Here is a 57,671-nt window from a genome sequence, read left to right as displayed (position 1 = left end):
AATCTGCCGCCCGGTCGATACACGTTTCAGGTGCGTGCCCTCAATTATGGCAATTATTCGGAAACGCGTACGGTGAAAATCCTGATTACTCCTCCTTGGCATCAGACTTGGTGGGCATATTGCATTTACGCCGTTTTGGCAGGGTTGCTGGTATGGGGCATCGTCAATTATATCGTGTCGCGCATGCGCCACCGTCGTGAAATCATGAAACGGGAACATGCCGAGCAACTGAATGAAGCGAAGTTGCAGTTCTTCATCAATATATCCCACGAAATACGTACCCCCATGACGCTTATCATCAACCCGCTGGAGAAACTGCTGGCGGATAAAAAAGATGGCGAGTTGCATAAGACCTATCTGATGATTTATCGTAACGCACAACGCATCCTGCGCCTGATTAACCAGTTGATGGATATACGTAAGCTGGATAAGGGACAGATGTTCATGAAATTCCGCGAAACGGATATGGTAGGATTCATTGATGACTTGATGCAGACATTCGAGTATATGGCGCATAAAAAGAATATCCGTTTCGTCTTTGAACACAAGATGCCTCAACTGAAAGTGTGGATAGATTTGAATAACTTCGATAAAGTGCTGTTGAACATTCTTTCCAATGCCTTTAAGTATACTCCGGATGGAGGTGAGGTGCAGGTCAGCCTGACTACAGGTCAGGATATGACGCGCCGGGATGCGTTACGCGAATATTTTGAGATTGTGATAACAGACAGCGGCATTGGCATCGACCGTAATAAGATAGAACGTATTTTCGAACGCTTTTATCAGATAGACAATGATGTGACGAAATCCAACTTCGGTACAGGCATCGGCTTGCACCTGTCCCGTTCATTGGTACAATTGCATCATGGGGTGATTTTTGCAGAAAACAGAGAGGATGTTTCCGGCAGCCGTTTCGTCATACGCATACCGTTAGGTTCGGCACATTTGCGTACCGACGAGCTGGAGACTGTAGATGCAAACACTTCCATGTTCCACACTGTTGACAAACCTGTGTTGGCAAAACTGGAAGAAGCGTTGATGGAAGAAGGGGAAGAGCCCGAAGCCGGAGTTAAAGCGAAGACGCATTACCGGGTATTGGTGGTGGAGGATGAGGTCGAAATCAAAACCTACCTGAAATCGGAACTGGCGGACGACTACAAAGTCGAGACTTGCAACAATGGAAAAGAAGCCTATGATTTGGTTTTGCGTGACGCTCCCGATTTGATTATTTCGGATGTCATGATGCCCGAGATGGACGGGCTGACACTGTGCCGTAAGATAAAGCAGAATACCAATGTGAATCATATACCTGTCATATTGTTAACGGCGAAATCCAAGCCGGAAGACACTTTGGAAGGAATGGAGACCGGTGCTGATGCCTATATGGTGAAGCCCTTCAATACGGAGTTGCTGAAAAAGACCGTTGCCAACCTGATTGCCAACCGCAGGCTGCTGCGCAACAAATTCAGCGGAGCGCAACAGCAAGAGGATAAGATGGAAAAAATCACCATGAAATCCAATGACGAGATATTGATGGGTAAAATCATGAAGGTGGTGAATGAACATCTGGACGACCCTGCGCTGAATGTTGAGATGCTTGCTTCCGAAGTAGGGTTAAGCCGTGTGCATGTGCATCGTAAATTGAAGGAACTGACCAATCTTTCTACGCGTGATTTCATTAAGAATATCCGTTTGCAGCAGGCGGCTGCTTTGCTGGCGCAAGACCAGAAACTCACTGTCTCGGAGATTGCTTATGCCACGGGATACACCAACCTGTCTCATTTCTCCAGTTCTTTCCGTGAGAAATACGGAATGTCACCGAAGGAGTATATGAATCAGCATAGGTGATGTTTGTCTATATGTGCAAATTACCCTATGCGGTAAGGCAACCGCTCGTTGCTATGAACTGATACGAGAACCGGTATGTACGTGTTTATTTCTTCTTCCGGATGCTTGTGACTTTTCTGCGTATCATCAGGATATTCAGCAAGGACACTGCGAGGAACAGCGCGCATCCCGTTATCCGGCATGGCAGTAACGACCCTGCCTCCAATTGCGGGAAGAGCGCGCCGAGTATTTCCATGTAGTAGCTGCGCATCCATGCTATTCCGCTGGCAGACAATACCAGTACCGACAGGTTCAGCCCCACTGTCAGGATGTTGTAGGGGAGTGCTACTTGGTTCGGGCTGTATCCGATTAGAAGCAGATTCTCCAATTTCGTGGTGTTCTTTTGCAGCAGCAGGAAGATGCTTAACATTAGGATATAGAAAGATAAGATGCTGATAAACAATCCTACACTCATGACAATGCCGGTGATGAGCCGCAGGAAATAAGTCGTCTTTCCGGCATCCAGGCTGTCGCCTTCGGTTTCGTAATGTTGCCGTTGGAAATAGTCGCTGATAGCTGTGTCGGTGGGGTTCTTTACTTCGACGATGAGACGGGAAGGGCGGGCTTCTTTGCCGGGAGCAAAACTTCTGTTCGCCCACTCCATAAACGCTTGGGGAACAAGAATGGTGTTCAGACGATTGGAGAAACCTGCAATTTTCCCTTTTAAATGTTCAACGCGTCCGTTACCCCGCAACGTGATGTCCATTTGTATCAGCCCCATAAGTCCTTCGGAGAGTTTCGGCAGGCTTCGGCTTTGCGCAAAGCCGAAGTTATACAGGTTGAGGTAATTGCGCGGAATGATGATAGGGATGGTTTGTGAGGTCTCATCAAAATGCCATTTGTCCAAGTTGACATCTACGTATTCGTCAGGCACCGACTCGAAAAACATTTCGGTAGAAAGGTGTATGCCGGTTTCCTGCATGGCTAATCCGGCGGATACTTTAAATAAGGAAGGGGTAAAGGCTCCCACGCTTTCGGTGAAGGATTGTTCTTTCATCTCTTCGATTTCTTTCGGGGAGAAGGTGTTGCTTCTTCCGGTAAAGCTGCCGAGCGTGCTGATTCTTTTGGTGGCGATGATATAATTCTTTTTTATGAAGCTGTCTCCCTGTGTGAAGATGGGAAGCACATCACGGTAGAACTGCACGCTTAGCAGTACAATCAGCATGCCGAAGAGGTTGGCGAAGAAGAAGCCGGTCAGTTGACCTACACTGATATGTTGACGGAGAAGTTTCCAGACAAGTCGGTTCATTAATTTTGAATTTTGAATGATGAATTTTAAATGATGGGTTGTGGGTATTGAATTATTGGGCTTTGATTTTCTGTTTTCAACTGTCAATTTTCATTTTTCAACTATCAATTATCTGCTGTCAATTTTCAGTTGTCGGTTGAAAACTACAGCCGTAAGGTTTCGTCATATTCCAATTCCAGATGCTTGCCGATGGAGGTGACAATGATGCCTGCGCCCTGTTTGTCGGCTTCTTCCATAAGCAGGCGGCTCATGATGAGACTGTTTTCTTCATCAAGATGGCTGACAGGTTCGTCCAGGAAGATAAAGTCGAACGGTTGGCAAAGGCTTCGGATAAAAGCGACACGTTGCTGTTGCCCGAAAGAGAGTTTGCCGGTTTTTTCATTGACTTTGTCGGGAATGCCGATTGCCTCTAAAAAGGCAAGAATTTCTTTTTTCTTCTTATGACCGGTCAGGCGGTTTTTCAATAAGATATTCTCGAGGACCGTCAGTTCGGGGAAGATGCGCAATTCCTGAAAAAGAATGCTGAGTGAATGTTTTCTTATATCCGTCCATTCGTTGACGGAGAGTGAGCGGATGTTTCGTCCGTCGAAATTGATGATACCTTGATAGTCGTTGCGGTATCCGTAGATATAGCTGCACAGTGATGACTTACCGGTGCCTGAGGCAGCTTCTATCAGATACCGTTTTCCTTTACTGAAAAGGATGTCCTGATGCCATATTTGTGAGGAGATGGTATCACGGTTGGCAAATACCTGAGGTAAGGTCTGTTGTAAATGAATGTGGTTCATTATATATAAATTACTGATTACAATCACAACCCCACGAATGACTTGCCGAAACCGACAAGCTGTTTCAGGGCATTTTCATTCTTTTCGTTCAGGACGATTGTAAAGTTTGTCCGGTTATTGTCTCCCCGCAGGTTCAGTTCCTCTATTTTCATAATCAGTTGGTAGAGTATATTGACTTCCGGTTCGTCCGGCGCGTATTCCATAAGCACACGCAGGTTGGTCAGCGTAAGCAATTCATCGCTGGTGAGCGAGATATTGAAAGGCACCCCGTGCATCATGCTCATGACAGCCTGCTGCAACTCCCTCGAATTTTGAGGATGAAAAGGCTGGTTGCTTTCTTTGGTCTTCCCCTTGAATTCGGCGCTTTGCAGGGTAGCGTATATGCGCCCGTTCTCGAACAGGACATAGCCCAGCAGTTGTGTGCCATGCGGCCAGTTCAGCACGCCACGGACGTCCATAGGCAGGGCGTCGGGAGTTGCCAACAGGCGTATGTCTCCTTTTTGCTGCATCATCGGGGTGAAGTATTTATTGGCATGGATGCTCTTGTCGGCAGGCTGTTGCATAAGGGCGGCGATTGCCGGTTGCAGTTTCTGTAGCTGTTCCGAACTACCGCCGTAAACTCCCAGCAGAGTACCGTCGTTGTAGGAAAACTGTATTCCGGCTTCTTTTATTTCGACACTTCGGTAACCGTTGGCTTTTGCCGGAGCGGTACATAATTGCTCCTGAACGAACAGTTGGAGCATGGTTTCAAACTTATGTAAGTCGGCAATCTTCATGCTGATTGCAGTGTTGTGCAGGGTGGGGGCTTTGAAAACGTAGGCCGGGGTGTTCCAGTCTATTCCGCTTTCGGCAGGGTTTTCCAGCAGCGTTTCCGCTTCTTTTTCCAAATTGGTGTTTCCGCTTTCAAGAAGCAGTGCCAACAGGCGCTGCAAAGTAGCTTGGTTGTCCGCATCATTCAATCCGGCTTTGTGGACGATGTTTTTTAAATCGACTGCCGCTACTTCTGTGGCATTGGCGGGAATTACATGGGTGTATTCTGTCTTTTTCTCGGTTTTGCCGCACGAACTTAGGCACAGTGCCATTAGCAGAAACGGCAGTAAACAGAAGTAAAAACTCTTTCTCATATCCTAATTATTGGTTTTGCAGGTTCAAGATGTGGCAGGCAACGAGTGCTGCGGTCTCGGTGCGCAAGCGGGAGTTGCCAAGGCTTATAGGTTCGAAACCGTTCTCGATGGCTTTCCTCACTTCTTCCTCGCTGAAGTCGCCTTCCGGTCCGATAAGCACCAACGCATTTTCTCCTTTGCGGACAATATCTTTCAATAAAGGCTTTTCCCCTTCATAACAATGTGCGATGAATTTGCGGCCTTCGAAAGGGCGGCTGATGAATTTGTTGAAATCGGTCATTTCATTCAGCCGGGGCAGGCGCGCTTTCAGCGATTGCTTGATGGCGGATACCAATATCTTGGCGATACGCTCTGTCTTGATTACTTTACGCTCCGAAAAGCGGCAGTTCAGGAATGTCAGTTCATCGAAACCTATCTCGGTAGCTTTCTCTGCGAACCACTCCGTGCGGTCCATGTTCTTGGTGGGAGCCATTGCGATGTGCAGGTGTCCGCTCCATAAAGGTGCTTGCGGAATGGTCTTCAGTATATTGACAAGGCAACGTTTGGGGGTGGCGGTACTGATTTCCGCACGGTAGAAGTTGCCTTTGCCGTCGGTCAGTGTCACTTCATCGCCTGCTTGCAATCTCAGTACGCGGACTGCATGGGCGGCTTCTTCGCCGGGGAGTTCGGCTTGCGACTGTATGTCGGGAGTATAGAATACGTGCATAGTTGTTTATTGTTTTTTGTATTGGCTGATCATGTCTCTCAGTTGTGCCGCCCGTTCGTACTCCTCTTTGTCTATGGCATTTTGCAGGGCGGCTTCCAACTGCTTTAGGGTGTTTTTTCGGGTAAGGGCGTTTTCGTTGCTCTTTACCTCCCGGTTCGGAGTGGTGCGATGTTCCGCTTTCAGGCACTCGGCCTCTAAAATGTCATCGTATACGAAAATCGGGGCATTCATGCACAGGGCAAGGGCTACGGCATCGCTCGTGCGTGCATCGATGCGCAGTACCGCATCGTTCGTTTTCAGGTAGAGATAGGCATGAAAAATACCATTGTCCACCTTGTGAATAAGCACACGCAGCAAGGATACTCCCAAAACTTCAAGCACGGAGGCAAACAATGTGTGCGTCAGCGGGCGGGGCGGAACGATGCCTTTCATTTCAATCAGCAGATACTGTGCTTCGCTGCTGCCTATGATAACCGGTAATTCGCGCTGACCGTTTACCTCACTCAGCACCAGGGCATAGGCTCCGGCTTGTGCCTGGCTGCTTGAGATACTCTGTACATGCAGTTCTATCTTCTTCCTGTTCATTCTGTCATTTTATACCCGCCGCTTTTTCCGTAGTATGCTTATAGCGGAATACGATTCCGAAGAATATTCCGATAACCAACGCGTAGGCCGCGAATATAAGCCATACGGGAGTCCATTCACGGCTTATCAGACCACCTTCGGGAGCATATACGGAGAATGCATCCACTACGGCACCGCTGGCATATCCGCCTATGATTGCGCCCAAACCGTTCGTCATCATGAAAAACAATCCCTGCGCACTGGCACGGATGCTCGGGTGCGCTTCCATTTCTGTGAATAACGAGCCCGAAACATTGAAAAAGTCGAATGCCATGCCATAGACAATCATGGAAAGGATGAGCATCCATAAGCCGCTGCCGGGATCACCCAAACCGAAGAGGCCGAAGCGGAACACCCAGGCGAACATGCTGATAAGCATCACACGCTTGATTCCGAAATGTCTCAGGAAGAATGGAATGGCGAGGATGAATAATGTTTCGCTCATTTGTGAGATAGAGAGCAGAATGACGGAATGTTTCACTCCGAAAGAATCGGCATATTGGGGAATGGAAGCGAAAGAACTCAAGAACAGGTCTCCGTAGGTGTTTGTGATTTGCAGCGCTGCGCCTAACAGCATGGAGAAAAAGAAGAAGATAGCCATCTTCTTGCGTTTGAAGAGCACCAATGCGTCAAGCCCGAAGGCGGAGAGCATCGTCTTCCCTTCGCTACGCGCGGGCGGACAGGCGGGCAGCGAGAAAGCGTAGAGTCCTAAGATGGTGGCGGAGATTGCTGCCACATAGAGTTGTGCGGGACCTGCCTTGAAACCGGTGAGGTCTACAGCCCACATGGCGCAAATAAAACCTACGGTTCCCCAAACCCGTATAGGAGGGAAGTCTTTTATCAAATCCAACTTATACTGTTCCAACGCATTGTACGAAACCGTGTTTGCCAATGATAGGGTAGGCATGTATACAAGCATGTTAAGCAGCATTGCCCAATACATGTGGTTGTATGTAGTAGCGGTGGATGCGTAAATCAGAGCACCGGCACCGATAAGATGCAGTATGCCGTAAAGGCGTTCGGCGTTTATCCATTTGTCGGCGATAATTCCCATAAGTCCGGGCATGATAAGCGAGGCGATTCCCATAGTTGCGAAAATGGCGCCGATCTGACCGCCTTCGAAGTGTAATGTACCACCCATGTAGCCGCCTAATGAGATAAGCCATGCTCCCCAAATAAAGAATTGAAGAAACTGCATGGCTGTGAGTCGGAATTTGATGCTCATAATATTAGCTTTTTTATAGAAAATTGTTGAATTGTGTAATAGGTGCAAATGTACGATGCAGTTGGCAGAAAAACAAGAAGTGTATATAAAAAAAGAAGGCCATCTATCCCAGACAGCCAATCTTTATTAACCTTAAATCTAATACCATGAAAAACACAGTGCAAAGATAAGGGGTTTTATGTTATATAACATACTGTTTTACTGATTTTCTTTTGTATATTAACATGATTTAAATCTTTGACCTGAATTTGTTCCGGTTTTATCTTCAGCCGGATGCGGCATACGGGAGTGCTGTGCCGCTTTTATTGCCGGGATGGCAATCATACGGTATGGTTCCCGTAATCATACGGTATGATTGCATGAATCATACCGTATGATTGCTATCTTTGCCTGATGGGAAGTATGCCGCTCTTTCCGTTCGAACCGGTTTGGGTTTATTCCACGTATAGGACAAGTCCTTTCAGGTATTCTCCTTCGGGGTGATAAATGCCTACGGGGTGGTCGGCCGGTTGTGTCAATTGGTGCAGGATACGCACGCTGCGACCGGACATGGCAGCGGCGGTGAACACGGCGGTACGGAAATTCTCCTTGCTGACGGCTTGTGAACAGGAGAAGGTGAACAGTATGCCGCCCGGTTTGATTTTCTCGAATGCCTTGACATTGAGTTTCCGGTATCCTTGCAGGGCGTTACGCAATGCGTCGCGGTGTTTGGCAAATGCCGGCGGGTCCAGAATGATGAGGTCGTATTGGTCGCCCATACGGTCGAGATATTTAAAGGCATCTTCCGCGTATGCCGCATGGCGGCTGTCACCGGGAAAGTTCAATTCGATATTCTTGTTTGTCAGATCGATTGCTTTGGCGGAACTGTCTACGGAATGCACTAACTTGGCATTGCCACGCATGGCGTATACCGAGAAGCCGCCGGTGTAGCAGAACATATTCAACACGCTACGGCCGTTGGCATAGCGTTCCAGTAGCGAACGATTCTCCCGCTGGTCTACAAAGAAACCTGTCTTCTGACCTTTCAGCCAATCAATATGGAATTTCAAGCCATATTCCATGGCAATATTGTCGGTACTTCCACCTCGCAGGAAACCGTTTTCCGGATAAAGGTCGGCTTTGAAGGGCAGGGTGGTTTCGGATTTGTAGTAGATGTTGTCAATCTTATCTCCCATGACCTCGGTCAGCGCATCGGCTATTGCCATGCGGTCGAGGTGCATGCCGGCGGAATGTGCCTGCATAACGGCAGTCCGGGCATAGACGTCGATTACCAGTCCCGGCAGGTTGTCGCCCTCGCCATGTACCAGGCGGTATGTGTTGTTGGTCGGGTTCCCGGCAATGCCGATGCTGCGGCGCATATCGTAGGCGATGCTGAGTTTACGTTTCCAAAAAACGGCATCAATTACCTCGTCTTGGCGGAAGCTGAGCACACGGACGGCGATGCTGCCAATCTGGAAATGCCCTTTGGCGATAAACTCTTTCTTGGATGTATAGATTTCAACGACTTCTCCCTCTTCGGGTTCTCCGTCGAAATGCGCGATGGCGCCGGAAAATACCCAAGGGTGGAAACGTTTTAACGACTCTTCTTTACCAGGCTTTAGATATACTTTATACATAGTTATAATATAGGGTGTAGTAATGTTATAAGGAAGTTGTGCGATGATTCTCTTCGGCTGCCATTTCAAAATCGCCGGTACGCTTCAATTCCTGCAACCGGTTGTATATGTTCAGGCATGCCCACGCATCGGTGGCTGCGTATTGTTGCTGAGGCAGGGTCAGTGCTTCGGCTTCCCAGTTGGACAGACGTTGGTTCTTTGAAATCTTTTCTGCAAAAAGAATGGCATATATTTTTTGCAGGCTCTTGTCCTGGATACCGAAAGTACGGACATATTCTTGCAGTTCGATGCAGGCACGTGGTTCGAAAGGCGCACGCTTGTGCAGCATCATGAAATCATCGCGCAGGGAGAGCCCCACCTTGATAATACCGGGATTTTCGAGCAGCATGATAACCGGAAGAGTCAGGCCGACAAGGTTGAGACGGAAAAGAAAACAGTGGTCTTCCGATGAAATCTGCAACAGCGCCACCTTATGCGATTGTCCTTTGATGAAAGACGGACGCGTCTCGCTGTCGATACCTAATATGGAGCATTTTTTTAGATAGTCCACTGCACGCTCTGCCTCTTGAGGGGTTTGTACAACATGTATCTGCCCCGGAAAGACAACTTTCGGCATCTCCTTTACTTCTTCTTTATCTATACTTCTTCTGATAATCATAGCTTAAAGTTTAATCATCCTCCTGTTCGTTCTCTTCCTCGTCCGGTTGGTTGTACTTTACATCGTGCAGTGCGCGCAGGGTATTCACTAATTTCTGTCCCCAGTACAAGGTGAAATGCTCCTGGCAGGCGGCGAGCGAATCGTTCATTGTCTCGTTAAGTCCCAACTGGAATACGAAGATAAAGTCTCTGATGTCTTGATAGATGTCGGCTAAGTCTTCGGAAATGTTTTTGGTGATGGGTTGGTCGCTGTATTTCATGTCCGATACGAACACATCCAGGTAATCGTCTTTCTCGGCGAGGATGCCCGCCAGGTTCATGCGAAGTATTTCGTAGGTTTCTTCCGTCACAAACGTCTCAAGGTTTTCATCGCCCATTGTCTCGCATTGGGGCAACATGGATGCTTTGAGGTAGAGCAGGGGAAGTATCTTTAAGGATGTATCGACAAATACGGAACGTTTCATTGTTTCCGTCTGTTCCAGGAACTTGCAGAACTCGGCGGCTACGGTTACGAATTCCACGACATTACGGTCGAATATCACTTGGCTTTCTTTTTTCATATCTTCTTGATTTGAAGCACAAAGGTACGAAAAAGGTTTGAAAGCATTACTGCATAAGCTTTTTTTTGTTACTTTTGCGTCATTATACAGATATTAGTGGAGTACATTTATGGTGAAGAAAAATACAACTAAAGATACAGAGTTCTCTATCTCTTCGTTCGAAAAGATAGCCGCTGTTTTGAAGAATGAAACCGTTCATTTTGTGGTAGGTTTGATACTGGTAATCTTCTCGGTCTATCTGCTGCTTGCTTTTTCATCTTTCTTCTTTACCGGAGCGGCGGACCAAAGCATTATAGATTCCGGTAACACGCGGGATTTGATTTCCACGCATAACGGCGTGAAGAACTATGCCGGTTCGCGGGGGGCGCAACTTGCCAGCTATTTGATAAACGACTGTTTTGGCATATCCTCTTTCTTCATTTTGGTTTTTCTGGCTGTAGCCGGATTGAAACTGATGCGTGTCCGTGTGGTTTGCCTGTGGAAATGGTTCATAGGATGTTCGTTATTGCTGGTTTGGTTCTCGGTATTTTTCGGTTTTGTGTTTGTAAATCAGTATAAGGATTCTTTCCTCTATCTGGGAGGAATGCACGGATACAATGTAGGCAACTGGCTGGTATCCCAAGTAGGGGTGCCGGGTGTGTGGATGATATTGCTGGTTACTGCCATCTGTTTCTTTATCTATCTGAGTACGCGTACTGTCATCTGGTTGCGCAAACTTTTCAGCCTTAGCTTCTTGAAACGTAAGGAAAAGGAAGAGGGTGAATTGGGCGAGACTCCGGAAGAGTTTACGGGCTCTTGGACAACGGAAGAAACAAAAATGCCGGCTGCGGCAGAGACCGCTTCCGATACGGAAAAAGAAGAGCTGTCCCGTAAACCGGAAGAATTTGTGACAGAAGAAGAAAACGAGGAGGATGTTCGTGAAATAATGCTCGATTTGGGGGATGACGTAAAGAATGAATCTGCCATTGCCAAAGGGGAGGATGAAGTGCTGATGACGATTGAAGCTCCTGCCGTTCCATCGCCTGCTCCTGCTTTCGTCATTCCGGAACCGAGGCGGCAAGAGGAGAAAGAACCTGCTTTCGAGGTGGAGACGGTGGAAGATGAGGAATATCACGGTCAGGAGTTGGAACCGTATAATCCGTGTCTTGATTTGGAAAACTACCACTATCCGACAATTGACTTGATGAAGCATTACGACAATGCCGAACCTACGATTGACATGGCAGAACAGAATGCCAATAAAGATAAGATTATCAGTACGCTGCGCAGCTTCGGCATTGAAATCAGCTCTATTAAGGCTACAGTCGGACCTACGGTGACGTTGTATGAGATTACCCCGGCACAGGGAGTCCGCATCTCTAAGATACGCGGTTTGGAAGACGATATTGCGCTTAGCCTTTCTGCGTTAGGCATCCGTATTATTGCTCCGATACCGGGAAAAGGAACAATCGGTATCGAAGTGCCTAACTCCAATCCGAAGATTGTTTCCGGTCAGAGTATCATTGGCAGTAAGAAATTTCAGGAGTCTACGTTCGACCTGCCCGTCGCATTGGGTAAGACCATTACCAACGAGGTATTTATGGTGGATTTATGCAAGATGCCACACATGCTTGTTGCCGGAGCTACCGGTCAGGGTAAGTCTGTAGGGTTGAATGCTATCATTACCTCCTTATTATATAAGAAGCATCCTGCTGAGTTGAAGTTTGTGTTGGTAGACCCGAAGAAAGTGGAATTCAGCATCTATTCGGTGATTGAACATCATTTTCTTGCCAAGCTTCCCGATGGCGAGGATGCCATTATAACGGATGTGACTAAGGTAGTGCAAACGCTGAACTCCATCTGTGTTGAGATGGATACACGTTACGACCTGCTGAAAGCTGCGCATGTGCGTAATGTTAAAGAATACAACGAGAAGTTTATCAACCGCCGCCTGAATCCGGAAAAAGGGCATAAGTTCATGCCGTATATCGTGGTAGTGATTGATGAGTTCGGTGATTTGATTATGACGGCCGGCAAGGATGTGGAATTGCCTATTGCCCGTATCGCCCAGTTGGCGCGTGCCGTGGGCATACACATGATTATTGCCACACAGCGTCCTACGACCAACATTATTACGGGTACGATTAAAGCCAACTTCCCGGCGCGCGTTGCTTTCCGGGTGTCGGCTATGGTGGACTCCCGTACTATTCTGGACCGTCCGGGAGCCAACCAGTTGATTGGTCGCGGTGATATGTTGTTCTTGCAAGGTGCCGATCCCGTCCGTGTGCAGTGCGCTTTCATTGATACGCCGGAAGTTGCGGAGATTACGAAGTTCATAGCCCGTCAGCAAGGTTATCCTACGGCATTCTATCTGCCTGAGTATGTAGATGAAAATTCCGGCAGTGATTTGAGCGATGTGGATATGGGGCATCGTGACCCGTTGTTTGAAGATGCCGCTCAGTTGATTGTGTATCAGCAGCAAGGTTCTACTTCGTTGATACAGCGTAAATTTGCTATCGGTTACAACCGTGCGGGACGTATCATGGACCAGTTGGAGAAGGCGAAGATAGTGGGACCGGCGCAAGGCAGCAAACCGCGTGAGGTGCTCTGTGTTGACATAACGGATTTGGAAACGCGCTTGAACAATTTGTGATGCATCAATGTTTGAATTACATGAAAATCAAGACTCTTTTATTTGTTTTCCGGATGCTCTGTTTGGCTCTCCCTGTGGCGGCACAGCAACCGGATGCCAAGGATATACTTGACCGTGCGGCAGATGCTTTCCGCAGTGCGGGGGGAGTGGAAATAACCTTTTCCGCCCGTGCTCCCGAAGGAAATTCAACCGGTACCATTCGCCTGAAAGGTGACAAGTTCCTGTTGAAAACGGAAGGAGTGACGACATGGTTCGACGGGCGTACGCAGTGGACCTATCTTGCTTCAAGCGATGAAGTGAATGTTTCCGAGCCTACTCAGGAAGAGTTGAAAGGCATCAATCCCTATTCTTGGCTGTCGCTCTACGATCAGGATTATAAGTTGAAAGTGGCTAAGACGGGTAATGCTTCGGACAATACAACCCATAAAGTGGTAATGACGGCAACAAAACGCAGCCAGGATATACAATGTGTTATTTTGTACATAGACAAAAGGTCGTTCCTCCCTTTGAAGTTCAGCATGGTCCGGCGGGGAAGCAAAGAAGCGGTAGTGGTGTTTATCAACTCCTGCCGGACAGGTGAACGGTATGGAGACAGCCTTTTTGTATTCGACAGGAAAGATTATCCTACGGCTGAAATAGTCGATTTAAGGTGATGAAACGTAATTAATAAAAAGGAATATATGGAAACAGAAAAAGTAAAGTGTTTAATTATAGGTTCCGGTCCTGCCGGATATACAGCGGCTATCTATGCTGCGCGTGCTAATCTTTCTCCGGTACTTTATGAAGGTTTGCAACCCGGCGGGCAGTTGACTACTACCACCGATATCGAGAATTTTCCCGGTTATCCGGAAGGTATCAGCGGAGCACAGATGATGGAAGATTTGCGCAAACAAGCCGAACGTTTCGGTACGGACCTGCGTTTCGGAGTGGCTACGGCTGCCGATTTGAGCAAGTCGCCTTATCAGATAACCATTGATGAAGAGAAGGTCATCGAAGCGCAAACTGTTATCATTGCCACCGGAGCCGCTGCCAAGTATCTGGGATTGGAAGACGAGAAGAAGTATGCCGGTATGGGTGTCAGTGCCTGTGCCACTTGCGACGGTTTCTTCTATCGCAAAAAAGTTGTTGCGGTAGTCGGCGGCGGAGATACGGCGTGTGAGGAAGCCTCTTATCTGGCAGGTTTGGCAAGCAAGGTATATCTGATTGTGCGTAAACCCTTCTTGCGTGCCTCTAAGATTATGCAGGAGCGTGTGCTGAACAACGAGAAGATTGAAGTCCTCTTCGAGCACAATGCAGTAGGGCTGTATGGGGATAACGGTGTGGAAGGTGTGCACTTGGTGAAACGTATGGGCGAACCGGATGAACAACATTATGACGTGGCGATTGACGGTTTCTTCCTGGCTATCGGTCATAAGCCCAACTCCGACATTTTCAAACCCTATGTGGATACGGATGAGACCGGCTATATCCTGACAGAACCCGGCACTCCCCGTACGAAAGTCCCCGGAGTGTTTGCAGCAGGAGACGTTGCCGACCCTCATTATCGCCAGGCTATCACAGCGGCAGCTACGGGATGTATGGCAGCCATTGAAGCGGAAAAATACTTGTTGAAGTAACCGGTGAATAATAAAACTGCGCGGTATTTGTTATACAACATTTATACCGCGCAGCTTTATTATTTGATGATTGTTTCAATAAACTCTATCCTATCTTGCTTATCTTCTTCAACTTTTCTTCATCAATAATCTTTATCTTTCTTCCGTCAATGGCAATCAGGCGCTCCGTAGCAAACTGCGAGAGGGTACGGATAGCATTGGACGTTGTCATATTGGAGAGGTTTGCCAAGTCTTCACGAGACAGGTAGATACTCAATGTGGAACCGTCTTCTTCCAGACCGTAACTTTCTTGGAGAAAAAGAAGCGACTCTGCCAAACGGCCGCGGATATGCTTTTGGGTAAGGTTTACGGTGCGCTCGTCGGCGATACCGAGGTCTATGGACAATTGTCTGATGAAAAACATAGCCAGTTCACTGTTTTGCGATAGCAACGTCATAATGGCTGTCATTGGTATCAGGCAGACTAACGACGGCTCGAATGCACAAGCTGCGGTTACATAATCCGCTTTTGCAAAGTAGGGTCGATATCCGAAATATTCGGTAGGCTTGATCATACGGATAATCTGGCTTCTGCCGCCTACACCGTCTTTAAAAATCTTGACTTTTCCGTTCAGCAGACACATCAGGTAAGCGGGTGTCTCGCCCTCACAATGGATAATCTCGTTTTTCTTATAATTCTGGAGTGTAAAATGGTTAGCGAGAAACTCCCGCTGTTCTTCATTCAGAGGAGACCATATATCGGGAATCAACTCCGGAACGTTAATATCTGATAAATTTATTTTTGGCATAAGTGCTGCAAAACTGTGTTGTACAGCACAAATGTAAAAATAAAAAATTAGAAACGGCACATTTATGTCAAAAAAATGCAAAAAATGGGCGACAGGTGAGGTAAATGGGAATTTATTTCACTACAGAGGATACGGAGCCTTATGTATTTTATCCTTTATTACTCCGTACTCCCTGTAGTGAAAACTGAATTATCATTTTGTGAAGAGCAGTTCCCTGTATTTCGGCAACGGCCATATTTCATCGTCTATCTCCATTTCAAGATTGTCGATATGCTCACGGATACTTGCCAGGTAAGGACGTACGGTCTCTTCGTATGCAAATGCCTTGTCCTTGTAATTGTCCATGTGATTGGCAACCTTGCGGGCTTCCGTCATTTCGCGCACCTGCATTTTGATGGCGGTTACGCGGTGGGATATTTCGCGTATCAGTTCTTTGCGGTCGGCACTAAGCACTTCATATTCTTCCGGCGTGAAGGTTTCGCGCAATCCGCGCAGGTTTTCCAGCAAGCGGTTCTGATAGATAACGGCAGTCGGAACGATGTGGTTAATGGCAAGGTCGCCTAAAACACGGCTTTCAATCTGCACCTTCATTGTATACTTCTCCAACTCCACTTCAAGGCGACATGCCAGTTCCGTCTCGTTAAAGATGCGTTCGCCGATAAGCACGGAACGTGCTTGGTCGCCCATATAGCGCATCAATGCCTCCGGCACGTGGCAGATGTTGGTCAGTCCGCGTTTGGCAGCTTCCTGTTTCCATTGTTCGGAATAACCGTCCCCTTCGAAACGGATGGGTTCTGAAGCGATGATTGTCTCTTTCAGTATACGGAAAATGGCTTCGTCCTTGCCGACTCCCTCTTCCATGAGCTTATCGATAGATACTTTGAATTCGTTCAGTTGGTTTGCCATTGCTGCGTTTATGGCAATCATGGCAGCAGCGCAGTTGGCGGAAGAACCGGCGGCGCGGAATTCGAAACGGTTTCCGGTGAAAGCGAAAGGAGAGGTGCGGTTACGGTCGGTCGTGTCCAACAGAATTTCGGGGATACGGCCGATGCCCAGCTTAAGAGTCGTTTTTTCTTCTGCCGTCATCTTGTTGTTGCTTACCTGGCGGGCTATCTCATCGAGGATGGAAGACAACTGTTTGCCCAGGAATATGGACAAAATGGCAGGCGGAGCTTCGTTGGCGCCCAGGCGGTGACTGTTTCCCGCACTTGCGATGGAGGCGCGGAGCAAATCCTGGTTCTTGTATACCATCATCAGTACATTCACCAGGAATGTGAGGAACAACATGTTGCCTTTCGGATTCTTTCCCGGAGCAAAAAGATTGATTCCCGTATCGGTGCAGAGCGACCAGTTGTTGTGTTTGCCCGAACCGTTCACACCGCTGTAGGGCTTTTCGTGCAGCAGTACGGCAAAGTGGTGTTTGCGGGCGATACGTTTCATCAGGTCCATGACCAGCTGGTTGTGGTCGTTGGCGAGGTTGGCGTTCTCGAAGATGGGAGCCAACTCGAACTGGTTGGGGGCAACTTCATTGTGACGTGTCTTGACGGGGATGCCCAGTTTGTGGCATTCTATTTCCAGTTCTTTCATAAATGCCGTGACACGTGGCGGAATGGAACCGAAATAGTGGTCTTCCAACTGCTGGTCTTTGGCAGAAGAGTGTCCCATGAGCGTGCGGCCTGTCAGGCATAAGTCCGGACGTGCGTTATAGAGCGCCGAATCGACGAGGAAATACTCTTGTTCCCAACCCAGGTTGGTGTATACGCGCGTGATGTTCTTGTCGAAAAGCTGGCAGACATCCGTTGCCGCTTTGTCTACTGCTGCAAGCGCTTTGAGCAAAGGCGTTTTATAATCCAGCGCTTCGCCTGTATAAGAGATGAAGATGGTAGGGATACAGAGCGTCGTATCCACAACGAAAGCAGGTGAGGAGACGTCCCACGCCGTATATCCGCGTGCTTCGAATGTGTTGCGGATACCGCCGTTGGGGAAAGAAGAGGCATCCGGTTCCTGCTGGATAAGCAGTTTTCCGGAGAAACGTTCGATGACATCCCCGTCTTCACCGAACTCGATGAAACCGTCATGCTTTTCGGCAGTGCCGTCTGTCAACGGTTGGAACCAGTGGGTGTAGTGAGTGACGTTCAGTGACTTTGCCCAGCTCTTCATGCCGTTTGCTATTAAGTCCGCCATTTCCCGATTGATGGGTGTTCCTTTTTCAATGGCGTCTGTTACGGCTTTGTAAGCTTCCTTAGGCAGGTATTCCTGCATTTTCTTACGGTCAAAAACATGGCTGCCGTAGTAATCGGACAGCTTGTTGGAAGGAGTGATGACTTCAAGAGGACGGCGATTGGCGAGCTCTTGTAAAGCAAAAAATCTCATTTTTGACATACTTGTCTCTGCTTTTATTGGTTGTTGGGTGCAAAATTATATGTTTTTTCTGAATTGACCCCTATTTTTTAGGGGGTAATATTGAAATTTATGTTTTTTTTGAAGATTTACCCCTTCGAAAATGGGGGTGGTGTTGGAAATATGCCTTTTCTTGAGAAAACGCCCACTTCGGAAAATGAGAATGGAATTGATATGGAAGTTATTACTTTTTTTCTATATTTGTTCCCACATAAGAAGATATTGCGGTTGAAACGTTTTATTATAGGTATATGGATAGGAGTCTGCTTCTTGTGTGCAGGTTTGCAGAAGGCGGGTGCTACGATTGTTCCCAAATCGTATGCGGAACAGCGGGTCTATGCAGATTCCATAATGGATAAGGTTATCTTTTTTGCCCCTTTCTACGAGCGCATTGTCGACGAATATAAGGCGGAACTCTATATAAAAGGCCGGGCTAATATCCGTAAGAAAAATCATCTGCTTCGTTTTATCCCCTCCATGTTCCGTATAAAGAAAGGAGTGCAGGAGTATATGATGGAGACATATAGCGAACTGCACTATACCGCTCCAGATATTTACGACCAGAAAGTGAAAGCCAGTGTGGGCACTTCTTCCGAACTTTGGGAGTTGGATGGCCGACTGCTCGAATACTTCCATATCAACATTTACTCCTCTACCTTATTATATGACAAATTGCTTTCTCCGTTGGCTGCCAATGCGAAAAAGTTTTATACCTATTATGTGGACTCCATAATGGGCGAAGGGCATAACCGTGAATTTCGTATCCGGTTTATGCCGAAGAGCAAGAGTTTCCAGCTTGTGGGTGGCTATATGGTGGTCAGTGACAATGTATGGAGTGTACGCGAAATCCGTTTCTCCGGGCGTTCCGAAATGTTGCGCTTCAATAATTTGGTAAGGATGGGGCAGGTGGGAAGTCCTAATGAGTTTCTGCCTGTGCATTTTAGTATTGATGCCACTTTCCGCCTGCTTGGCAATGTCGTGGACGGCAGTTATACGGCAGCGCTCGAATATAAGGAAATTCATCAGAAAGACCCGGTTGCCGCGACTGGGCGGAACCGGACAAAAAGTAAGTACGATTTGTCGGAGTCTTACACGCTGCTGACGGATACCAATGCCTATCAGCGTGATACCGCCTATTTCAATACGTTGCGGCCTATTCCGCTGACACCGCACGAACAGCAGTTGTACGAGGACTTCTTTTTGCGCCGTGACACGCTTCGCAATAAGAAAAAGTTCAAGAACAAGCGGCTGGAATTTTGGGGGCAGATAGGCGATGCGTTGGTTAGCAGGCATACGCTGGACCTTGCCAAAATGGGAAGCGTGCGTTGCTCGCCGCTTATCAATCCGCTGTTGTTGAGCTACAGTAAGAGTAACGGCTTCTCCTACCGCCAGGAATTCAAGTACAACCGCCTGTTTACGCACGACCGCCTGCTGCGCGTAGTACCGAAGCTGGGTTATAATTTCAAACGGAAAGAGTTGTACTGGTCGGTCAATTCCGATTTTGACTACTGGCCCCGCAAGCGTGCCGCCTTGCACGTCAGTGTGGGCAATGGTAACCGTATCTACAGCAGCGATGTGCTGGATGATTTGAAGGCGATGCCTGACAGTATTTTTGATTTTGACCAAATCCACCTGGATTATTTTAGAGACCTGTATCTGCATATACGCCATAGCTGGGAGATTGTCAATGGCTTGACTTTGGATGTAGGTCTCTCCATGCACAAGCGTACCGAAGTGGAGCGTTCCAAGTTTGTACTTGTCTACCCCGACACTCCAAATGTCATGTCGGCGGACGTTCCGCCGGCTTATCCGGGATTTGACCCTTCTATCCTGAAGAAGTTCCGCCACAGTTACAACAGTTTTGCACCTCGCGTGCGCCTGACGTGGACGCCCGGCCAGTATTATTATATGAATGGCGACCGCAAAATCAATCTTCGCTCCAAGTATCCTACCGTTTCCGTAGACTGGGAACGCGGCATCAGCGGCATTATGCACAGTACCGGAAAGTATGAACGTATCGAGGTGGATTTTCAGCACAATATCCCGTTAGGACTGATGCGCGATATTTATTATCGTCTGGGATGGGGGGCTTTCACCAATCAGAAGGAACTTTATTTTGTGGATTTTGTCAACTTGGCGCGCTCCAATCTTCCCGTCGGCTGGAATGATGAAATAGGCGGAGTGTTCCAATTGCTCGACGGGCGCTGGTACAACTCCTCCCGCGAATATGTTCGTGGGCATTTCACGTACGAAGCACCTTTCTTGCTGCTTCGCCACCTGAAGAAATATACCCAGTATGTGCTGAATGAGCGCCTTTATCTGAATGCTTTGATTGTTCCTCACCTCAATCCTTATCTGGAAGTGGGATACGGCATCGGTACGCATGTTTTCGACTTTGGTGTCTTTGCGAGCTTTGCAAACTGGAAGTATCAGGAATTGGGAGTCAAATTTACGTTCGAGTTGTTTAACCGATGAGGTGGGTACGGTAAATTATGTGCCGCCGTAGTGCCACTTTATTGGTACAAACTACCACAGTAGTATTTCGCAGAGATGTACTTTTTAAAGAAACGACTATGTAGTTGGGGGATTTGTACGGTAAATCCAATATTTCATTGATTATTTTGTCATTCAAGAAAATACTTCTATCTTTGCGCCCGATTTAATATGAGTCAACATAAAGTCTCACTTAATTAACGAGTTAAACAATTTATTTATTAATGGAAAATTTAAAAAATGTTGCTCCCATTGAAGACTTCAACTGGGATGCTTACGAAAACGGCGAGACCGTAACAAACGTAAGTCACGAAGACTTGGAAAAGGCGTATGACAACACGCTGAACAAAGTTAACGACCGCGAGGTAGTTGACGGAACCGTAATCGCAATGAACAAGCGTGAAGTAGTTGTGAACATTGGTTACAAATCAGACGGTATCATTCCTTTGAATGAATTCCGTTACAATCCCGATTTGAAGATTGGCGATACTGTAGAAGTATACATCGAAAATCAGGAAGACAAGAAAGGACAGTTGGTACTGTCTCACCGCAAAGCCCGTGCTACCCGTTCTTGGGATCGCGTGAACGCTGCGTTGGAAAATGAAGAAATTATCAAGGGTTACATCAAGTGCCGCACTAAGGGTGGTATGATTGTTGACGTATTCGGTATCGAAGCATTCTTGCCGGGTTCTCAAATCGACGTTAAGCCTATCCGCGACTATGATGTATTTGTTGGTAAGACTATGGAATTCAAGGTTGTTAAGATTAACCAAGAGTTCAAGAATGTCGTTGTTTCTCACAAGGCTCTTATCGAAGCTGAACTGGAACAACAGAAGAAAGAAATCATCGGTAAACTCGAAAAAGGACAAGTACTCGAAGGTACCGTTAAGAATATCACATCCTACGGTGTATTTATCGACTTGGGTGGCGTAGACGGTTTGATTCACATCACAGACCTCTCTTGGGGCCGCGTTAGCGATCCGAAAGAAGTGGTTGAACTCGACCAGAAACTCAACGTTGTTATCCTTGATTTCGATGATGAGAAGAAGCGTATCGCTCTCGGCTTGAAACAACTCACTCCGCATCCGTGGGATGCCCTTGATCCTAACTTGAAGGTAGGCGACCATGTGAAGGGTAAAGTAGTCGTTATGGCTGACTACGGTGCATTCATCGAAATCGCTGCCGGTGTTGAAGGTCTGATTCACGTATCTGAAATGTCTTGGTCGCAACATTTGCGTTCTGCACAAGACTTTATGAAGGTAGGTGACGAAGTGGAAGCCGTAGTGCTGACTCTGGACCGCGAAGAACGTAAGATGTCTTTGGGTATCAAGCAGCTGAAGGCTGATCCTTGGGAAACTATCGAAGAGAAATATCCGATTGCTTCCAAACACACTGCCAAGGTTCGTAACTTTACTAACTTCGGTGTATTCGTTGAAATCGAAGAAGGTGTGGACGGCTTGATTCACATTTCCGACCTGTCTTGGACGAAGAAGGTTAAGCATCCTTCTGAATTTACTCAGATTGGTGCGGACATCGACGTACAGGTACTGGAAATCGACAAGGAAAACCGTCGTCTGAGTCTCGGTCACAAGCAACTCGAAGAAAACCCTTGGGATGTATTCGAAACTGTATTTACAGTAGGCTCGGTACACGAAGGTACTATCATCGAAATGTTGGATAAGGGTGCAGTAGTTGCTCTGCCTTATGGTGTGGAAGGTTTCGCTACTCCGAAACACCTCGTTAAGGAAGACGGTTCACAGGCTCAGTTGGACGAAAAACTCGAATTCAAAGTTATTGAGTTCAACAAGGACGCTAAGCGCATCATCCTGTCTCACAGCCGTATCTTCGAAGATGTAGCTAAGGCTGAGGAAAGAGCAGAGAAGAAAGCTGCCAAGAAGTCTGCCGGTAAGAGAGAAGAGGCACCTGCTTCTATCCAAAACCAGGCTGCTTCTACAACTTTGGGCGATATCGATGCTTTGGCTGCTTTGAAGGAGCAAATGGAAGCCGGAAAGAAATAATCACTTCCAATTATAAATAAGGTAAAGGCGCTTGTGGCAACACAGGCGCTTTTTCTTTTATCTTTGTGCAGACACGTTTTTTTCTTTTACAGGAGTTGCAACTCCCTTTATTCCCGATAACTTCTTTAACTCTTGCAAATGAAAGAGTCGTGTTATACCGATAGAATTTCCTGCAATAGGGGAAATCTTTTTCTTTTATGTTTATCTTTGCAAGGCAAAAGCGTAATGATGCCTTTTGTTGTGGTTTTTCAATAGAAAATGAATTAATAATTTAATGTACTATGCGGAATTTAATCAAGATTTCAGGTAAGGTTATGTTGCTGACCTGCCTGTCGCTAATGTTGCTTGCCGGTTGCGGCCAGAAATCAAAACTTATGTTGACCGTAGCGGCAGGAAACAAGCAGTGTCCTATAAGTATGGGGACGGCGGGCGAAATAACGAGCATTGATTTTGACGGGACGGATGTAGTGTATTCTCTGTTGATGAACGAAGCCTATGCCAATTTCGATGCTTTTGAAAAGGTTCCCGAAGCCATGAAGTCGGCAGTGGTTGCCATGTTCAACAATCCGCAAGGCGAAATCAGGGAAATGCTGGAACTGGTGGTTGCCTCTCAGGCGGGAATCAAGTATATATACAAAGGAAAAACTTCCGGGAAAGAGGTAGAGTGCTATCTGAATACGGAAGAACTGAAAAAAATACTGAATCAGGACATGAGTCTGGAGGAAGGCAATCTGCAGAAACTGGAAGAGATGGTCAAGGTGACGAATGTCTCGTGCCCGATGAAGATAGATGAAGCTACCACACTTGATAAATTGACGATAGAGTCGGACAATATGGTCTATTTCTATACGGTCAATGAAGAAGCGGTCGATATGGATGCGATGAGAACCAATGAGACGGAGATGAAACAAAATATCAAAAACTCTTTGGACGTATCCGACCCGGCTATGAAGATGTTTTTGGAAACATGTGTAAAGAATAATAAGAATCTGGTTTACCGCTATAAAGGTGATACTTCCGCTCAAGTTGTGGAATATGTATTCGACATTTCGGAAATCAAGTCGCTTTTTTAAAACGGTATAAGGATTGTCCTGTCTTCGTTAATGGAAAAATTTGATTTGCATATTTTGGGTTGTGGGTCCGCATTGCCTACAACCCGTCATTTCCCTACATCGCAGGTAGTGAACTTGCGTGACAAACTGTTTATGATAGACTGCGGGGAAGGTGCACAGCTGCAATTCCGGAAGTCACGTCTCAAGTTTTCGCGCTTGAACCATATCTTTATTTCCCATCTGCACGGTGACCACTGCTTCGGATTGTTAGGGCTGATATCCACGCTTAATCTTTTGGGGCGTACGGCAGACCTGCATATCCATTCGCCCAAAGGGCTGGAGGAGCTTCTTGCTCCGATGCTTGCTTTCTTTAATCGTCAGATGACCTATAAAATCTTCTTTCACACGTTTGAAACGAAAGAACCCGCTCTGATTTACGAAGACCGTTCGCTTACGGTGACTACCATTCCTTTGCGGCACCGCATGCCTTGTTGCGGTTTCCTGTTTGCCGAAAAACCGTCTCCTAACCATATCCTGCGCGATATGATAGATTTTTACCAAGTACCGGTGTATGAGTTGAACCGCATCAAGAACGGTGCGGATTACGTTACGCCGGAAGGCGAAGTGATACCTAATTCCCGCCTGACCCGTCCCTCGGCTGCTCCGCGTCGTTACGCCTATTGTTCGGATACGATATGCCTGCCTTCCATTGTCGGGCAGATAAAGGGGGTGGACCTGCTTTTTCACGAGGCGACTTTTGCAGAAGATGCCGCCGCGCGCGCTAAAGAGACATTCCATACCACAGCTTCCCAGGCAGCCCAAATAGCCCGTGATGCAGGAGTGAAGAAGTTGTTGATTGGTCATTTTTCCGCCCGCTACGATGACGAACGATTGTTGCTGGACGAAGCCGGTGCCATCTTTCCGAATACGCAGCTTGCCAAAGAAACACTTTGCATATCGGTGTGAATGATTCGTTTAAATTTCCTATCTTTGCCTATCCAAAGATGTAAATGTGAACAGAATATATGGACCCTTCTTATAATGAACGCAAGGTGCTGGCACTTCTTCAGGAGGAGAGTACGCAGAAGCGGGGATTTGAGATGATTGTCGCGCAATACAGCGAACAATTATACTGGCAAATCCGGCGCATGGTGCTTTCGCACGAGGATGCCAACGATTTGCTTCAAAATACCTTTATCAAAGCATGGATCAATATCGATTATTTCCGGGCAGAGGCGAAGCTCTCTACCTGGCTCTATCGTATTGCCCTGAACGAATGCCTTACTTTCCTGAACAAACAACGGGCGACCAATACCGTTTCATTGGACGCTCCCGAAGCTGATGCCCTCCAAAGGTTGGAGAGCGATCCTTACTTCTCGGGCGACAAGGCTCAGAAGGCTCTTCAGAAAGCACTGCTCACCTTGCCCGAAAAGCAACGTATGGTATTCAACCTGAAGTATTATCAGGAAATGAAATACGAGCAGATGTCCGATATCTTCGGCACTTCGGTGGGAGCTTTGAAAGCATCCTATCATCATGCCGTGAAAAAAATAGAGAAGATATTGGGAGAAGAAGATTAAACCTTTATCGTGAAAAAAAGTCTAACCAAACAGAGAGGAGAAGAGCTTATGAAAGAAGAAGATAACATATTCAAAAAGGTGGGGACGGAGAATCCTTTCCGTGTTCCCGAAGGATATTTTGAGAACTTTACCTCGGAGATAATGAACCGGCTTCCCGAAAAAGAGAAACTTGCATTCGAGAAGCAAGAGCCTACGATGTGGGAGAGGATAAAGCCGTGGGCATATATGGCGGCTATGTTTGCAGGTGCGGCACTGATAATCCGTGTAGCTTCCACCAATCCTGTCCCGGCAGCGACCGACCGTATGGCTGCCGATGATACGGAAACAGAAATGGAATATATCAACATGGCTGTGGATAACTCCATGTTGGACGACTATTCATTATACGTCTATCTGGCGGACTCCGATGCGGAGTGAGCCGTGGACAACTTTAACCCATTGAAACAGAAATGAAAAAACTGATTGTCTTATTAGTGATGATGTGCAGTCTGGCACCGCTGTTGCGGGCTGCCGATGGAAGTGACCAACATTTGACGCCTGATGAGTTCCGTGCCAAGCAGAAAACATATATTATAGAAAAAGCCGGACTGACAAAAGAAGAGGCTGCCAAGTTCTTCCCCCTTTACTTTGAATTGCAGGATAAAAAGAAAGAGCAGAACGATAAGGCTTGGAATTTGATTCGTCAGGGAAAGGATGAAAAGACTACCGAAGCCCAATATGATGCGATTATGGAGGGAGTGTATGATGCGCGTATCGCTTCCGACCGTCTGGACAAGACTTATTTTGCAAAATTCAAGAAGATATTGTCCGCCAAAAAACTCTATTTGGTGCAGAAAGCCGAAATGCGTTTTCATCGGGAGTTGCTGAAAGGAATGCAGCATAATGGTGGAAAGGATAAAGGTCCGAAACGCCAGCCGGGTAAGAAATAGAAAGGGAGATTTACCGAATATCCCTACAAACAGGAATCAAGAGAGGATAACTTTTGCTTTCTTGCCGTTTTGAGGAGCGTAATAATGGAAAAGAGGATGTACTGAATTGTGAGTTGCATCCTCTTTTTCATTGTTACGCTTTTATTCTTGCTTTTCCAGCGCCTTTGCCTCTTCCCACAGCCTGTCCATCTCTTCCAGCGTCATGTCGTGCAGGTTCTTGCCCTCTTTGATACTATGTGCTTCCACATAGTTGAAGCGGCGGATGAACTTTTGGTTGGTATGTTCCAGCGCATTATCCGGGTTTATCTTGTACAGGCGTGCGGCATTGATGAGACTGAACATTACGTCTCCGAATTCCTCTTCCGCTTTCTTCTTGTCCATATGGGCTACTTCCGCCTGAAACTCCTGTATTTCCTCCTTTACCTTGTCCCATACCTGCTCGCGTTCTTCCCAGTCGAAACCTACGTTGCGCGCCTTGTCTTGGATACGGTATGCCTTGATGAGTGAGGGCAGGGCGGCGGGTACGCCGCTCAGCACGGTTTTATTGCCACCTTTCTCTTTGAGTTTCAGCTGCTCCCAATTTTCGGATACTTGTCCGGCAGTCTCCGCTTTCACATCGCCAAACACGTGGGGATGGCGGAAGATGAGCTTCTCGCACAAGCGGTCGCAGACGTCTTTCATGTCGAAGTCGCCCGTCTCGCTGCCTATCTTGGCGTAGAATGCCACGTGCAGCAACACGTCGCCCAGCTCCTTGCAGATGTCCTGCTTGTCATTGCGCATCAGGGCGTCGCATAGTTCGTATGTTTCTTCAATAGTGTTGGGACGCAGGCTCTCATTGGTCTGTTTGCGGTCCCAGGGACATTTCTCGCGCAATTCATCGAGGATGTCAAGGAAGCGTCCGAAGGCTTCCAGTTGTTCTTGTCTGGTATGCATGGATGTGTATGTTTTTAGATGGTTAAGTATGGATTTAATCAATCGATACTCTATGCGAAGATACGTACAAAAGTGCAGAAAACTATAATTTTCTGCACTTTTGTTGTGCAAATATCGTGAAGTGATGTGCCAAAATAAAGCACAATCTAAATTTATTTGTTTGCCCACTCCTCGTACGCAATCAGCAGCCCCACCACTTCCGAGTAGTTCTTCCGTCCGCTGCTTATCCGGTTGCCTTTCAGGTAGAGGTCGTAGATAAAGTTCTGAATCTCACCGAGGAGCGGACTGTATTTTGCTGTCCAGTAGGCGCGGTACTGGGCGTACAACTCTTTTATTTCCGTGCGGATGCGTCCGGTGAGTGCTGCGTAGGCTTCTTCATCCATCAGTCGGCGGGCGTTGGTCAGCACGTGCGGCAGGATGGAGAAGTAGCCGCTGAAGCGGATGTCGCTCGACTGCGAGCGGATGCACGCCTGGTAGGCGTAGAAGTTGGCTTCCGCTTCGCTGGTGATGCCCAGCCAGTGAGCCAGCTCGTGGGCGTAGGTAGCGGAGTACTGCACGGGAAGCAGGTCTCCGTTCAGGGTGAACTCGCAGAAGAAGGGACCCATGCTTCCGGTGACGCCCACCTTGGAGGAGAGCGGGGTGAACAGCATCGTCTTCGCACGGGGCGACGGGTGGAAGGGGCGGTGAATGCCCAACGAGTCGCCAATCAGCCGGTATGCCCGCACGGTTTCGTGGCAGACTGATGTCTTGCTGAGGGTATCGGTGGCACTAATGCGAGTGTAGGCGTAGTTCAGGCGGTCAATGTAGCGATAGGCGAACGCTTCGAAACGCTCGGGGCTGTAGGCAGAAGGGGGGATGCGGGTGCGTTGGTAGAAGTCGCCTTGCGAGTAGTTCAGCCCCCATGCCAAGTAGAACCATACGTATACCCACAAGAGATACTTTACGTCCGCCAGCAGGATGTGCTTCCACTGCCGGCGGCGGACGCGGCGCGCGTAGACGGGATAGAGTAGTACGCCGGTGATGCTGAGCGCGATGAACAGGTCGCCGACGGCAAAGGGGACAAGGTGCGAGAAGGCGGAGAACGTCCGGGCTACGGGTGGGTATACGTGTTCCGCATACGCGTCGCCCCAGCCGGGCACTGCCTGCACGCACCATACGAGTAGCAGGCAGAAAGCCAGCAGTAGCGTCCCGGTGCCGAACCGTATTCCGAATAGTGTGATACTGTGTCTCATCTTGTAAGTATGGATGACAGTGTTAATACTTGATTGTAATATGGGTTGATTCTTTCAGGAACTTGCTATACTTGCAGGCGGAATCCGGAAACAGTCAGTCGAAAACGTCAAACTACAGTGGGTGTTTTGTTTCCCTATAGTGGAACAATTTGTTTCCTTGAGGCCCCCCTTGCGACATCACGTGCGCGTTCCGCCGGTTCCGCATGAAATCATCATTTCTACGCCAAAGGTATGCAATTCTTTTCATTGCTTTTGCCGTATAAAGCTATTAATTTATTAATTTTGCGCCCATTATAACAAAATATAGATTTTAGAAACATGGAATTAGCAAGTAAGTACAATCCCGCCGACGTAGAGGGAAAGTGGTACCAGTATTGGTTGGACCACAAATTATTCAGTTCTAAACCCGATGGTCGTGAACCTTACACCGTCGTTATCCCGCCCCCCAACGTCACCGGTGTGCTCCACATGGGACACATGCTTAATAATACCATTCAAGATATCCTTGTACGCCGTGCCCGCATGGAGGGCAAGAATGCCTGCTGGGTGCCGGGTACGGACCATGCTTCCATTGCTACCGAAGCAAAAGTGGTGAACAAACTTGCCGCACAAGGCATTAAGAAAACCGACCTCACCCGTGACGAGTTCCTGAAACATGCCTGGGAGTGGACGGATGAACATGGCGGTATCATCCTGAAGCAGCTCCGCAAACTGGGTGCTTCGTGCGATTGGGATCGCACTGCCTTCACTATGGACGAGAAGCGCAGCGAAAGTGTGCTTAAGGTATTCGTAGACCTTTACAACAAGGGATTGATTTATCGTGGCGTGCGCATGGTGAACTGGGATCCGAAAGCGCTCACCGCCCTCAGTGACGAGGAAGTAATCTACAAGGAAGAACATAGTAAATTGTACTACCTGCGCTATTACGTTGCCGATGATGATATGTCCGGCGAAACGGGAGCCGAGGGCGAAGTGGTTCATCGCGATGCCAATGGAAAGCGTTATGCCGTGGTGGCTACCACGCGTCCCGAAACCATCATGGGTGATACGGCGATGTGCATCAACCCCGCCGACCCCAAGAACCAATGGCTGAAGGGCAAGAAAGTGATTGTTCCGTTGGTAGGGCGTGTCATTCCCGTTATTGAGGACGACTATGTGGATGTGGAATTCGGTACGGGCTGTTTGAAGGTGACCCCCGCACACGATGTCAACGACTATATGCTGGGCGAGAAATACAACCTGCCCACTATCGATATCTTCAATGACAACGGTACGTTGAGCGAGGCTGCCGGACTCTATGTCGGTATGGACCGCTTCGATGTGCGCGAACAGATAGAGAAAGATTTGCAGAATGCCGGACTGTTGGAAAAGGTGGAAGCCTATACCAATAAGGTGGGCTTCTCAGAACGTACCAATGTGGCTATTGAGCCGAAACTATCCATGCAGTGGTTTCTTAAGATGCAGCACTTTGCCGACATGGCTCTGCCGCCGGTGATGAACGATGAACTGAAATTCTATCCTGCCAAGTATAAGAATACGTATAAGAACTGGTTGGAGAACATCAAGGACTGGTGTATCAGCCGCCAGTTGTGGTGGGGACATCGCATACCTGCGTACTTCCTGCCCGAAGGCGGATACGTGGTGGCGGCAACTGCCGAAGAGGCATTGAAACTGGCTCAGGAGAAAACCGGAAATTCTGCCCTGAAATTGGCAGACCTGCGTCAGGATGAAGATTGCCTTGACACTTGGTTCTCCTCTTGGTTGTGGCCTATTTCACTGTTCGACGGTATCCTGAACCCCGGCAACGAGGAAATCAATTACTATTATCCCACCAGCGACCTCGTAACAGGTCCGGACATCATTTTCTTCTGGGTGGCGCGCATGATTATGGCGGGCTATGAGTACGAAGGCAAGATGCCGTTCAAGAACGTGTACTTTACAGGTATCGTTCGCGACAAGTTGGGACGCAAGATGTCCAAGTCGCTCGGTAACTCGCCCGATCCTCTGGACCTGATAGCTACTTACGGTGCCGATGGTGTGCGCATGGGTATGATGCTTTCGGCTCCTGCCGGTAACGACATTCTCTTCGATGATGCGCTTTGCGAGCAGGGACGTAACTTCAACAACAAGATATGGAATGCTTTCCGTTTGATTAAGGGCTGGCAGGTGAGCACCGAAGTGCCCGTGCCGGAAGCTGCTGAACTGGCAATGCGCTGGTTCGAGTCCAAACAGAATGCCGTGGCTGCTGAAGTGGCGGACCTCTTCGGCAAGTATCGTCTGAGTGAAGCGTTGATGGCGGTATACAAACTTTTCTGGGACGAATTTTCTTCTTGGTATCTGGAGATGATTAAGCCTGCTTACGGTCAGCCTATCAGCAAGAAGGTGTACGACACTACTATCGGTTTCTTTGATAACCTGCTGCACCTGCTCCACCCGTTTATGCCGTTCATCACCGAGGAGTTGTGGCAACACATCATCGTCCGAAAAGATGGCGAGAGTCTTATGGTAAGTCCTATCTCCATGTCAGCGGAAGTGGACGAGGAGTTCGTACAGCAGTTTGAGGTAGTGAAAGAGGTCATCAGTAACGTACGCTCTATCCGTTTGCAGAAGAATATTGCGCAGAAAGAGGTGCTGGAGTTGCAGGTGGTCGGTGAAAATCCGGTGGCTGCTTTTGATGCCGTTATTATAAAGATGTGTAACCTTTCTGCCGTAACCGCAGTAGAGGCGAAGGCAGACGGTGCCGCCGCTTTCATGGTAGGTACAACGGAATATGCCGTTCCTTTGGGCAACATGATTGATGTGGAAGCGGAAATAGCCCGCATGGAAGCCGAGCTGAAACATAAAGAAGGTTTCTTGCAGGGTGTTTTGAAGAAACTCGGCAACGAGAAGTTTGTGAACAATGCTCCCGCTGCCGTTATCGAGATGGAGCGCAAGAAGCAGGCGGATGCGGAGAGCATTATCAACTCGCTGAAGGAGAGTATTGCGGCACTGAGGAAGGGTTGTTAAAGTATTAAGTTAAGGAGTAAAGGGAGTTGAAGTTATCACTCCGCTTTGCTCCGTTAGGAATTAAAAGCCGATAGTTTTGCAAATAAATAGCAAAACTATCGGCTTTAACTTCTTTAACTTCTTAGCTTCTTAATTCTCTTTCCTCAACACCACCGACAGCGCTTCATACTCTTTAGTGGTGTCTTGTATTTTCAACAGTTTCTCCCAATTGGCAACGGGTTCGGTCTGGTGATTGTAACGTTTGGTGATGTCCAACACCAGTTTGCCGTCTTCAGAGGCGGCTTTGGCTATGAAAGCGCCGCATTCGTTCTCTACGTTTACATTAAGTTTCTCCATTCCCTCGGGAGCTACCTGGTAGCCTGCGGGCAGATTGACGGTGATGCGCCATTGGAAGGTGCGCGGGGCGGACATGTGGATGTCGGCGGAACGCTTGCGTTCCTTGCCCTCAATCCGGGTGTTTTCGCCGATGAGTTTACCGGCGGAGAGTACGTAGTTCGGACCGGCTTTCCGTACAAAGTTCTCCATCGTGTAGCGCACGTTGTAGATGAAGGAGGCACTGTCCGGCTGATTGCCCAGGCATTGCATCCGATAGCCGAGTAGTTCTTTTGCATTCTCGCCGTGATAGTAGTTTATCTCCCATTTGTAGTCCTCTTTCTCCTGCTCACGTCCTTTACGGAACACTTCTTGAAGGTCATCGGCATACTTCTTGCCCACCTCTTCGGCAAGCTCTTTGTCAATACTGAGCAGGCGGCGGTAGGTGGCGTCCACATCTTCCATCTTCACTAAGGCGCGCTGCATGAACTCTTTTTGGGTGCCGGTGCGCAGTTCGGTCCGATTGAGGGTGAGCAGCGTGTTGTCTATATCGGCGTGTATGGTGGTGACGTTCAGGTTGTCGTCGGCACTGTTTGCGGGCAGGATGAGGTGTTCCCGTTCTGCTTTTATCTTCAGTTTTTTGCTTTTCTCTTTATCCGGTTCCAAAATTGCCTGTCTGCCTTGATAGCGGGCGGGGATTTCGTGAGGAATGAGGTAGGCAGTAGGCGGAAAGTAGTATTTTCCACTTTCCGGTAGTGCCACAAACCAAGTGGTATTACGGTAACTTGCCAATTGGTCGAGTGGTTCTTGATCTTTGTGGGTGGTAATTCCGGTGAGGTTGTGAACATCTGCCGCCCAAGTCAACAGACTGGCAAAGAAGGTAATGAATGCCGAACTGTTATAGTTGCTGTTGCGGTCCGTCATCAGGGCAAGGCGATAGTAATTGTAAATGAAATCCGCTTTTTTCTCGTCTGACCAATCTTTTTTCTTGATGTTTTTTACATTGCGATAGAATCGTGCGGTTTTGGCAGGACTGCTCATTCCGCTTGAACTTCCTTGGACTTGTTCCATGAACTTCCAGTCATCCTCCTGTATGGTAGCGGCGTCCGGGTTGGCATGTAGTCCCGTCTTCTTGGCACTTTCGGGGATGTAGGTGTACTTCTTCATCTTGCTGTTGGTGATGTACAGCAGCGTCATCGGAGTTTGCTGCATGGGATTGTACCACAGGTCGGGTTCGGTTTGTCCGATGTCCTTCATGGCTACGTCGAGCAGGATATTGCCCTCTTCGTCCCTGCTTTGCGCAAAGTCCGGAGCGCCGTTCAGAGTACGGTATTGGGTAGTGAGTTTGTCATCTATCTCGCAATGCACCGTGTAGGAGAGCATGGGGTAACTTTGGCGAAAACGGAAGACGAAAGGGTCCAGATTATGGTTTTCCAATGAGGTATAGTTGAAGAAGAATATGTCTATCTTGTCGCCAATTTCCAATCCGGGGACGGCAAGCTTTTGTCGTTGCTCGTTGTCTTTCTTCCCTTCAGTGACGGTCATGTACTCGTCCGTGTCTATCTCCTTGACGGTGCCATCGGGCTTGATGATGCGCACTCCCAGCACTTGTTGGTATTTCTCGTCGTACCGCCAGTTCTTCTTCCGGATTTCTGTCCGGTAGTCGAACTCGGAGTACTCTTTCAAGGCTGCCTGGTCGTTGATTTGTACCAGCATACGATAGATGTCGCGGCAGTTCACCTCACGGTCGATGTAGTGGAAGCCGCCGAGGAACGCTCCTACGTTGAAACGTGTCTTCTTGGTGACTTCCAGGCGGCTGTGCGCGGCGAGGATTACGGCGGATTCATCCTTGTATTTGTCGGGAACAGTGGTGTTGGCGAACTCGGGAAGCTCCAATGCCCATACTACTTTTCGGGTCTCCTCGGCAAAAAGTTTGTACTTCTCTTTGTCATCGGCGTTTGCTTGGGGGGCGACCAGCAAAAGTGCCAGCAAGCCCATTAGGAATAGCACATTCTGTTTCATAATTATTGTTTTTTAAGGATGATAAGTTCGTGGCACACGTCTGTCCACTTCCGCAGGGATGCGTTCCAGTCGGAAATCTCGTTTCGGGAAATACGCCGTTCGGTTATCTCCATCACTTTCCGGAAGATAACTTTGTTGCTTGCTTGTCGGAACGAACAGTCGAGCGTGCCTTGCGGCGTGTGGAGGGAGATGCCTTCGGGGCAGTGGGCGAGGGCATAACCTGCGGGTATCTCCACTTCCGTGTGACGTACGATGCGGCAGCGGAAGGGAAGTTCGTAGTCGTGGATACGTTTGGTAGTGTCTATCGGTTGGCAGAATAGGTCGCAGTGCGGGTCAGGGGCTATGTACAGTTCCGTGTCGGCACTCTGTACGGCACTTTTGTTGAGGAGTGTGCCGGACAGTATTGCCCACGTTTGCCCGGGTGCTTGCGTTATCCAGCCGATGGAGTCCGTCCGGTAATCGGGAGTGTCACCTGCCAATATGCGGGGGAGAACTTCCTGCCTGCCGTCCTTGTTGTTTTCGTGGTAAGCGGTCAGGAAGAGTTCTTTCATGTCTCCGCTCCAGTAGCGGGTCGCTTTGCCATACAATGCCCATTCCGTTTGCTTGCCGGACAGGGTACAGGCGTAGTGCAGGCTGTCGGTGGAAGTGCTGCTATCCAATACGGGCAGGGTCTGCAAGATGCACGTTTCCCCGTCTTCGATGACAGCTTCCCTGTCCTGTATGCTTCCGGGCACGAACTCCGGGGGAATGTGTTCGTTGGTGGCATCCAGGTAGTAGGTGTTCCCTTGGTGGAAAAGGGTGCATATCATGTGGTTTACCGCTGCCAGTGTGGGTACTTGGCTCATCGGGTAGGGAATGTCCGCCGTGCCTATATCGGTGAGTCGGGCGTCGAAACCTTGCGCTTTCAGCAAAGTGCGGAGCAGGAGTGCCATTCCTTTGCAGTCGCCGTACCGTTTGCGCAGCACTTCTGCCGGTGTGTCGGGTTTATGTCCCTGTATGCCGGCTTCAAAAGCGATGTAGCGGATGTGTTGCTGCACCCAGGCATAGGTGTTGTCTATCTTTTCCCGGTCCGTGCTGCAGCCTTCAGTGATTTCCGCCAGCAGCTTTTCCAGTCCGGGGACAGTGCAGTCCACTTGTGCCAGCCCGTTGGACCAGTGATACATATCGTGATAGTCTTTGAAAGAACCGGTGATCAGCAGGTGCGGATATATTTTGCCCGATGAAGGCATCTGCTTCTCATTTTTCATGGCAGGCATATCCGTTACGGTATAGGTGAATACGGAGTCGCCCGCAGCATTGGTACTGCGTTCGCAACGGATGGCAGGCGTGAAGTTTTGTTCTGTCAACCGAAAATGTGACAGGGCTTGTGGGATGGTGAATGTCAGTTGCTTTTCCTTGATGAAATATTCCTCGCCCAGGTAGACTTTCGTGAGGTAACGCAAGTCGTGGAACGTACGCTTGAAACTTGTTTCCGTCTTTTTCCCTTTGCGGTCGAGGTGGATGTTGAAGAAGCAGACCTTGCTGTCATCGAAGAATACGTTTTCAGGGGTAACGCTTTTGTATTCCGCCTTTCCTCCACCTTTGGCGGAGGCGCCGTCCAGCGAGATAAACTCCCCGTAGTAGGTGTGGGGCTGTAGGGATGCGCCCATCCGGGTGGCTTCGTAGGCTGTCTCTTTCCGGTTACGTGCGCAAGGTGTTCCGTCTTTTTCTACTGTGAAGACGTATGATTCATTGCATTGTGTGATGACAATATTGTCATCGAGTGTCTGTCCGTATAGGTTACAAATGTGCAAACACAAAAATACATATACATAGAGACTACGGCTTTTCATGTTCGGTTATATTAGATTGTGGATGAGTGTGCGGATACTGATGCGAAGCCGGTGCTCGCGTTTCCCGGCTTACTTCTCCAACAGGTCTTTCAGGAATGCGTCCAGTTCCTCGTCCAGGCCTTCCAGCAGTCCTTCGTTCACCAGGAGCGTGTCATCGTCCAGCAGCAGAAGTTCGGCTATGGTCTCCTTGTCATCGTCCACCAATACGAAGGAGAAGGGTTTCATGATAGTCAGTTTGTCGAAAGCACCCCGGTTCTTCATGTTGGAGAGCAGGTTGCTCAGGATACGTTCCATGTTTTCATAGAAGTCATCGCCTTCGTATGCCGTCCATTCTTCAACGATGGTGTCGGCAAGTGTCCGGTCGTCGTCATCGAACAGTAGGAGTTCGCCCGAACTTTGGCTGGCTTGCAGGTGGATATCCGTGACGACAGTTTGCTCGCAACCGCAAGTGTACTTGCCGATTGCCTGCTTGATGGTTTCTTCGAGGAGAGATAAGGACGGTTGACTGAGTTTCATAATTGCTTTTCTTTACTAAATAGATGTTCAAAGGTATAAAAAAAACAATTATACCTTACAGTATTTGATTAAAAATCATCATTAAATCGCTGCATTTGCATGTTTAGGCGTGATAAGCCTTCTTTGCGCCCTTCCAATTCGGTTGCATAAAGCGTTGTAAGGACATAGTAGGGAAAATCGGCTTTGTTGCCGGGAGCAGCCGGGTCTTTTTTATCCACACCGTCCACGATGCGTGCTTCGGCTTGCGCTTTCAGTGCCCAGTCGGTGGCGGTGGCAATGCTGTCCAACATTTCATAGCCCACTGCAAGGTTGTAGGCGGCCTGCATTTTCTTCTTTCCTTTCTTGGCGGCATAGGTCTCCTTCCAGAGTTCGATGGCTGTGTCCCATTGTTTCTTTCCGGCATATACGGCTGCGTCGCGCATGTTTACCGAGCCGCCGACGAACAGATACCGGTTGGCGGTTTTCCAATAGGGCAGCAGCTTCTTTACGGGTATGGTTCCGGCAAATTCCGATGCTTGTTTTATTAAATCTTCCTCGTTGATAAGTTTGTTCTGCACATAAGGACCATTACCGGCCTCTTCCCAAAAGATGCTGTCGTTGGCATTGATTGTTACCATGGGCGCGTTTCGGTTGGGTAGGTAAACCCTGGCGGTGGAATACACTTTGGCGTCTGCCGTTCCGTGGTAAATACCCCAGTCGCGCATGTACTTTATCTTCCGGACGGAGCGTATCTGTACATTCTCCAATGCGATGAGGAAATCCACGTCTAAGCCATGTACCAATTGGTTCACCTCATTTTGCGACAATACGCCCTCGCGAGGGGTAATGTCATGGGCGCGTAATGCCGAGTCGCAGATGACCACTTCATTGAAGTAGTTCTCATGGGCGAGTGATGCGGCGAGCGATTCGGTGGCAAGGATGGCATTGCCGTTGTAGTAATCTACCTTTCGAGCCATTTCATAGCTGTCTTTCTTTGTCTCTTTGGCAAGTATCGGCTTGTTGTCCGGGACTTCGGGCATGTTGTTGACGATTGCCACCCGTCTTAAACTTGCCGGAAAGCTGACATCTGCCGGAAGCATATAGTCTATGGAAAGCTGTTCGACACTTTGGCAACCTGCCAGAAGCAATAAGCAGGACAATAACAGGAGTGAAGGGGATTGGGGCATAATTCTTTGTTCTTTGTTCCAAAAAACAAAAGTAATCTTTTACTTGAATAAATAAAAGCCCCGGACAGATTTTAACCGTTCGAGGCTTTTAGGGTAGCAGTAGGATTAGTATGTTATATCACACTGTCTTACGCATTTTTTCCGTGGCAGTTCTTGTATTTCTTGCCGCTTCCGCACGGACAGGGATCGTTGCGCCCTACCGTCTTTTCGGCGCGGATAGGTTCGCGTTTCTGTTGTTCGCGCGTATCCTGTTGGGCGGCGGCTTGTTGGTTCGGGTCGCTCAGGTCCTGCTTTTGTTCGCGGTATTTGCTTAAGTCCTGACGTTGCTCGGGAGCTGCCTGGCGGACTTCCTGCGGTTCCTGTACCGGAATTTGTCCGCGCATCAAGATAGAGACGGTCTGATTGTTTATCTTGTCTACCATTGTATCGAACAGGTTTACAGACTCCAGCTTGTAAATCAACAACGGGTCTTTCTGTTCGTAGCTGGCATTCTGTACGGAATGTTTCAAGTCGTCAAGTTCGCGCAGGTTTTCCTTCCATGCCTCGTCGATGACGTGTAGCAGGATGGACTTTTCGAAAGATTTCACTACTTCCTTGCATTCGCTTTCGTAGGCGGTTTTCAGGTTGCAGGAGATGTTATACATGCGTTTGCCGTCCGTGATGGGTATCAGGATGTTTTCGTACATGTGCCCCTGGTTTTCGTACACCTGCTTGATGACCGGATAAGCGATTTGCGCCATGCGTTCGGTCTTGCGCTTGAAGAGTTCCATGGCGGCATCGAAAGTACGGTCGGCAAGTTTCTCTTTCTTCTCGTTACGGAACTCCTCTTCTGTGAACGGGGTCTCCATGGCAAGGGTCTGCAAGAGATCCATCTTGCAATCCTCATAAGTAGGAGCCTCGATGGCATTGACACAGCGGTCCCAAATCATGTTTACGATATCCATGCCGATACGTTCGCCCATAAGTGCGTGGCGGCGTTTGGTGTAGACCACGGTACGCTGCTTGTTCATCACGTCATCATACTCCAACAGGCGTTTACGGATACCGAAGTTGTTCTCTTCCACCTTCTTCTGAGCACGTTCGATGGACTTGGAAATCATGCTGTGCTCAATCATTTCGCCCTCCTTGAAACCGAGTCGGTCCATGACACCGGCAATGCGGTCGGAGGAGAAAAGGCGCATCAGGTCGTCTTCCAGCGAAACGAAGAATACGGATGAACCGGGGTCGCCCTGACGTCCGGCACGACCACGCAGCTGGCGGTCTACACGGCGCGACTCGTGACGCTCCGTACCGATAATGGCAAGACCGCCCGCAGCTTTTACTTCCGGGCTCAGCTTGATGTCCGTACCACGGCCCGCCATGTTGGTGGCAATAGTTACGGCGCAACTTAAACCGGCTTTTGCCACGATATCGGCTTCTTTCTGGTGCAGTTTCGCATTCAATACGTTGTGTTCGATTTTGCGCATGGTCAGCATCTTGCTCAGCATTTCGGAGATTTCTACGGAAGTGGTACCCACCAGGACAGGACGTCCGGCTGCCACCATTTTTTCAATCTCCTCGATGACGGCTTTATATTTTTCGCGTTTGGTCTTGTAGACGCGGTCGTTCATATCGTTGCGGGTGATGGGACGGTTGGTAGGGATAACCACCACATCCAGTTTGTAGATGTCCCAAAGTTCGCCTGCTTCCGTTTCGGCGGTACCGGTCATACCGGACAGCTTATGATACATGCGGAAATAGTTCTGCAACGTAATCGTGGCGAATGTCTGTGTGGCAGCTTCCACTTTCACGCCTTCCTTCGCCTCGATAGCTTGGTGCAAACCGTCGGAGTAGCGGCGGCCTTCCATGATACGTCCGGTCTGTTCGTCCACAATCTTCACCTGACCGTCGATTACTACATATTCGTCGTCTTTCTCGAACATCGTGTATGCCTTCAACAATTGGTTGATGGTATGTACGCGCTCGCTCTTGATGGCGAAGTTCGTCATCAGGGCATCCTTCTTGGCAAGGCGCTCTTCATCGGTCAGCTCTTTTTCGTTTTCCAGTTCGGAAAGCTGGGCGGTGATGTCGGGAAGTACGAAGAAGGTAGGGTCGGCGGAGTTGCCGCTAATCAGGTCCACACCCTTATCGGTCAGGTCTACACTGTTCAGCTTTTCATCAATTACGAAATACAACGGGTCGGTAACCTCGTGCATGCGTTTGTTGTTTTGCTCCATGTATATCTCCTCGGTCTTGAGCATGCCGGCTTTGATACCTTGTTCGCTGAGGAACTTGATTAATGCCTTGTTCTTCGGCAGGCACTTGTGGCTGCGATACAGGGCGAGGAATCCCTCTTCCTGCTCTTTCTTGTCGTTCGAAGCTATCAGGCGCTTGGCATCGGCAAGATATTGCGTGGCCAGTTTCTTCTGGGCTTCGACCAGACGTTCCACTTGCGGGCGGAGTTGCTCGAAAAGCTGGTCGTCGCCTTTGGGGACCGGTCCGGAGATAATCAGCGGCGTACGGGCATCGTCAATCAATACCGAGTCTACCTCGTCCACGATGGCATAGTTGTGCTGACGCTGTACGAGGTCTTTCGGGCTGATAGCCATGTTGTCGCGCAGGTAGTCGAAACCGAATTCGTTATTCGTACCGAAAGTGATATCTGCCAGATAAGCCTGACGGCGTGCGTCGGAGTTGGGTTGATGCCTGTCGATGCAATCCACGCTCAGACCGTGGAACATGTAGAGCGGACCCATCCATTCGGAGTCACGCTTTGCCAGATAGTCGTTCACGGTCACCACGTGTACGCCGTTTCCGGTCAGCGCGTTGAGGAATACGGGCAGGGTGGCCACCAATGTTTTACCTTCACCGGTTGCCATTTCGGCAATCTTGCCTTTGTGCAGCACTACGCCACCGAACAACTGCACATCGTAGTGCACCATGTTCCATACCGTATCGTTGCCGCCGGCTATCCAATGGTTTTGGTAGATGGCCTTGTCGCCTTCGATACGCACGAAGTCCTTCACGGTGGCGAGGTGGCGGTCGAAGTCGGTGGCGGTCACTACGATTTCTTCATTTTCGGAGAAACGTTTGGCGGTTTCTTTCACAATGGAGAAAGCGGCGGGAAGCACCTCGTCCAATGCTTTTTCGTAAATGTCCAGTATCTCTTTTTCTATCTTATCTATCTGAGCGAAAAGTTCTTCGCGCTTTTCCAGTTCGGTGCTTTCGACGTTTGCCTTCAGTTCCTCCACTTTGGCACGTTGTTCGGTTGCCGAATTGCGGATGTATGCCTTCAGTTCTTCGGTTTTAGCGCGCAGGGCATCATTGTCCAATGCGGCTATTTCAGGATAGGCGGCTTTTACCTTGTCTACCCACGGCTTTATTTCTTTCATGTCGCGGGTGGCTTTATTGCCGAAAATCGAGCTTAAAAATTCATTAAATCCCATTTTGTATCTGTTTTTATTATTATTCTAAGTTTATAAGGTGTGCAAAGTTACTGATTTTGCAATAGATAACGTAAAGTTGGACTGATTATTTTCGGAATTCACTACACAGGACATAAAGTTTCGCGGAGTTTCCCCGTATTGTGTTTCCCGGCAGAGTTTGTTCCGGCGTTTTTCTGCCTGAAAACATGAAGAACAAACTCTGTACCCTTCGGGTGTTTGCTGTGGTGAATCTTAATCGAGCCGTATTGCCGTACACGCATTGGGGGCACGGATGCGCATCGCATTCGACAGCGTAGGAGCTACGCGGTCTATCTGAACCGGTATGCGGATGGTTTCCGGTTTTATGCCTTTGCCGATAAGGATGAGGGGGGCGGGTATGGCGGCGGCACGCACCACGCGATTGTCGTTGCTGTTTTCCTGCATGATGGTCCATCCCGGCAGAACTTCGATAACCAAATCGCCGGAACGATGGCGGTGGAAACCGTTACGTATGCGCTCTATCTGCGGCGACCAGGAACCCAATAACAATTGGTGGGCGGAATACACTCTGTTTACTCCGCTGAACTGCACTAAAAACTCAGCCGACTTCTGTTGCATTTCGGCAAGGTTCAGCTGCTTTTCCTCTATTAACTTGCGGTTGAGATATATCTGTTGGTTATAAAAACCCTCTACATATTGTCCTTCACCGTAGGTAGCCATCAGGTACATGTTCAGCAAGGTGGCGCAACGGTTCAGGTGGAACTCTCCGCCGGGGATGCGGTAAATGCCTACATCGGCACCGTCCGGGTCGGTATATCCTGTAGAGGCGATGCACAGCAATACGTTTTGCATGCCTACTTTGCGTTCCAGCATATCCAGCAGGTCGGCAATGCTTCTGTCCAGGTGCGCATAAGTATCTTGCATTTCCATGGCACACTCCTGCGTGCTGCGGTGGTTGTAGTTGCCCGCGTAGTAAGTGATTGCCAGCAGGTCGGTTATTTCATCCTTTCCGACATTGCTCTTGTCCAGCAACTCTTCTGCTACACGGTTTACTTCGTCGTTGATGAGCGGGCAGGTTATCAGCCGGCGGTATTTGTTCTCCTTTTCCGCCTCGAACTTATATTTAAAAGGAATGGTCCTCCATTCGGGCAGGAATGTATAGCTGGTGATAGGATGGAGGGGATTCCACTCCATCTCCTTGATGCGGAAGTCGGGTGATTGCCCGTCGTTGTATTGGCTCAGCCACCAGGGATATTCGCCGTAATAGGTTGTTCCGCACCATTTGCCGGTTGCAGGGTTCAGCCAGAAAGCGCCGTTGCCGCTATGCCCTGCCGAAAGTACGGCTGCATCACGGAAAGGGGCGATGGCATATACCAGTGCGGCGTTTTTGGTGGCTATCTTGAGCTCGTCGGCAAAAGTGGAGGTCAGCAACTGCGTGGGGGCGGTGTTCTGATCGGTATAGTTGCCCATGAAGCCGGAGTCGTCCACGCAACTCTTCGGACGCAATATCTTCGGGTCAAACCAGCGTTCGGCTATGATGCCGTTCATGGAAGGCGTGGTGCCGGTATAAAAAGCGGCAATGGCGGAGGCGCGGTCGGTCACATTGAAAGAATACTCCGCCTGGCGGAATACCTTCCCTTCCCTTAATAACCGTTTAAATCCTCTTTCCCCATAAAGCGACGAGAAAGTTTCCATATAGTCCGTACGCAACTGGTCGATTGTCAGCGTCACCACCAATTTCGGAGAAGGGGGCAACGGTTGGGCATGCAGGCTGCCGAATGTCAGTGCGAGTATGGAAGTTATTAGTCCTTTCTTCATATATTATTTTTTTAGTTGACGGGGCAATGGGCTTATCAGGATATCATGTCTATAAGTTTGCTTGTCACCTCGCCGTGGCGGCATTGCTTGCAGAACGTATCAGCAAACAGAGTGCCAAAGGTAATACTGATAACGGAAATCTTTGCGGTATTACCGCCCAAAGCAGTATAAAAAGTGTTAAAACTACAAAGTTTGCCTTCATATAGCGGCTTCTTCTTCTTTTTCGCACGCTGTTGAGCATACATGGCAGGCAGAAAAGATGAAGCGGGTGGAATACGAACAACAAGTAATTGGGGCTGACCGCCGGATGTTGGGAGAATAGTGCAAGGAATGCCAGTATGCACCCTGCTATTCCGGCAACGAGGAACAGTGCAAGGTCTATTCCCCAAAGCGTTTTCTTTCGGCGTATGCCGTAAAGGGTGGCGGTGGCAGTCAGTATAAACAGGAGCAAGGCGGCGTGCATGGGTGTGAAACCTTCGGAAGGCTGTTCCGTCTCCCCGCTTCCGGTTTCTATTATTTTCTCTTCATTCAGCACGAGCGGGCGTTCCTTGCCCTCTTTGTCTGCAATCCGGGCTTGGTCGAAGTAAGTTTGCACATTAAAGGGGACAAACATCATCTGTCGGCGGCTGATGGGCTTGTCTGCTCGGCTTCCCATGCAGAGGTCTATGCCGAAGCGCGACCAGGGATGCCCTTCGGTATATTTGTGCAACAAGTCACGAAAGGATGTTCCGGTATCCGTATCGGTCATGTTGCCGGCATATTGCAGTGTTCCGTCAATGGATTTCTCTATCAAGTCGCGTGGTCGCGTGGCGCAATTGTCGTAAAAGAAGTTGTAACGGTATACGCGGTTTTCGGGGCGGTAATTCTCTTCGAGCAGGGCTATCAGCTTCTCTTTTTCCTGTGGGGTGAGGTTCAGTTCCTGTTGCCACACATCGCGTTCCAGATAGTGGTATTCTACGGCGAAACGTCCGTAATCGGCAGCACCCAGCTGATAATCCGTCTCGCCCAAGGCAAAACGAAGGACGAAGTTCGGTGCGTTGAAGTTGAATATGCCGTAGTTGAATACGGCATCGATGCCGCGCGTGTAGTTCTCGTACCGTATAGCGGTATGCCCGAAAAGGGAGTATATCTCTTCGCCCGCAGCGCATGTCAGCAGGCTGATGCGTATGGAATCGGGCGCGGATAATGTCTCTGCCTGCTTTTCCGTCCGGGCTGCGGCGATGAGGTGTGCCGGGCACGCCAACAGGAATAATAAAATGAGTAAATGCTGTTTCATGGGTACAAATTTACAGAAACAAGTTTGCCTTTCATAATTCATGAAAATAAAATCGAATTTTGCAAAGATACATAAAGCTGCCGAATAAAAAACTTTTTTGTCTTTTTGTTCTCGTATCCGATTTTTCTGACAATTTGTCTTTTCAGTCTCCGTAGAATCGTTTGTTTCCGTTCGTCCATACGATTGGTCGAAAAAAACGAAACGGGAAAGTGTTAACTTGCATGGTATTAGTGCAGTAGCGAGATATTTACAAATCAACCAGCGGAGAAAAATATAGGAAATGCCGTATACAGACCTCCCGTTTACCGAATATTGACATTTGTTGCGAGGGATATTAATATCCATCACGAGGGAAGTTAACATCTGTCATGAGGGAAGTTAATATCCCTCGCGACAGATGTTAACTTCCCCCGACTGAAAACTTGCATTCGATCGCAAACTGAAGTATTGTTTTGCATAAATGGTGTATGCTTATATGAAAAAGGTGCGTATTTATCCGTTCTTTATGCAGGATATACCTGTTTTAGAAGAAAGAAGAATCGATGAGAGTAAGCAAAAAGGAAGTTTTGCTGTCTTTTTGTCGCAAAACACGCTGCTCGTTTCTCTTTACATGGAGAGTGGGGGCTCGGTGAAATCACAATAATATAAGGTGTAATAGACGGTAAGGAAAAACTGCACGCTCCTACGGAAGGATGACGGACTTTTTCTGATAAAAACACTATCTTTGCGACATTTTAATTTAAAAGAAGTATGGAATGAATCTTGTAATCGATATAGGTAACACTGCTGCAAAGATAGCGGTGTTTCGGGATAAGGAATTGATGGAGGTCTGCTATGATTCCAACCGGACACTTGAGCGCCTGCCGGCTGTCTGTGCCAAATATACGGTAGAGAAAGCGATTGTGGCTACCGTTGTCGATTTGGACGGGCAGGCATCGGCGCAATTGGCACGTTTGCCGGTCCCGTTGTTGTGGCTGGACCATAAGACGCCGCTGCCGGTAGAGAATCTTTACGAGACTCCTGAAACATTGGGATACGACCGCATAGCGGCTGTGGTAGGGGCCTGTGAACAATTTCCGGGAAGGGATATCTTGGTGATAGATGCCGGAACCTGCATTACTTATGAGTTTGTCGATGCTGCCGGCCGCTATCAGGGCGGAAATATCTCACCGGGCATGCAGATGCGTTTCAAGGCGCTTCACGGGTTTACAGGCAGGCTTCCGCTGGTGGCTCGCGAGGGACGCCGCCTGCCGTTGGGCAGGGATACCGAGACGGCTATGCGCGAGGGGGTGCTGAAAGGTATGGAATATGAAATTTCGGGCTACATCAGGAGTATGAAGCATAAATATCCTGAACTTTTGGTTTTTTTAACGGGAGGTGATGATTTTTCTTTTGATACAAACGTAAAAAGTATCATCTTTGCAGACAGATTTTTAGTGTTGAAAGGATTAAATAGAATTTTAAACTATAATAATGATAGGATATAGACAAACACTCTTGGTGTTCTTGCTCATGATGTTGTCCGGAGCGGCAATCGCTCAAAATAATACGAATTCTCCCTATACAAGATACGGATACGGACAATTGGCAGACCAGGGTTCGGGTAATAGCAAAGCCATGGGTGGTATTGCGTACGGATTAAGGGATAAGTACCAAGTGAATTTCGTAAATCCGGCATCCTATACGGCAATAGATTCGCTCACCTTTATTTTCGATGGCGGCATTTCCCTGCAGAATACGAACTTCAGTAACGGAACTGTGAAGCAAAATGCCAAAAACTCCAGTTTCGACTATATTACAATGCAATTCCGCTTAGGCAAATGGGCTGCTATGAGTTTGGGATTGTTGCCCTATTCGAATGTCGGGTATAATATGACGGAATACCGGGAAGACGCAGACTATCCTTCCCAGTCCAGCGCATTGCAGTATTATGGAGACGGCGGGTTGCACCAATTGTATTTAGGAGCAGGATTTAAAATATTTAAAAACCTTTCCGTGGGTGCAAACATTTCGTATCTTTGGGGAGATATAACGCATACGGGAATTATAAAATTCCCGAACAATTCGTCTACTTTGCCATTGACCAGGGTGACGGGGACGTCCATACAAAGTTATAAACTGGACTTCGGAGCACAGTATACGCAGGCATTCGGCAAGAAGCATGAAGCTACTTTGGGAGTGTTGTTCTCGCCGGGGCATGATTTGGGAAACGATTCGTATGTGCAAGACCAGTTGGGAGACAACAATACGGGGGCTACGATAAATACCCGGGATACGGTCGCCACTTTCGGCAGTCCGATGAGCGTGGGTGTCGGCCTTAGCTATACGTACGACAAACGCTTGATGATAGGTGCCGACTTTACTTATCAAAAGTGGAGTTCGGATACATATATGAATGAAAAAAACGCTTTCTGCGACCGTACAAAAATAGCGTTAGGAGCCGAATTCCTTCCGAATCCGTTGGGAAGAAGTTATCTGGCACATGTGAAATATCGTTTGGGAGCTTATTATTCCCAGCCCTATTATAAAATAAAGGGAATGCGTGCAGCCAATGAATATGGAGTGACTGCCGGTTTCGGGCTTCCTATTCCGCGTACACGTTCCGTACTGAGCCTTTCCGCCCAGTATGTGAGGACCGAAGGCAAGGATGCCGCTTTCTTGAATGAGAATACATTGCGTGTCTGCATTGGAGTGACTTTCAACGAACGCTGGTTCTTCAAACGGAAAGTTGATTGATGTTGAATGGAGAAAATAGATAAAATAATAACTAAAAATTAAATACAATGAAAATTAAAACGCTTGTCGCTGTTTTGCTCCTTTCGGGTGGAGCGACCAGTACTTTCGCACAAAGTGATTGTAATGCCAACAGTAGTATTTCGCACGAGGCAGTAAGAGCGAAGAATTTCAAGGATGCTTATGCTCCTTGTATGGAGGTTCTGAAAGATTGCCCGACATTGAGATACTATACTTATACCGATGCCCAGAAGATTTTTGTAGGTTTGATGAGCCAAATCAAGGACCGTAATTCTGCGGAGTATAAGAAGCTTTTCGATGAAATGATGGCGGTACACGACCAGAAGATGAAGTATATTCCTGAATTTGCTACGAAAATGAAGGGAGTGCCGAGTGTTGCTTCCGCGTTGGGTACAAAAGCTGTGGATTACCTGCAATATGCTCCGGCTCCGGATTTGAACCAGGCTTACGCATGGTTGAAGGAATCGGCGGAGGCTACCAAGGGAGAGACGGACGGTGCCGTATTGCACTATTTCGTTGACGCTTCCATGCGGAAAGTAAAAGCCGATACCAATCATACAGACCAGTTCTTCCAGGATTATATCAATGCTTCGCAGTATGCCGACGATGCTATTGCCGCAGAAGATAATCCGAAGAAAAAGGCGGTTCTGCAAACAATTAAGGACAACCTGGTAGCCATGTTCGTAAACAGCGGTGTGGCAGATTGCGAATCACTGCAGAATATTTATGGTCCGAAAGTTGAAGAGAACAAGAATGATTCCGCTTTCTTGAAGAAAACCCTTGCCATCCTGAAGATGATGAAGTGTAATGAAAGCGAGGCATACTTTAAAGCTTCCGACTATTTGTATCGTGTCAATCCGAGTGCGGATGCCGCTGTGGGTGTAGCATATATGTATTATAAGAAAGCTGACTATGATACTGCTGTGAAGTACTTTGACGAAGCGCTCGGTATGGAAACCGACAATGCGAAGAAAGCGGAAATGGCTTATGCTACCGCTGCTGCTTTGTGGCAAGCCAAGAAACTGTCTCAGGCAAGAACTTATGCCCAGAAGGCTATCGGCTTCAATGAAAACTATGGTGAGCCTTACATTTTGCTGGCGCAAATGTACGGATCAAATCCCAACTGGAGTGACGAACCGGCTTTGAACAGATGTACTTATTTCGTTGTTATCGATAAGTTGCAGCGCGCCAAGGCTGTAGACCCGAGCGTTACGGATAGGGTAAATGAACTGATTTCAACGTATGCGCGTCATACTCCGCAGGCTAAGGACCTCTTTATGTTGGGTTACAAGGCGGGCGACCGTATTACGATTGGCGGTTGGATTGGTGAGTCTACAACCATTAGATAAGGATATGTCGCTACAACCTAATGTTGTCGGACATAAGAATACAAGCATAACCATTGTCCTTGGGGCAATGGTTATGCTTCTTTTATTTTCTTCTTGTTCCGGACGAAAAAAAGAGATGGGAGCCGCCATTACCGAACGCGATTCGTTGCCGGTTATGGATACCCGGGGAGTGACAACGCTGATTTCCGATTCGGGTATTACGCGTTATCGTGTCAATACAGCGGAGTGGTTGATTTACGATCGTAAGAACCCGCCTTATTGGGCATTTGAGAAAGGCATTTATCTGGAGAATTTCGATTCGCTGTTTCATACTGAAGCCAGCATTAAAGCGGACACGGCTTACTATTATAATAAGAAAGAGTTGTGGAAGCTGATGGGAAATGTGCATATACAGAATTTGAAAGGCGAGAAGTTCGACACGGAACTGTTGTATTGGGACCAGAACAAAAAACGTGTGTATTCCGATCGGAGGGTACGTATCGAACAGCCCGACCAGATAATTTATGCCGTGGGGTTTGAATCGAATGAACAATTAACAAAATATCGTTTCTTCAAGACGGAAGGTATTTTCTATGTGGATGAGGATAGTACCACCCCCTCCGATACGTTGAGGAGAGACAGCATTCAATGATATAATGGATACTATTATTTACTTGGTGATAACCATGGCATTCTCCGCTTTCTTTTCGGGTATGGAGATTGCTTTTGTTTCCGTGGACAAACTCCGTTTTGAAATGGAACGGAAACCGGGTGTCACGTCAGGCATCCTTTCCTGTTTTTTCCGTAATCCGAATAATTTTATTTCCACTATGCTGGTAGGAAATAACATAGCACTGGTCATTTACGGTATCCTTATGGCGCAGATTATCGAGGTGAATCTGCTGGCAGGAATGATTGACAATCATTTTGTTATGGTATTGGTGCAGACCATCATATCTACGCTTATTATTCTTGTAACGGGTGAGTTCCTTCCGAAGACTTTGTTTAAGATTGACCCGAACCTGATGTTGAGGATATTTGCAATTCCTTTGTTTGTTTGCTACGTAATCCTGTTTCCCGTATCGAAACTCGCCTCCGGAGTGTCTTATCTCTTTTTGCGCCTGTTTGGCATGAAGATAAATAAGGATGCCTCCGACAAGGCATTCGGCAAGGTGGATTTGGATTATTTCGTTCAGTCGGGTATAGAGAATGCGACCAATGAGGAAGAATTGGATGCGGAAGTAAAAATATTTCAGAACGCACTTGACTTTTCCAATATAAAGATACGCGATTGTATTGTTCCTCGTACGGAAGTTGTGGCCGTGGATGTGACCGCATCGCTTGAAGATTTGAAAAGTTTGTTTGTAGAGTCGGGCATCTCCAAGATTATCGTGTATGACGGGAATATAGATAATGTAATTGGTTATATCCACTCCTCCGAGATGTTCAGAAATCCGGCGGACTGGAGAAACAATGTCAAGGAAGTGCCTATCGTGCCCGAAACAATGGCGGCACATAAGCTGATGAAACTTTTTATGCAGCAGAAAAAAACGATTGCCGTTGTGGTAGATGAGTTTGGCGGCACGTCCGGTATCGTCTCCCTGGAAGATTTGGTAGAGGAGATATTCGGAGACATTGAGGACGAGCACGACAACACTTCCTATATCTGTAAGCAAATCGGCGAGCGTGAGTATGTGTTGTCCGCACGTCTTGAAATAGAGAAAGTAAACGAAACGTTTAATCTTGAACTACCCGAATCGGATGAATACCTTACGATCGGCGGATTGATTTTGAACCGTTATCAAAGTTTCCCGAAACTGCATGAAGTGATAACTGTTGACGAATATCAGTTTAAGATAATTAAAGTCACGGCAACTAAAATAGAGTTGGTGCGGCTTAAAGTCACGGAATAATTTCGTTTCGGCGTAATTTTTTAAAGAATAAATAGATGCGTATTAGCATTTTTTGTATCTTCGTGCGCTAAAATGAACCTTGAAAAGGAAATAATAATAAACAAATAATTCAGATTAACTAAAATGGCAACATTACAAAACATTCGGTCTAAAGGACCCTTATTGGTGATTGTTATTGGTTTGGCGCTGTTTGCTTTCATCGCGGGAGATGCGTGGAAAGTACTTCAGCCACACCAGTCACAAGATGTAGGCGAAGTGAACGGAGAAGCTATTTCCGCTCAGGATTTTCAGGCATTGGTAGAGGAATATACGGAAGTAGTGAAATTTTCCAGCGGCTTGAATGCGTTGAGCGATGAGCAGGCCAACCAGATTAAGGATGAAGTATGGAGAGCATACGTAAACAATAAATTGATTGAGAACGAGACTGAAAAGTTGGGTTTGGTTGTTTCTAAGGCGGAACTTCAGGCTATCATTGATGCCGGTGTACACCCGATGTTGCAACAGACTCCGTTCCGCAATCCGCAGACCGGTGCTTTTGACAAAGATATGTTGAAGAAATTCTTGGTAGACTATTCCAAGATGAACAAGGCTCAGATGCCGGCTCAATATGCGGAGTACTACAATTCTATGTACAACTTTTGGGCTTTTATCGAGAAGTCGCTTATACAGGCTCGTCTGCAGGAGAAATACCAGGCTTTGATTACGAAGTCTTTGTTCTCCAATCCTGTTGAGGCGGAAGCCGCTTTCAATGCACGTGTAGACCAGGCAGACTTGTTGCTGGCTGCTGTTCCTTACTCTTCTATTATAGACTCTACGATTGTTATTAAGGAGTCCGACCTGAAAGATGCTTATAACAAAAAGAAAGAGCAGTTCAGACAGTATGTAGAGACTCGCAATATCAAATATATTGATGTACAGGTTACTGCAAGTCCGGAAGACAAAGCCGAACTTCAGAAAGAAATGGAAGAATATACTGCGCAGTTGGTGGAGAATCCTTCCGATTATGCAAACTTTGTTCGTTCGACCGGTTCTGCCCAGCAGTATGTTGACTTGTTCTATACCGCTAAGGCGTTGCCTGCCGATGTTGTAGCCCGTTTGGATTCTGTAAATGTGGGTGGTGTGTATGGTCCTTACTACAATGCTTCGGACAACACAATCAATTCTTTCAAGAAACTGGCTGTTGCCGCTATGGCGGACTCTATCCAGTATCGCCAGATTCAGGTTGTTGCGGAAGATGCTGCCAAGACAAAGACTTTGGCCGACAGTATCTATACTGCCATCAAGGGTGGTGCCGACTTTGCCGAAATCGCTAAGAAGTATGGTCAGACCGGTGAGGCAACATGGATTTCTTCTGCCAACTATGAAGGTGCCCAAGTAGACGGTGATAATTTGAAATATATTGTAGCTATTACTACTTCAGGTCAGAACGAGTTGACTAATCTTGCTTTAGGACAGGCAAATGTTATTCTGCAAGTGATGAACAAGAAGGCTGTGAAAGATAAATATAAAGTAGCTGTTATCAAGCGTCCGGTTGAATTCAGTAAGGAGACCTACAGTAAGGCATACAATGATTTCAGCCAATTCATCGCTACCAACAATACATTGGATAAGCTGGTTGCTAATGCGGAAGATGCCGGTTACAGACTGCTGGATAGAGCTGATTTGTATAGTTCGGAACACACTATCGGTGGTGTGAAGGGAACTAAAGAAGCCTTGAGATGGGTATTCGATGCAAAAACCGGCGAAGTTTCGGATTTGTACGAATGCGGTGAGAGTGATCATCTGTTGGCGGTAGCCGTTGCAAGTATCGTTCCGGAAGGTTACCGTCCGTTGTCTATGGTACAGGATCAGTTGAGAAGCGAGGTTCTCCGCGATAAGAAAGCTGAGAAGATTATGGCTGATATGAAAGCTGCGGGTGCCGCTTCTTTCGACCAATACAAGAATATGGCAAATGCCGTTAGCGACTCTGTTAAGCACGTTACTTTCGCGGCTCCGGCTTATGTTCCGGCATTGCGTAGCAGCGAACCATTGGTGGGCGCATACGCTTCAATCGCCGAATTGAACAAGTTGAGTGCTCCTATCAAGGGTAACGGTGGTGTGTTCGTTCTTCAACCTTATGCAAAGGAAAAATTGAACGAAACCTACAATCAGGAGACGGAAGAAGCCACATTGGAGAATATGCATGTACGTATGGCAAGCCAGTTCATCAATGACTTGTATCTGAATGCAAATGTAAAAGATAACCGCTATCTGTACTTTTAAGAAAGCAGGATAAACTTTATAATACTGGGAGAAGCCGTTCGATAAATGTCGAACGGCTTTTTTATTTGTGCAACTTTATTCATACCTTTGCGGGGTAGAAGTGTTAAAACACAGACATTCGTACAAGATAGTTGAGCATTAGTACTTATCCTAAATATACAAATTGAATGAAACAACCTCTTTTAGGTCTTACATTAACCGAACTTCAAACAGTTGTAAAGAACTTGGGAATGCCCGGATTTGCAGCCAAGCAGATTGCTTCGTGGCTATATGACAAGAAAGTAGCCTCCATAGATGAAATGACAAACTTGTCGTTGAAGTATCGGGAACTGTTGAAAGAGATGTATGAAGTGGGAGGTGAGGCACCCGTAGACGCCATGCGCTCGGCAGATGGTACAGTGAAGTATCTCTATCGCGCCGGCGAGGGACGTTATGTGGAGGCTGTTTACATTCCGGATGAGGACAGGGCTACACTGTGTGTCTCTTCCCAAGTCGGTTGCAAGATGAACTGTAAGTTTTGCATGACAGGCAAGCAGGGATTCACAGCTAATCTGACCGCCAATCAGATTATTAATCAAATAAATTCGCTGCCCGAGCGTGACAAGTTGACCAATGTGGTCATGATGGGTATGGGAGAGCCTTTGGATAATCTTGACGAAGTATTGAAAGCGCTGGAAATAATGACATCGTCCTATGGTTATGCATGGAGTCCGAAGCGGGTAACACTCTCTTCTGTCGGACTTCGTAAAGGTCTGCAACGTTTCATTGAAGAGTCGGATTGCCATTTGGCAATCAGCCTTCATTCACCCGTACCTTTGCAGCGGCGTGAGCTGATGCCGGCGGAGAAAGCCTTTTCCATTACCGAGATTGTTGAACTGTTAAGAAACTATGATTTTAGCAAACAACGCAGATTATCCTTCGAGTATATTGTTTTTAAGGGAGTAAACGATTCGTTGTTGTATGCAAAGGAACTGCTGAAACTGCTGCGCGGCATGGATTGCCGTATCAATCTGATTCGTTTTCATGCCATTCCGGATGTGAAACTGGAAGGTGCCGGTATGGAGACTATGACAGCGTTCCGCGATTATTTGACATCACATGGATTGTTTACTACCATCCGTGCTTCCCGTGGTGAAGATATATTTGCTGCATGCGGCATGCTTTCAACGGCTAAACAGGAGGAGAATAAAGAAAATTAATATAAATTATTAACTTTGGTATCAAGCTTATAGGGCTTTTTCGTAGTTTTGTAAAAACTAAAATATATAAAGATATGAAGAAACACCTGTTTTATTTGAGTATGTCCCTGATGCTCGTACTGTTTTCAGCGTGCGGTAACGGTAAGAAGGGTGTGTTTACCCCGACATCCAGTGGTCGGGCGTATGAAATTCTGGTTGTGATTGACCAAGGCCTATGGGAGCGTCCTGCAGGTCGTGCTCTCTATGACGTGCTTGATTCTGATGTTCCCGGATTGCCTCAATCGGAACGTTCATTCCGCATGATGTATACTTCTCCTGCAAATTATGATTCCACTCTGAAACTTATCCGCAATATCATCATCGTTGAGGTGAACAAGGATTTGTACACACAGCCCAAGTTCAAGTCTGCGAAGAATGTATATGCCGCCCCGCAATCCATCCTGACTATCCAGGCACCGGACGAGGCATCTTTCGGGAAGTTCGTCGAGGAAAACAGGCAGGTCATTATAGACTTTTTCACCCATGCCGAAATGAACCGTCAGATTTCAGTGTTGGAGAACAAGCACAATGATTATGTTGCCACGAAAGTAAAGAGCATGTTCGACTGTGACGTATGGGTGCCCGGCGAATTGACAGCCGTCAAACAGGGAGAGAACTTCTTTTGGACGGGTACGAATGCGGCTACGGGCGATCAGAACTTCGTTATCTACTCTTACCCTTATACGGACAAGGACACATTTACGAAAGAGTATTTTATACATAAGCGCGACTCTGTAATGAAAGTCAACATCCCCGGTGCGGAAGAAGGTATGTATATGGAGACCGATTCGTTGATGACGGATGTACGTCCCATTAGCGTACAGGGCGAATATGCGTTGGAAGTCCGCGGCTTGTGGCGTGTGAAGGGAGATTTTATGGGTGGTCCGTATGTGTCTCATGTACGTCTGGATAAGGTTAATCAGCGTATTATCGTGTCCGAAATATTTGTATATTCGCCCGATAAGATGAAGCGCAATCTGGTACGTCAGATGGAAGCGTCATTGTATACGCTCAAACTGCCCGGAAGCAAGCAGGAAGGAAACGAAATGCCTTCGGCTATAACAAAAAAGGATTCTACTAAAACAGAAAAATAAGAATGGAAGATAACAAAATAAGAGTCGGCATAACTCAGGGAGATATAAATGGAGTAGGGTATGAAGTGATTTTGAAAACATTCTCAGACTCTACGATGCTGGAGCTGTGTACTCCGATTATTTACGGTTCGCCCAAAGTGGCTGCCTATCATCGTAAATCGCTGGACTTGCCGGCTAATTTCAGTATTGTAAACTCTGCATCCGAAGCTGCGCCCAATCGTCTGAGTGTTGTAAACTGTACGGACGATGAAGTAAAGGTGGAGTTCTCCAAACCGGATGCCGATGCCGGCAAAGCTGCTCTTGGCGCTTTGGAAAAGGCGATTGAGGAATACAAGGCGGGACTTATTGATGTCATTGTTACAGCGCCTATCAATAAGCATACCATCCAATCGGAAGAGTTCTCTTTTCCCGGGCATACGGAATATATTGAAGAGAAGTTAAGCAACGGTGGAAAAGCCTTGATGATTTTGATGAAAGACGATTTCCGGGTAGCATTGGTGACAGGACATATTCCTGTCAGGGAGATTGCTTCCACTATTACGAAAGAATTGATACAGGAGAAACTGACAATTTTCAACCGTTCGTTGAAGCAGGACTTTGGCATCGGAGCGCCGCGCATTGCCGTACTTTCACTGAATCCGCATGCCGGTGACGAAGGCTTGTTGGGTACGGAAGAACAGGAGATAATTATTCCCGCCATTAAGGAACTGGCGGAAAAAGGTATGCTGTGCTATGGTCCTTATCCGGCTGACGGTTTTATGGGTTCCGGCAATTTTGCCCGTTTTGACGGCGTATTGGCAATGTATCATGACCAGGGACTTGCCCCATTCAAGGCATTGGCTATGGACGAAGGCGTGAATTATACGGCAGGACTTCCGATAGTGCGTACTTCGCCTGCGCATGGCACGGCTTATGATATTGCAGGAAAAGGGCTTGCGTCCGAAGATTCTTTCCGTCAGGCAGTCTATGTGGCAATCGATGTATTCCGTAATCGTTTGCGCGGGAAAGAGGCGCATGCCAATCCTTTGCGGAAACAATATTACGAAAGACGTGACGACAGTGACAAACTGAAACTTGATAGTGCAGAAGAAGATTTGTAGTATGACGAAAGCGGAAATACAACAAGTAAAATTGCGTTTTGGTATCATTGGTAATAATGAGGTATTGATGCGTGCCATTGACATTGCTATTCAGGTGGCTCCTACCGATTTGTCGGTGCTGATTACCGGAGAGAGCGGTGTGGGTAAGGAGAGTTTCCCGCAGATTATCCATCAATACAGCCGGAGAAAGCATGGGCAGTACATTGCCGTAAACTGTGGCGCCATTCCCGAGGGAACGATTGACTCGGAACTGTTCGGCCATGAGAAAGGTGCTTTTACCGGTGCTATCGGTGAGCGGAAAGGTTACTTTGGCGAGGCGGACGGCGGGACGATTTTCCTTGATGAGGTAGGCGAACTTCCTATGCCTACGCAAGCACGTCTGCTTCGCGTGCTCGAGACGGGAGAGTTTATCAAAGTCGGTTCGTCCAAGGTTGAAAAGACGAATGTACGTATTGTTGCCGCTACCAATGTAAATCTCACACAAGCAATTGCCGACGGACGTTTCCGTGAAGATTTGTACTATCGCCTTAATACCGTGCCTATTCAAGTTCCGGCTTTATGCGAACGCGGGGAGGATGTTGTGCTGTTGTTCCGTAAGTTTGCATCGGACTTTGCCGAGAAATACCGTATGCCTGCCATTCAACTGACTGAGGATGCCAAACAAATGTTGTTGGCGTATTCATGGCCGGGCAACGTACGCCAGTTGAAGAACATAACGGAACAGATTTCCATTATTGAAACCAATCGCGAAATCAATGCTTCTATTTTGAAGAACTATCTGCCGGAACAGAACAGTGCACAACGTTTGCCTGCCCTGTTTGGCGTGAGGAATGAAAGTAAGAGTTTTGAGAGCGAACGCGAAATACTGTATCAGGTGCTTTTTGACATGCGCCAGGACGTTACCGAGTTGAAGAAACTGGTACACGAGATTATGACAGAGCGGGCCACCGTGGGCAATCAGCCTGTGACGCCTGCCGCTTACTATACGCCTGCGCCTGCCGTAGTGGCTTCGGTGCCTGCCGCCGGAGTGCCTACTATCATACATCCTTCCGTAAAATCGGCACCTGAGATAGACGATGATATCCAGGACACGGAAGAGTACGTTGAAGAATCCCTTTCGCTGGAAGAAGCGGAGAAGGAGATGATACGCAAGGCCCTTGACAGGCATCATGGAAAACGCAAAAGTGCGGCTAAAGATTTGAACATATCGGAGCGCACGCTATACAGAAAGATAAAAGAATATGGATTGGATTAAGAAAACAGCACTGGCATCAGCGTTGGTGGGTTTGGTATGCGTGGCAGTTTCCTGCCGCATCTCTATGGGACTCGCCCCGATAAGTTCCATTGATTACAGCAAGGTGAAAACTATCACGATTGCCGAATTTCCCAATCGTGCCGAATATGTGTACGCTCCTATGACTACGGAGTTCAACCAGAAACTCAAGGATATGTTTATCCAGCAGACGCGTCTGCAGTTGGTGAATGCTAACGGTGATTTGGAAATAGACGGTGAGATAACCGGTTACAACCAATATAATGAGGCTGTGGCAGCCGATGGCTATTCTTCTAAAGTGAAGCTCACCATGACCGTCAACGTACGTTATGTAAACAATACCAATCATGAGGAAGACTTTGAACAACAGTTCTCCGCTTTTCAGACCTACGATTCGTCTTTGTTGCTGACTGATGTGCAAGACGAACTGATAAGCAAAATGATAAAAGATATCACGGAACAAATATTTAACTCAACCGTAGCTAACTGGTAACCGAGGAATGACTTCTGCTTATTTGCAACAATGGATACAACATCCTGAAACATTGAATAAGGACACTCTGTATGAACTTCGTACATTGGTGGCCCGTTATCCTTATTTTCAGTCACTTCGGCTGTTATACCTTAAGAACCTTTATTTGTTGCACGACATTACATTCGGTGCGGAATTGCGTAAGGCGGTGCTGTATGTAGCGGACAGGCGTGTGTTGTTTTATCTGATAGAGGGCGACCGCTATGCGTTGAAATCCCGCAAGCCGTCTTTACTCTCTTCCAAAGTGTTGGAAGAAGAACCCGGTGTAGACCGTACGCTCTCTTTGATAGATGCCTTCCTTGCAACTGTTCCGGAAGAACATTCGCAAGCCACCGAATTGGATTATGCGGTGGACTATACTACCTATCTGTTGCAAGACGACGGACGGGAAGATGCTGAAACGCCTGTCGGAGAAGAAGTCCCTAAGTTGCGCGGCCACGAATTGATAGATGGATTTATCCGTAAGAGCGAGGCGGCGGAGCAGCCGGTCTTTGAAAGACCGGTATGTCTTGAAGACACTCCCGTACTTTCGGAAGAGGAAGAGAGGCCTTTTGAAAGAAATGAGGATGTGCAGGCAGCTGTTTCAAAAGACGGGTCTTCTTCCGGCGAAGATGATGAAAAGAATGATGGACAAAGCCTGCGGGACGGTGTGGACGACAGCTGTTTCACAGAAACTTTGGCTAAGATTTACATCAAGCAGCATAGATATGATAAAGC

45 protein-coding genes (1 of these 45 only partly in view) are annotated in these 57,671 nt (G+C 47.7%); 25 read left to right on the top strand and 20 right to left on the bottom strand.

Annotation, left to right across the window (positions count from 1 at the left end; genetic code table 11):
- Positions 1–1,848: the end of a two-component regulator propeller domain-containing protein gene (locus QZ327_RS00585; RefSeq protein WP_294616223.1), read on the top strand. Its footprint begins 2,238 nt before the window's first position; 1,848 of the gene's 4,086 nt are visible here — the last part of the coding sequence; the start codon falls outside the window, past its left edge; it ends in the stop codon at positions 1,846–1,848.
- An 85-nt stretch (positions 1,849–1,933) separates the two neighbouring features.
- On the opposite strand, the gene QZ327_RS00580 is transcribed toward QZ327_RS00585, so the two are convergent.
- The 9 genes from QZ327_RS00580 to QZ327_RS00540 all read right to left on the bottom strand — a co-directional run bounded on the left by QZ327_RS00580 (position 1,934) and on the right by QZ327_RS00540 (position 10,436).
- Complete coding sequence (locus tag QZ327_RS00580; protein WP_294616222.1) at positions 1,934–3,136, bottom strand: ABC transporter permease; 1,203 nt, start codon at positions 3,134–3,136, stop codon at positions 1,934–1,936.
- A 143-nt stretch (positions 3,137–3,279) separates the two neighbouring features.
- Positions 3,280–3,924, bottom strand: coding sequence for an ATP-binding cassette domain-containing protein (locus tag QZ327_RS00575; RefSeq protein ID WP_294616220.1), 645 nt, complete (start codon positions 3,922–3,924; stop codon positions 3,280–3,282).
- A gap of 23 nt (positions 3,925–3,947) precedes the next feature.
- On the bottom strand, positions 3,948–5,048 hold the full coding sequence (locus QZ327_RS00570; protein WP_294616219.1) for a DUF4836 family protein: 1,101 nt from the start codon (positions 5,046–5,048) through the stop codon (positions 3,948–3,950).
- 7 nt (positions 5,049–5,055) lie between these two features.
- Positions 5,056–5,754, bottom strand: coding sequence for a 16S rRNA (uracil(1498)-N(3))-methyltransferase (locus QZ327_RS00565; protein WP_294616218.1), 699 nt, complete (start codon positions 5,752–5,754; stop codon positions 5,056–5,058).
- 6 nt (positions 5,755–5,760) lie between these two features.
- A complete protein-coding gene (locus QZ327_RS00560; protein WP_294616217.1) occupies positions 5,761–6,339 on the bottom strand; it encodes a bifunctional nuclease family protein in 579 nt (192 codons plus the stop codon).
- Between the two features lie 4 nt (positions 6,340–6,343).
- Complete coding sequence (locus QZ327_RS00555; RefSeq protein WP_294616215.1) at positions 6,344–7,603, bottom strand: nucleoside permease; 1,260 nt, start codon at positions 7,601–7,603, stop codon at positions 6,344–6,346.
- Between the two features lie 434 nt (positions 7,604–8,037).
- Positions 8,038–9,219, bottom strand: a complete 1,182-nt coding sequence (locus tag QZ327_RS00550; protein ID WP_294616213.1) for a class I SAM-dependent rRNA methyltransferase — start codon at positions 9,217–9,219, stop codon at positions 8,038–8,040.
- 25 nt (positions 9,220–9,244) lie between these two features.
- A complete protein-coding gene (locus tag QZ327_RS00545) occupies positions 9,245–9,877 on the bottom strand; it encodes a 3'-5' exonuclease (protein ID WP_294616211.1) in 633 nt (210 codons plus the stop codon).
- 10 nt (positions 9,878–9,887) lie between these two features.
- Complete coding sequence (locus QZ327_RS00540) at positions 9,888–10,436, bottom strand: DUF5063 domain-containing protein (protein ID WP_294616209.1); 549 nt, start codon at positions 10,434–10,436, stop codon at positions 9,888–9,890.
- Between the two features lie 109 nt (positions 10,437–10,545).
- Between QZ327_RS00540 and QZ327_RS00535 the strand changes: the two genes are divergently transcribed.
- From QZ327_RS00535 to trxB, 3 genes are read left to right on the top strand one after another with little or no spacing between them, the layout of a single operon-like run.
- The gene (locus QZ327_RS00535) at positions 10,546–13,068 is read left to right on the top strand and encodes a DNA translocase FtsK (protein WP_294616208.1); all 2,523 of its coding nucleotides are present in this window, start codon (positions 10,546–10,548) and stop codon (positions 13,066–13,068) included.
- Positions 13,069–13,088: 20 nt separating this feature from the next.
- Positions 13,089–13,721 carry a LolA-like putative outer membrane lipoprotein chaperone gene (locus QZ327_RS00530; protein ID WP_294616206.1) on the top strand — a complete coding sequence of 211 codons (633 nt, stop codon included), beginning with the start codon at positions 13,089–13,091 and terminating at the stop codon, positions 13,719–13,721.
- 27 nt (positions 13,722–13,748) lie between these two features.
- Positions 13,749–14,684, top strand: coding sequence for a thioredoxin-disulfide reductase (gene trxB / locus QZ327_RS00525; protein WP_294616204.1), 936 nt, complete (start codon positions 13,749–13,751; stop codon positions 14,682–14,684).
- Between the two features lie 85 nt (positions 14,685–14,769).
- On the opposite strand, the gene QZ327_RS00520 is transcribed toward trxB, so the two are convergent.
- Together QZ327_RS00520 and QZ327_RS00515 are read right to left on the bottom strand one after the other, a co-directional pair.
- Positions 14,770–15,471 carry a Crp/Fnr family transcriptional regulator gene (locus QZ327_RS00520; RefSeq protein ID WP_294616203.1) on the bottom strand — a complete coding sequence of 234 codons (702 nt, stop codon included), beginning with the start codon at positions 15,469–15,471 and terminating at the stop codon, positions 14,770–14,772.
- Between the two features lie 192 nt (positions 15,472–15,663).
- On the bottom strand, positions 15,664–17,853 hold the full coding sequence (locus QZ327_RS00515) for a glutamine synthetase III (protein ID WP_294616201.1): 2,190 nt from the start codon (positions 17,851–17,853) through the stop codon (positions 15,664–15,666).
- A 192-nt stretch (positions 17,854–18,045) separates the two neighbouring features.
- Between QZ327_RS00515 and QZ327_RS00510 the strand changes: the two genes are divergently transcribed.
- From QZ327_RS00510 to QZ327_RS00480, 7 genes are all read left to right on the top strand, one after another.
- Positions 18,046–20,346, top strand: a complete 2,301-nt coding sequence (locus QZ327_RS00510) for a DUF5686 family protein (RefSeq protein WP_294616199.1) — start codon at positions 18,046–18,048, stop codon at positions 20,344–20,346.
- Positions 20,347–20,588: 242 nt separating this feature from the next.
- Positions 20,589–22,382: a 30S ribosomal protein S1 gene (rpsA, locus tag QZ327_RS00505; RefSeq protein WP_294616198.1), complete on the top strand. Its 1,794-nt coding sequence runs from the start codon at positions 20,589–20,591 to the stop codon at positions 22,380–22,382.
- Positions 22,383–22,663: 281 nt separating this feature from the next.
- Entirely contained in the window at positions 22,664–23,455 is a 792-nt protein-coding gene (locus QZ327_RS00500) for a hypothetical protein (RefSeq protein WP_294616197.1), read from the top strand.
- A 30-nt stretch (positions 23,456–23,485) separates the two neighbouring features.
- Complete coding sequence (locus QZ327_RS00495) at positions 23,486–24,400, top strand: ribonuclease Z (RefSeq protein ID WP_294616195.1); 915 nt, start codon at positions 23,486–23,488, stop codon at positions 24,398–24,400.
- Between the two features lie 59 nt (positions 24,401–24,459).
- Positions 24,460–25,014, top strand: coding sequence for an RNA polymerase sigma factor (locus QZ327_RS00490; protein WP_294616193.1), 555 nt, complete (start codon positions 24,460–24,462; stop codon positions 25,012–25,014).
- Positions 25,015–25,062: 48 nt separating this feature from the next.
- Entirely contained in the window at positions 25,063–25,431 is a 369-nt protein-coding gene (locus tag QZ327_RS00485; RefSeq protein ID WP_294616191.1) for a hypothetical protein, read from the top strand.
- A 32-nt stretch (positions 25,432–25,463) separates the two neighbouring features.
- Positions 25,464–25,943, top strand: coding sequence for a hypothetical protein (locus tag QZ327_RS00480; protein ID WP_294616190.1), 480 nt, complete (start codon positions 25,464–25,466; stop codon positions 25,941–25,943).
- Positions 25,944–26,084: 141 nt separating this feature from the next.
- Here QZ327_RS00480 and mazG read toward each other — a convergent pair whose 3' ends face one another.
- Complete coding sequence (gene mazG / locus QZ327_RS00475) at positions 26,085–26,876, bottom strand: nucleoside triphosphate pyrophosphohydrolase (RefSeq protein WP_294616188.1); 792 nt, start codon at positions 26,874–26,876, stop codon at positions 26,085–26,087.
- A 152-nt stretch (positions 26,877–27,028) separates the two neighbouring features.
- Positions 27,029–28,108 (bottom strand): DUF3810 domain-containing protein, encoded by a 1,080-nt coding sequence (locus QZ327_RS00470; RefSeq protein ID WP_294616186.1) that lies wholly within the window; start codon positions 28,106–28,108, stop codon positions 27,029–27,031.
- A 318-nt stretch (positions 28,109–28,426) separates the two neighbouring features.
- On the opposite strand from QZ327_RS00470, the gene QZ327_RS00465 reads away from it, so the two are divergent.
- Positions 28,427–31,114 carry a valine--tRNA ligase gene (locus QZ327_RS00465; protein ID WP_294616184.1) on the top strand — a complete coding sequence of 896 codons (2,688 nt, stop codon included), beginning with the start codon at positions 28,427–28,429 and terminating at the stop codon, positions 31,112–31,114.
- 129 nt (positions 31,115–31,243) lie between these two features.
- On the opposite strand, the gene QZ327_RS00460 is transcribed toward QZ327_RS00465, so the two are convergent.
- The 7 genes from QZ327_RS00460 to QZ327_RS00430 form a co-directional block, all read right to left on the bottom strand.
- Positions 31,244–33,448, bottom strand: a complete 2,205-nt coding sequence (locus tag QZ327_RS00460; protein ID WP_294616182.1) for a DUF3857 domain-containing protein — start codon at positions 33,446–33,448, stop codon at positions 31,244–31,246.
- Positions 33,449–33,450: 2 nt separating this feature from the next.
- A complete protein-coding gene (locus QZ327_RS00455) occupies positions 33,451–35,280 on the bottom strand; it encodes a transglutaminase domain-containing protein (protein WP_294616181.1) in 1,830 nt (609 codons plus the stop codon).
- Between the two features lie 69 nt (positions 35,281–35,349).
- On the bottom strand, positions 35,350–35,796 hold the full coding sequence (locus tag QZ327_RS00450; protein WP_294616179.1) for a hypothetical protein: 447 nt from the start codon (positions 35,794–35,796) through the stop codon (positions 35,350–35,352).
- A 68-nt stretch (positions 35,797–35,864) separates the two neighbouring features.
- Positions 35,865–36,962 (bottom strand): DUF6340 family protein, encoded by a 1,098-nt coding sequence (locus tag QZ327_RS00445; RefSeq protein ID WP_294616177.1) that lies wholly within the window; start codon positions 36,960–36,962, stop codon positions 35,865–35,867.
- Positions 36,963–37,090: 128 nt separating this feature from the next.
- Complete coding sequence (gene secA, locus QZ327_RS00440) at positions 37,091–40,387, bottom strand: preprotein translocase subunit SecA (protein WP_294616176.1); 3,297 nt, start codon at positions 40,385–40,387, stop codon at positions 37,091–37,093.
- Positions 40,388–40,618: 231 nt separating this feature from the next.
- Positions 40,619–42,184: an alkaline phosphatase family protein gene (locus tag QZ327_RS00435; protein WP_294616175.1), complete on the bottom strand. Its 1,566-nt coding sequence runs from the start codon at positions 42,182–42,184 to the stop codon at positions 40,619–40,621.
- Between the two features lie 64 nt (positions 42,185–42,248).
- Positions 42,249–43,460, bottom strand: coding sequence for a DUF4105 domain-containing protein (locus tag QZ327_RS00430; protein ID WP_294616174.1), 1,212 nt, complete (start codon positions 43,458–43,460; stop codon positions 42,249–42,251).
- A 475-nt stretch (positions 43,461–43,935) separates the two neighbouring features.
- Here QZ327_RS00430 and QZ327_RS00425 point away from each other — a divergent pair, with 475 nt between their 5' ends.
- The 13 genes from QZ327_RS00425 to QZ327_RS00365 all read left to right on the top strand — a co-directional run.
- Positions 43,936–44,103, top strand: coding sequence for a hypothetical protein (locus QZ327_RS00425; RefSeq protein WP_294616173.1), 168 nt, complete (start codon positions 43,936–43,938; stop codon positions 44,101–44,103).
- A gap of 112 nt (positions 44,104–44,215) precedes the next feature.
- A complete protein-coding gene (locus QZ327_RS00420; protein WP_294616171.1) occupies positions 44,216–44,947 on the top strand; it encodes a type III pantothenate kinase in 732 nt (243 codons plus the stop codon).
- Positions 44,934–46,196: a hypothetical protein gene (locus QZ327_RS00415; protein WP_294616170.1), complete on the top strand. Its 1,263-nt coding sequence runs from the start codon at positions 44,934–44,936 to the stop codon at positions 46,194–46,196. Before QZ327_RS00420 ends, QZ327_RS00415 begins: the two co-directional genes overlap by 14 nt.
- Positions 46,197–46,243: 47 nt before the next feature.
- The gene (locus QZ327_RS00410; RefSeq protein ID WP_294616169.1) at positions 46,244–47,563 is read left to right on the top strand and encodes a hypothetical protein; all 1,320 of its coding nucleotides are present in this window, start codon (positions 46,244–46,246) and stop codon (positions 47,561–47,563) included.
- A 4-nt stretch (positions 47,564–47,567) separates the two neighbouring features.
- On the top strand, positions 47,568–48,194 hold the full coding sequence (gene lptC, locus QZ327_RS00405; RefSeq protein WP_294616168.1) for an LPS export ABC transporter periplasmic protein LptC: 627 nt from the start codon (positions 47,568–47,570) through the stop codon (positions 48,192–48,194).
- A gap of 4 nt (positions 48,195–48,198) precedes the next feature.
- Positions 48,199–49,455: a hemolysin family protein gene (locus QZ327_RS00400; RefSeq protein ID WP_294616167.1), complete on the top strand. Its 1,257-nt coding sequence runs from the start codon at positions 48,199–48,201 to the stop codon at positions 49,453–49,455.
- A 123-nt stretch (positions 49,456–49,578) separates the two neighbouring features.
- Positions 49,579–51,717 (top strand): peptidylprolyl isomerase, encoded by a 2,139-nt coding sequence (locus QZ327_RS00395; protein ID WP_294616165.1) that lies wholly within the window; start codon positions 49,579–49,581, stop codon positions 51,715–51,717.
- Positions 51,718–51,884: 167 nt separating this feature from the next.
- Entirely contained in the window at positions 51,885–52,916 is a 1,032-nt protein-coding gene (rlmN, locus tag QZ327_RS00390) for a 23S rRNA (adenine(2503)-C(2))-methyltransferase RlmN (protein WP_294616164.1), read from the top strand.
- 74 nt (positions 52,917–52,990) lie between these two features.
- Positions 52,991–54,049, top strand: a complete 1,059-nt coding sequence (locus tag QZ327_RS00385) for a DUF4837 family protein (RefSeq protein WP_294616162.1) — start codon at positions 52,991–52,993, stop codon at positions 54,047–54,049.
- Positions 54,050–54,051: 2 nt separating this feature from the next.
- Positions 54,052–55,149 (top strand): 4-hydroxythreonine-4-phosphate dehydrogenase PdxA, encoded by a 1,098-nt coding sequence (pdxA, locus tag QZ327_RS00380; protein ID WP_294616160.1) that lies wholly within the window; start codon positions 54,052–54,054, stop codon positions 55,147–55,149.
- Between the two features lies 1 nt (position 55,150).
- Positions 55,151–56,404 carry a sigma-54-dependent Fis family transcriptional regulator gene (locus QZ327_RS00375; protein ID WP_294616158.1) on the top strand — a complete coding sequence of 418 codons (1,254 nt, stop codon included), beginning with the start codon at positions 55,151–55,153 and terminating at the stop codon, positions 56,402–56,404.
- On the top strand, positions 56,391–56,915 hold the full coding sequence (locus QZ327_RS00370) for an LptE family protein (RefSeq protein ID WP_294616157.1): 525 nt from the start codon (positions 56,391–56,393) through the stop codon (positions 56,913–56,915). Before QZ327_RS00375 ends, QZ327_RS00370 begins: the two co-directional genes overlap by 14 nt.
- Positions 56,916–56,922: 7 nt before the next feature.
- Positions 56,923–57,671: tetratricopeptide repeat protein (locus tag QZ327_RS00365; RefSeq protein WP_294616155.1), on the top strand; the 749-nt coding region annotated here is incomplete at its 3' end.

The sequence above is a fragment of the uncultured Bacteroides sp. genome, from assembly GCF_910578895.1.
In the GTDB taxonomy this organism is placed as follows: Bacteria; Bacteroidota; Bacteroidia; order Bacteroidales; family Bacteroidaceae; genus Bacteroides.
Note: the sequence above shows the minus strand (reverse complement) of the source record. Positions and strands in the feature narration are given on the sequence as shown.

Coding starts and splice junctions, on each gene's coding strand:
- QZ327_RS00555 (WP_294616215.1), bottom strand. CDS start 7,603: ATGAGCATCAAATTCCGACTCACAGCCATGCAGTTTCTTCAATTCTTT.
- QZ327_RS00520 (WP_294616203.1), bottom strand. CDS start 15,471: ATGCCAAAAATAAATTTATCAGATATTAACGTTCCGGAGTTGATTCCC.
- QZ327_RS00510 (WP_294616199.1), top strand. CDS start 18,046: ATGGAAGTTATTACTTTTTTTCTATATTTGTTCCCACATAAGAAGATA.
- QZ327_RS00495 (WP_294616195.1), top strand. CDS start 23,486: ATGGAAAAATTTGATTTGCATATTTTGGGTTGTGGGTCCGCATTGCCT.
- QZ327_RS00395 (WP_294616165.1), top strand. CDS start 49,579: ATGGCAACATTACAAAACATTCGGTCTAAAGGACCCTTATTGGTGATT.
- QZ327_RS00500 (WP_294616197.1), top strand. CDS start 22,664: ATGCGGAATTTAATCAAGATTTCAGGTAAGGTTATGTTGCTGACCTGC.
- QZ327_RS00400 (WP_294616167.1), top strand. CDS start 48,199: ATGGATACTATTATTTACTTGGTGATAACCATGGCATTCTCCGCTTTC.
- QZ327_RS00435 (WP_294616175.1), bottom strand. CDS start 42,184: ATGAAGAAAGGACTAATAACTTCCATACTCGCACTGACATTCGGCAGC.
- QZ327_RS00560 (WP_294616217.1), bottom strand. CDS start 6,339: ATGAACAGGAAGAAGATAGAACTGCATGTACAGAGTATCTCAAGCAGC.
- QZ327_RS00375 (WP_294616158.1), top strand. CDS start 55,151: ATGACGAAAGCGGAAATACAACAAGTAAAATTGCGTTTTGGTATCATT.
- QZ327_RS00515 (WP_294616201.1), bottom strand. CDS start 17,853: ATGTCAAAAATGAGATTTTTTGCTTTACAAGAGCTCGCCAATCGCCGT.
- mazG (WP_294616188.1), bottom strand. CDS start 26,876: ATGCATACCAGACAAGAACAACTGGAAGCCTTCGGACGCTTCCTTGAC.
- QZ327_RS00470 (WP_294616186.1), bottom strand. CDS start 28,108: ATGAGACACAGTATCACACTATTCGGAATACGGTTCGGCACCGGGACG.
- secA (WP_294616176.1), bottom strand. CDS start 40,387: ATGGGATTTAATGAATTTTTAAGCTCGATTTTCGGCAATAAAGCCACC.
- QZ327_RS00445 (WP_294616177.1), bottom strand. CDS start 36,962: ATGCCCCAATCCCCTTCACTCCTGTTATTGTCCTGCTTATTGCTTCTG.
- QZ327_RS00570 (WP_294616219.1), bottom strand. CDS start 5,048: ATGAGAAAGAGTTTTTACTTCTGTTTACTGCCGTTTCTGCTAATGGCA.
- QZ327_RS00420 (WP_294616171.1), top strand. CDS start 44,216: ATGAATCTTGTAATCGATATAGGTAACACTGCTGCAAAGATAGCGGTG.
- QZ327_RS00385 (WP_294616162.1), top strand. CDS start 52,991: ATGAAGAAACACCTGTTTTATTTGAGTATGTCCCTGATGCTCGTACTG.
- QZ327_RS00370 (WP_294616157.1), top strand. CDS start 56,391: ATGGATTGGATTAAGAAAACAGCACTGGCATCAGCGTTGGTGGGTTTG.
- QZ327_RS00450 (WP_294616179.1), bottom strand. CDS start 35,796: ATGAAACTCAGTCAACCGTCCTTATCTCTCCTCGAAGAAACCATCAAG.
- QZ327_RS00480 (WP_294616190.1), top strand. CDS start 25,464: ATGAAAAAACTGATTGTCTTATTAGTGATGATGTGCAGTCTGGCACCG.
- lptC (WP_294616168.1), top strand. CDS start 47,568: ATGTCGCTACAACCTAATGTTGTCGGACATAAGAATACAAGCATAACC.
- QZ327_RS00460 (WP_294616182.1), bottom strand. CDS start 33,448: ATGAAACAGAATGTGCTATTCCTAATGGGCTTGCTGGCACTTTTGCTG.
- QZ327_RS00530 (WP_294616206.1), top strand. CDS start 13,089: ATGAAAATCAAGACTCTTTTATTTGTTTTCCGGATGCTCTGTTTGGCT.
- QZ327_RS00490 (WP_294616193.1), top strand. CDS start 24,460: ATGGACCCTTCTTATAATGAACGCAAGGTGCTGGCACTTCTTCAGGAG.
- trxB (WP_294616204.1), top strand. CDS start 13,749: ATGGAAACAGAAAAAGTAAAGTGTTTAATTATAGGTTCCGGTCCTGCC.
- QZ327_RS00580 (WP_294616222.1), bottom strand. CDS start 3,136: ATGAACCGACTTGTCTGGAAACTTCTCCGTCAACATATCAGTGTAGGT.
- QZ327_RS00465 (WP_294616184.1), top strand. CDS start 28,427: ATGGAATTAGCAAGTAAGTACAATCCCGCCGACGTAGAGGGAAAGTGG.
- QZ327_RS00485 (WP_294616191.1), top strand. CDS start 25,063: ATGAAAGAAGAAGATAACATATTCAAAAAGGTGGGGACGGAGAATCCT.
- QZ327_RS00430 (WP_294616174.1), bottom strand. CDS start 43,460: ATGAAACAGCATTTACTCATTTTATTATTCCTGTTGGCGTGCCCGGCA.
- QZ327_RS00415 (WP_294616170.1), top strand. CDS start 44,934: ATGATAGGATATAGACAAACACTCTTGGTGTTCTTGCTCATGATGTTG.
- QZ327_RS00410 (WP_294616169.1), top strand. CDS start 46,244: ATGAAAATTAAAACGCTTGTCGCTGTTTTGCTCCTTTCGGGTGGAGCG.
- QZ327_RS00565 (WP_294616218.1), bottom strand. CDS start 5,754: ATGCACGTATTCTATACTCCCGACATACAGTCGCAAGCCGAACTCCCC.
- QZ327_RS00575 (WP_294616220.1), bottom strand. CDS start 3,924: ATGAACCACATTCATTTACAACAGACCTTACCTCAGGTATTTGCCAAC.
- rpsA (WP_294616198.1), top strand. CDS start 20,589: ATGGAAAATTTAAAAAATGTTGCTCCCATTGAAGACTTCAACTGGGAT.
- QZ327_RS00455 (WP_294616181.1), bottom strand. CDS start 35,280: ATGAAAAGCCGTAGTCTCTATGTATATGTATTTTTGTGTTTGCACATT.
- pdxA (WP_294616160.1), top strand. CDS start 54,052: ATGGAAGATAACAAAATAAGAGTCGGCATAACTCAGGGAGATATAAAT.
- QZ327_RS00550 (WP_294616213.1), bottom strand. CDS start 9,219: ATGTATAAAGTATATCTAAAGCCTGGTAAAGAAGAGTCGTTAAAACGT.
- rlmN (WP_294616164.1), top strand. CDS start 51,885: ATGAAACAACCTCTTTTAGGTCTTACATTAACCGAACTTCAAACAGTT.
- QZ327_RS00540 (WP_294616209.1), bottom strand. CDS start 10,436: ATGAAAAAAGAAAGCCAAGTGATATTCGACCGTAATGTCGTGGAATTC.
- QZ327_RS00425 (WP_294616173.1), top strand. CDS start 43,936: ATGAAAAAGGTGCGTATTTATCCGTTCTTTATGCAGGATATACCTGTT.
- QZ327_RS00535 (WP_294616208.1), top strand. CDS start 10,546: ATGGTGAAGAAAAATACAACTAAAGATACAGAGTTCTCTATCTCTTCG.
- QZ327_RS00545 (WP_294616211.1), bottom strand. CDS start 9,877: ATGATTATCAGAAGAAGTATAGATAAAGAAGAAGTAAAGGAGATGCCG.